Origin of the sequence: Nonomuraea rubra (genome assembly GCF_014207985.1) — a bacterium.
GTDB classification, from domain to species: Bacteria; Actinomycetota; Actinomycetes; order Streptosporangiales; family Streptosporangiaceae; genus Nonomuraea; species Nonomuraea rubra.
Genome location: NZ_JACHMI010000001.1, coordinates 9,316,009 through 9,372,168, shown reverse-complemented (window position 1 = coordinate 9,372,168; position 56,160 = coordinate 9,316,009). Strand labels below are relative to the sequence as shown.

At 73.4% G+C, this 56,160-nt stretch carries 53 protein-coding genes (2 of these 53 cut by a window edge); 33 read left to right on the top strand and 20 right to left on the bottom strand.

The window, feature by feature from the left end; translation table 11 throughout:
- Positions 1-409 carry the beginning of a PaaX family transcriptional regulator gene (locus HD593_RS42760; RefSeq protein ID WP_185108265.1) on the bottom strand. The gene continues 467 nt to the left of window position 1, outside the view, so only the first 409 of its 876 coding nucleotides appear in the window; it begins with the start codon at positions 407-409; its stop codon lies beyond the left edge, outside the window.
- A 142-nt stretch (positions 410-551) separates the two neighbouring features.
- Here HD593_RS42760 and HD593_RS42755 point away from each other — a divergent pair, with 142 nt between their 5' ends.
- From HD593_RS42755 to HD593_RS42735, 5 genes are all read left to right on the top strand, one after another.
- Complete coding sequence (locus HD593_RS42755) at positions 552-1,874, top strand: cellulose binding domain-containing protein (RefSeq protein WP_185108263.1); 1,323 nt, start codon at positions 552-554, stop codon at positions 1,872-1,874.
- A 445-nt stretch (positions 1,875-2,319) separates the two neighbouring features.
- Positions 2,320-3,387 (top strand): ketoacyl-ACP synthase III family protein, encoded by a 1,068-nt coding sequence (locus HD593_RS42750; protein ID WP_312904124.1) that lies wholly within the window; start codon positions 2,320-2,322, stop codon positions 3,385-3,387.
- Positions 3,384-3,635 (top strand): acyl carrier protein, encoded by a 252-nt coding sequence (locus tag HD593_RS42745; RefSeq protein ID WP_185108261.1) that lies wholly within the window; start codon positions 3,384-3,386, stop codon positions 3,633-3,635. Before HD593_RS42750 ends, HD593_RS42745 begins: the two co-directional genes overlap by 4 nt.
- Before the next feature lie 14 nt (positions 3,636-3,649).
- A complete protein-coding gene (locus HD593_RS42740) occupies positions 3,650-4,693 on the top strand; it encodes a ketoacyl-ACP synthase III family protein (RefSeq protein ID WP_185108259.1) in 1,044 nt (347 codons plus the stop codon).
- 56 nt (positions 4,694-4,749) lie between these two features.
- Entirely contained in the window at positions 4,750-8,748 is a 3,999-nt protein-coding gene (locus tag HD593_RS42735; protein ID WP_312904123.1) for a type I polyketide synthase, read from the top strand.
- 19 nt (positions 8,749-8,767) lie between these two features.
- On the opposite strand, the gene HD593_RS42730 is transcribed toward HD593_RS42735, so the two are convergent.
- Genes HD593_RS42730 through HD593_RS42720 form a run of 3 tightly spaced genes read right to left on the bottom strand, consistent with a single transcriptional unit; the run spans position 8,768 to position 10,809 of the window.
- Positions 8,768-9,367 carry a response regulator gene (locus HD593_RS42730; RefSeq protein ID WP_185112474.1) on the bottom strand — a complete coding sequence of 200 codons (600 nt, stop codon included), beginning with the start codon at positions 9,365-9,367 and terminating at the stop codon, positions 8,768-8,770.
- A 29-nt stretch (positions 9,368-9,396) separates the two neighbouring features.
- On the bottom strand, positions 9,397-10,635 hold the full coding sequence (locus tag HD593_RS42725; RefSeq protein WP_185108257.1) for a sensor histidine kinase: 1,239 nt from the start codon (positions 10,633-10,635) through the stop codon (positions 9,397-9,399).
- Positions 10,636-10,638: 3 nt separating this feature from the next.
- Positions 10,639-10,809, bottom strand: coding sequence for a hypothetical protein (locus tag HD593_RS42720; protein ID WP_185112782.1), 171 nt, complete (start codon positions 10,807-10,809; stop codon positions 10,639-10,641).
- 959 nt (positions 10,810-11,768) lie between these two features.
- Here HD593_RS42720 and HD593_RS42715 point away from each other — a divergent pair.
- The 4 genes from HD593_RS42715 (at position 11,769) to HD593_RS42700 (ending at position 15,372) form a co-directional block, all read left to right on the top strand.
- Positions 11,769-12,374 (top strand): RNA polymerase sigma factor, encoded by a 606-nt coding sequence (locus HD593_RS42715; RefSeq protein WP_185108255.1) that lies wholly within the window; start codon positions 11,769-11,771, stop codon positions 12,372-12,374.
- The gene (locus HD593_RS42710; RefSeq protein WP_185108253.1) at positions 12,367-13,410 is read left to right on the top strand and encodes a hypothetical protein; all 1,044 of its coding nucleotides are present in this window, start codon (positions 12,367-12,369) and stop codon (positions 13,408-13,410) included. Before HD593_RS42715 ends, HD593_RS42710 begins: the two co-directional genes overlap by 8 nt.
- A complete protein-coding gene (locus HD593_RS42705) occupies positions 13,407-14,210 on the top strand; it encodes a hypothetical protein (protein WP_185108252.1) in 804 nt (267 codons plus the stop codon). Before HD593_RS42710 ends, HD593_RS42705 begins: the two co-directional genes overlap by 4 nt.
- Positions 14,211-14,352: 142 nt before the next feature.
- Positions 14,353-15,372 (top strand): LacI family DNA-binding transcriptional regulator, encoded by a 1,020-nt coding sequence (locus tag HD593_RS42700; RefSeq protein WP_246547018.1) that lies wholly within the window; start codon positions 14,353-14,355, stop codon positions 15,370-15,372.
- Positions 15,373-15,375: 3 nt separating this feature from the next.
- On the opposite strand, the gene HD593_RS42695 is transcribed toward HD593_RS42700, so the two are convergent.
- Entirely contained in the window at positions 15,376-17,289 is a 1,914-nt protein-coding gene (locus tag HD593_RS42695) for a primary-amine oxidase (protein WP_185108248.1), read from the bottom strand.
- A gap of 96 nt (positions 17,290-17,385) precedes the next feature.
- Positions 17,386-17,988 carry a TetR/AcrR family transcriptional regulator gene (locus HD593_RS42690; protein WP_185108246.1) on the bottom strand — a complete coding sequence of 201 codons (603 nt, stop codon included), beginning with the start codon at positions 17,986-17,988 and terminating at the stop codon, positions 17,386-17,388.
- A 217-nt stretch (positions 17,989-18,205) separates the two neighbouring features.
- Between HD593_RS42690 and HD593_RS42685 the strand changes: the two genes are divergently transcribed.
- The 3 genes from HD593_RS42685 to HD593_RS42675 all read left to right on the top strand — a co-directional run bounded on the left by HD593_RS42685 (position 18,206) and on the right by HD593_RS42675 (position 20,438).
- Positions 18,206-19,246 carry a TerC/Alx family metal homeostasis membrane protein gene (locus tag HD593_RS42685; RefSeq protein ID WP_185108244.1) on the top strand — a complete coding sequence of 347 codons (1,041 nt, stop codon included), beginning with the start codon at positions 18,206-18,208 and terminating at the stop codon, positions 19,244-19,246.
- Between the two features lie 236 nt (positions 19,247-19,482).
- On the top strand, positions 19,483-20,112 hold the full coding sequence (locus HD593_RS42680; protein ID WP_312904120.1) for a sigma-70 family RNA polymerase sigma factor: 630 nt from the start codon (positions 19,483-19,485) through the stop codon (positions 20,110-20,112).
- 41 nt (positions 20,113-20,153) lie between these two features.
- Positions 20,154-20,438, top strand: a complete 285-nt coding sequence (locus tag HD593_RS42675) for an anti-sigma factor family protein (protein WP_253748027.1) — start codon at positions 20,154-20,156, stop codon at positions 20,436-20,438.
- Here HD593_RS42675 and HD593_RS42670 read toward each other — a convergent pair.
- Positions 20,398-20,688: an anti-sigma factor family protein gene (locus tag HD593_RS42670; RefSeq protein WP_185108242.1), complete on the bottom strand. Its 291-nt coding sequence runs from the start codon at positions 20,686-20,688 to the stop codon at positions 20,398-20,400. The genes HD593_RS42675 and HD593_RS42670 overlap by 41 nt on opposite strands.
- A gap of 117 nt (positions 20,689-20,805) precedes the next feature.
- Here HD593_RS42670 and egtA point away from each other — a divergent pair, with 117 nt between their 5' ends.
- Genes egtA through egtE form a run of 5 tightly spaced genes read left to right on the top strand, consistent with a single transcriptional unit; the run spans position 20,806 to position 26,416 of the window.
- A complete protein-coding gene (gene egtA / locus HD593_RS42665) occupies positions 20,806-22,074 on the top strand; it encodes an ergothioneine biosynthesis glutamate--cysteine ligase EgtA (protein WP_185108240.1) in 1,269 nt (422 codons plus the stop codon).
- On the top strand, positions 22,071-23,363 hold the full coding sequence (gene egtB / locus HD593_RS42660; protein WP_185108238.1) for an ergothioneine biosynthesis protein EgtB: 1,293 nt from the start codon (positions 22,071-22,073) through the stop codon (positions 23,361-23,363). The genes egtA and egtB overlap by 4 nt, the downstream gene beginning before the upstream one ends.
- A 1-nt stretch (position 23,364) precedes the next feature.
- The gene (gene egtC, locus HD593_RS42655) at positions 23,365-24,072 is read left to right on the top strand and encodes an ergothioneine biosynthesis protein EgtC (RefSeq protein WP_185108236.1); all 708 of its coding nucleotides are present in this window, start codon (positions 23,365-23,367) and stop codon (positions 24,070-24,072) included.
- A gap of 20 nt (positions 24,073-24,092) precedes the next feature.
- Positions 24,093-25,073, top strand: coding sequence for an L-histidine N(alpha)-methyltransferase (gene egtD, locus HD593_RS42650; protein WP_185108234.1), 981 nt, complete (start codon positions 24,093-24,095; stop codon positions 25,071-25,073).
- On the top strand, positions 25,070-26,416 hold the full coding sequence (egtE, locus tag HD593_RS42645) for an ergothioneine biosynthesis PLP-dependent enzyme EgtE (protein ID WP_185108232.1): 1,347 nt from the start codon (positions 25,070-25,072) through the stop codon (positions 26,414-26,416). The genes egtD and egtE overlap by 4 nt, the downstream gene beginning before the upstream one ends.
- 15 nt (positions 26,417-26,431) lie before the next feature.
- Here egtE and HD593_RS42640 read toward each other — a convergent pair whose 3' ends face one another.
- A complete protein-coding gene (locus tag HD593_RS42640) occupies positions 26,432-27,139 on the bottom strand; it encodes a TetR/AcrR family transcriptional regulator (RefSeq protein ID WP_312904119.1) in 708 nt (235 codons plus the stop codon).
- A 91-nt stretch (positions 27,140-27,230) separates the two neighbouring features.
- Between HD593_RS42640 and HD593_RS42635 the strand changes: the two genes are divergently transcribed.
- Both HD593_RS42635 and HD593_RS42630 read left to right on the top strand, forming a co-directional pair.
- On the top strand, positions 27,231-27,914 hold the full coding sequence (locus HD593_RS42635) for an NAD(P)-dependent oxidoreductase (RefSeq protein ID WP_185108230.1): 684 nt from the start codon (positions 27,231-27,233) through the stop codon (positions 27,912-27,914).
- Between the two features lie 59 nt (positions 27,915-27,973).
- Entirely contained in the window at positions 27,974-29,197 is a 1,224-nt protein-coding gene (locus HD593_RS42630) for a sialidase family protein (protein ID WP_185108228.1), read from the top strand.
- Between the two features lie 64 nt (positions 29,198-29,261).
- Here HD593_RS42630 and HD593_RS42625 read toward each other — a convergent pair whose 3' ends face one another.
- On the bottom strand, positions 29,262-30,713 hold the full coding sequence (locus tag HD593_RS42625) for a hypothetical protein (RefSeq protein ID WP_185108227.1): 1,452 nt from the start codon (positions 30,711-30,713) through the stop codon (positions 29,262-29,264).
- Between the two features lie 108 nt (positions 30,714-30,821).
- On the opposite strand from HD593_RS42625, the gene HD593_RS42620 reads away from it, so the two are divergent.
- On the top strand, positions 30,822-32,171 hold the full coding sequence (locus HD593_RS42620) for an NsdA family TPR-like regulatory protein (RefSeq protein ID WP_221525270.1): 1,350 nt from the start codon (positions 30,822-30,824) through the stop codon (positions 32,169-32,171).
- A 72-nt stretch (positions 32,172-32,243) separates the two neighbouring features.
- On the opposite strand, the gene HD593_RS42615 is transcribed toward HD593_RS42620, so the two are convergent.
- Positions 32,244-33,089 (bottom strand): LLM class flavin-dependent oxidoreductase, encoded by an 846-nt coding sequence (locus HD593_RS42615; protein WP_185108226.1) that lies wholly within the window; start codon positions 33,087-33,089, stop codon positions 32,244-32,246.
- A gap of 174 nt (positions 33,090-33,263) precedes the next feature.
- Positions 33,264-35,162 (bottom strand): S41 family peptidase, encoded by a 1,899-nt coding sequence (locus tag HD593_RS42610; RefSeq protein WP_185108224.1) that lies wholly within the window; start codon positions 35,160-35,162, stop codon positions 33,264-33,266.
- A gap of 181 nt (positions 35,163-35,343) precedes the next feature.
- Here HD593_RS42610 and HD593_RS42605 point away from each other — a divergent pair, with 181 nt between their 5' ends.
- The 3 genes from HD593_RS42605 (at position 35,344) to HD593_RS42595 (ending at position 38,439) form a co-directional block, all read left to right on the top strand.
- Positions 35,344-36,096 (top strand): hypothetical protein, encoded by a 753-nt coding sequence (locus HD593_RS42605; protein ID WP_185108222.1) that lies wholly within the window; start codon positions 35,344-35,346, stop codon positions 36,094-36,096.
- 50 nt (positions 36,097-36,146) lie between these two features.
- Entirely contained in the window at positions 36,147-37,874 is a 1,728-nt protein-coding gene (locus HD593_RS64755; protein WP_221525269.1) for an FUSC family protein, read from the top strand.
- Positions 37,875-37,935: 61 nt separating this feature from the next.
- On the top strand, positions 37,936-38,439 hold the full coding sequence (locus HD593_RS42595) for a MarR family winged helix-turn-helix transcriptional regulator (protein ID WP_185108220.1): 504 nt from the start codon (positions 37,936-37,938) through the stop codon (positions 38,437-38,439).
- A gap of 69 nt (positions 38,440-38,508) precedes the next feature.
- Here HD593_RS42595 and HD593_RS42590 read toward each other — a convergent pair whose 3' ends face one another.
- Positions 38,509-39,237 carry a maleylpyruvate isomerase family mycothiol-dependent enzyme gene (locus tag HD593_RS42590; RefSeq protein ID WP_185108218.1) on the bottom strand — a complete coding sequence of 243 codons (729 nt, stop codon included), beginning with the start codon at positions 39,235-39,237 and terminating at the stop codon, positions 38,509-38,511.
- A 41-nt stretch (positions 39,238-39,278) separates the two neighbouring features.
- On the bottom strand, positions 39,279-40,742 hold the full coding sequence (locus HD593_RS42585) for a carboxylesterase/lipase family protein (RefSeq protein ID WP_185108216.1): 1,464 nt from the start codon (positions 40,740-40,742) through the stop codon (positions 39,279-39,281).
- 216 nt (positions 40,743-40,958) lie between these two features.
- Here HD593_RS42585 and HD593_RS42580 point away from each other — a divergent pair, with 216 nt between their 5' ends.
- The 4 genes from HD593_RS42580 (at position 40,959) to HD593_RS42570 (ending at position 46,435) form a co-directional block, all read left to right on the top strand.
- Complete coding sequence (locus HD593_RS42580; protein ID WP_312904117.1) at positions 40,959-42,254, top strand: L-lactate MFS transporter; 1,296 nt, start codon at positions 40,959-40,961, stop codon at positions 42,252-42,254.
- A complete protein-coding gene (locus HD593_RS65405; RefSeq protein ID WP_417629357.1) occupies positions 42,251-42,370 on the top strand; it encodes an MFS transporter small subunit in 120 nt (39 codons plus the stop codon). Before HD593_RS42580 ends, HD593_RS65405 begins: the two co-directional genes overlap by 4 nt.
- A gap of 115 nt (positions 42,371-42,485) precedes the next feature.
- Positions 42,486-43,493: a hypothetical protein gene (locus HD593_RS42575; protein ID WP_185108212.1), complete on the top strand. Its 1,008-nt coding sequence runs from the start codon at positions 42,486-42,488 to the stop codon at positions 43,491-43,493.
- Positions 43,494-43,660: 167 nt separating this feature from the next.
- Positions 43,661-46,435, top strand: a complete 2,775-nt coding sequence (locus tag HD593_RS42570) for a S8 family serine peptidase (RefSeq protein WP_185108210.1) — start codon at positions 43,661-43,663, stop codon at positions 46,433-46,435.
- Between the two features lie 35 nt (positions 46,436-46,470).
- On the opposite strand, the gene HD593_RS42565 is transcribed toward HD593_RS42570, so the two are convergent.
- The gene (locus tag HD593_RS42565; RefSeq protein ID WP_185108208.1) at positions 46,471-48,648 is read right to left on the bottom strand and encodes an AfsR/SARP family transcriptional regulator; all 2,178 of its coding nucleotides are present in this window, start codon (positions 48,646-48,648) and stop codon (positions 46,471-46,473) included.
- A gap of 199 nt (positions 48,649-48,847) precedes the next feature.
- Positions 48,848-49,762, bottom strand: coding sequence for an alpha/beta hydrolase (locus HD593_RS42560; protein WP_185108206.1), 915 nt, complete (start codon positions 49,760-49,762; stop codon positions 48,848-48,850).
- A 129-nt stretch (positions 49,763-49,891) separates the two neighbouring features.
- Here HD593_RS42560 and HD593_RS42555 point away from each other — a divergent pair, with 129 nt between their 5' ends.
- A complete protein-coding gene (locus HD593_RS42555; RefSeq protein ID WP_221525268.1) occupies positions 49,892-50,731 on the top strand; it encodes an FRG domain-containing protein in 840 nt (279 codons plus the stop codon).
- A 46-nt stretch (positions 50,732-50,777) separates the two neighbouring features.
- Here the strand turns inward: HD593_RS42555 and HD593_RS42550 are convergent, their stop codons facing one another.
- The 3 genes from HD593_RS42550 to HD593_RS42540 form a co-directional block, all read right to left on the bottom strand.
- Complete coding sequence (locus tag HD593_RS42550; RefSeq protein WP_185108202.1) at positions 50,778-51,035, bottom strand: hypothetical protein; 258 nt, start codon at positions 51,033-51,035, stop codon at positions 50,778-50,780.
- A gap of 6 nt (positions 51,036-51,041) precedes the next feature.
- On the bottom strand, positions 51,042-51,491 hold the full coding sequence (locus tag HD593_RS42545; protein WP_185108200.1) for a hypothetical protein: 450 nt from the start codon (positions 51,489-51,491) through the stop codon (positions 51,042-51,044).
- Between the two features lie 110 nt (positions 51,492-51,601).
- Positions 51,602-52,036 (bottom strand): MarR family winged helix-turn-helix transcriptional regulator, encoded by a 435-nt coding sequence (locus HD593_RS42540; protein ID WP_185108199.1) that lies wholly within the window; start codon positions 52,034-52,036, stop codon positions 51,602-51,604.
- A 29-nt stretch (positions 52,037-52,065) separates the two neighbouring features.
- On the opposite strand from HD593_RS42540, the gene HD593_RS42535 reads away from it, so the two are divergent.
- Both HD593_RS42535 and HD593_RS42530 read left to right on the top strand, forming a co-directional pair.
- Positions 52,066-52,473: an NUDIX hydrolase gene (locus HD593_RS42535; RefSeq protein WP_185108197.1), complete on the top strand. Its 408-nt coding sequence runs from the start codon at positions 52,066-52,068 to the stop codon at positions 52,471-52,473.
- Positions 52,474-52,540: 67 nt separating this feature from the next.
- Positions 52,541-53,344: an SAM-dependent methyltransferase gene (locus HD593_RS42530; RefSeq protein ID WP_312904115.1), complete on the top strand. Its 804-nt coding sequence runs from the start codon at positions 52,541-52,543 to the stop codon at positions 53,342-53,344.
- Positions 53,345-53,363: 19 nt separating this feature from the next.
- On the opposite strand, the gene HD593_RS42525 is transcribed toward HD593_RS42530, so the two are convergent.
- Complete coding sequence (locus HD593_RS42525; RefSeq protein ID WP_185108195.1) at positions 53,364-53,693, bottom strand: STAS domain-containing protein; 330 nt, start codon at positions 53,691-53,693, stop codon at positions 53,364-53,366.
- 179 nt (positions 53,694-53,872) lie between these two features.
- On the opposite strand from HD593_RS42525, the gene HD593_RS42520 reads away from it, so the two are divergent.
- From HD593_RS42520 to HD593_RS42510, 3 genes are read left to right on the top strand one after another with little or no spacing between them, the layout of a single operon-like run.
- Complete coding sequence (locus HD593_RS42520; RefSeq protein ID WP_221525267.1) at positions 53,873-54,631, top strand: phosphotransferase; 759 nt, start codon at positions 53,873-53,875, stop codon at positions 54,629-54,631.
- Between the two features lie 48 nt (positions 54,632-54,679).
- Positions 54,680-55,420 carry a phosphatase PAP2 family protein gene (locus HD593_RS42515; RefSeq protein ID WP_185108191.1) on the top strand — a complete coding sequence of 247 codons (741 nt, stop codon included), beginning with the start codon at positions 54,680-54,682 and terminating at the stop codon, positions 55,418-55,420.
- 11 nt (positions 55,421-55,431) lie between these two features.
- Entirely contained in the window at positions 55,432-56,130 is a 699-nt protein-coding gene (locus tag HD593_RS42510; protein WP_185108189.1) for a phosphatase PAP2 family protein, read from the top strand.
- Here the strand turns inward: HD593_RS42510 and HD593_RS42505 are convergent.
- Positions 56,087-56,160, bottom strand: the end of a protein-coding gene (locus HD593_RS42505) for a cytochrome P450 family protein (RefSeq protein ID WP_185108187.1). 1,135 nt of this gene lie beyond the right edge of the window; the window shows 74 of its 1,209 coding nt (coding positions 1,136-1,209); its start codon lies beyond the right edge, outside the window — the gene reads right to left on this strand; the stop codon is at positions 56,087-56,089. The two genes, HD593_RS42510 and HD593_RS42505, sit on opposite strands and share 44 nt — an antisense overlap.

Here is a 56,160-nt window from a genome sequence, read left to right as displayed (position 1 = left end):
GGTTCGTCTCCGCGGCCCGCGCCAGGACCACCAGCCAGCGGCCGTCCCAGTCGGGCTGGGTCGCGGTGAAGCGGAGGATGCGTTCGGCGCCCAGCCGCAGGAACTGCTCGAAGGCGGGGCTGAGGCGCCACCACGTGTACCGCCCCTCGCGGCTCGGGCAGAGCCAGCCGTCCGCGGTGGCGCGGGCCAGCGCCTGCCGGCAGGCGTCCTCCTTGACGCCGAAGCGGCCCAGCGCGTCGACGAAGGCCGAGGTGGGCGTGGCCTGGCCGGAAGAGCGTACGCAGCCGCCGAGCAGCGTGATCAGCAGCCCCCGGACACCGCTCGTGCCCGCGGCGAACCGGCGGGACGGAACGGCCTCCGGCAGGTCACCGCTGTTGACCGTCGGCGTGACCCGGCTGTCAGAGCGCATGTGGGGATTGTAGGGGCGGTAACCGCGTCATCGCGGTGTGTTCGGAGAACGCCGTCATTTGACGAACCCTTTGACCGCCGTCACATCCCTGTCATATCGTCACCTCGGCCCGCGGCGATCATCCGAACACCGGAGGCGCACCATGCACGCTCGTAAGCGCACGGCCTCGATCCTCGGCATGGTGCTGACCATGCTGGCCACCCTGGGCGTGTCGCTCGCGCTCTCGCCACCGGCGCACGCCACGCAGGTGTTCACCGACATCGCCTACGCGCCCGCGCAGCCCGCCGGGTCCAGGGGCCACCTGCTGGACCTCTACCTGCCGTCCGGCGGCATCACCCCCCGGCCGCTGCTGATCTGGCACCGCGGCTCGGCGTGGTCGAGCGACGACGGCAAGAGCCGCGCCGACGAGATCGCCGCCGTCTTCAACGCCAAGGGGTTCGCGGTGGCCGGCGTCAGCGTCCGGTCCAGCACGCAGGCGGTCTTCCCGGCCCAGGTGCACGACGTCAAGGCGGCCATCCGGTGGCTGCGGGCGAACGCCGCCACGTACCAGCTCGACCCCAACCGCTTCGCGATGATGGGCGACTCCTCGGGCGGCTGGCTGACCGAGATGGCCACCTTGACCGGCGGCGTCGCGGCGCTGGAGGGCACCGTCGGCACCACCGGCGTCTCCAGCGCCCTGCAGACGGGACTCGCCTTCTACAGCCCGACCGACTTCCTCCAGATGAACGCGCAGAACCTGCCGGGCGGAGGGCTGGACCACGACTCTCCCGTCTCGCCCGAATCCCTCCTGATCGGCTGCGCCATCCAGACCTGCCCCGACAAGGTGGCCCTGGCCAACCCGGTCAACTACGTCGACGCCAACGACCCGCCGCTGCTGTTCCTGCACGGCCAGAGCGACTTCCTGGTGCCGCACGGCCAGAGCGTGCTGCTCTACAACAAGATCAGGACGAGCTGCGGCAACGCCCAGTTCATCTCGATCCCCGGCGCGGACCACGGCATGGCCGACGTCATGGACCCCGCTCGCTTCGGTACCCAGACCACGTACACCACCACCAACTGCGGCAGCACCACCCAGACCGGCACGCCCAACCCCACCTGGGAGACCTTCGAGCGGCACCTGCGCGGCGGGCTCAAGATGGGCACCTCCTGCCAGGTCTCCTACGCCAGAACCACCTGGACCGACGGCTTCACCGGCACCGTCACCATCAGGAACACCGGCACGACCCCCATCGACCGCTGGGTCCTGACGTGGAGCTGGGCGGGCAACCAGCAGGTCACGACCGCCTGGAACGCCACCGTGACCCAGTCCGGCACCCAGGTGACCGCCCGCGACGCCGGCCACAACGCCGTCATCGGCGCCAGCTCCAGCACCAGCTTCGGCTTCGAGGCGACCTACAGCGGGACGAACGCCGTACCCGCCGACTTCAAGCTCAACGGCATCCCCTGCGCCATCACGACCGGCTGAGCCGGGCGCAATTTCGGAAACCGCTCTGGAACCGTCCAGGCCGGGAAACCGCAGCTCGGCCTGGAAAAGTGCAATTCCTAACTCGACACGTTCCGCCGACCGCCGATCACGGAATGACGTCGTCCAGATTTCGGGACGTTATATTGATTTACTCGATCAGCGGCCCTATCCTTTCCTCTGTGCCGATCTGCAGAAATTGCAGAACCTGACAGCTGACTCTCATCCGACCGCCGACTCCGTATTCACGATATTTTCGTCGGCCGGCTGCGTGTGCTCGGCCGAATTTCCATACGAATCGCCGACGGCGAGCTTCCGGGATGTGCGTCGCCCATCCCGCCGCCGTCCCGTTCACGCCGTTCTCCCTGGCGCTCCGCCGCATCGGCGGCGCCCTGCCCTGCCCTGCCGTGCCCGCGGGTGCGGCGATCGTCGACGAGTTAGGGGACGTGTGCGTACATCCAACATGTTCGTCAGGAGCCTCGGCGTCTTCGTGCCGGACATCGTGACCGTCGAGCAGGCGGCCCGGGAGGGCCTGTACCCGGCGGCGGAGATCGAGCGGTTCCAGCAGATCGGGGCGGCGGTCGCCGGCGACGTGCCCGCGCCGGAGATGGCCAGGCGCGCGGTCCTGGACGCCTACGAGCGCTGGGGCGAATCCTCCCCGCGCGAGCTCGACCTCCTGCTCTACCCGTCGGTCTGGCACCAGGGCCCCAACGGCTGGCAGCCCCAGCACTACCTGCAGATGCACCTCCTCGGCGGGCACGTGCCGGCGTTCGAGATCCGGAGCGGCTGCGTCGGCATGATCAGCTCGCTGGAGCTGGCGGCCAGCTACCTTCAGGCCGACCAGCGGCGGGAAACGGCGATGGTGGTCTCCGCGGACAACCACGGCACCCCGCTGGTCGACCGCTGGCGCATGACGCCCGGAGCGGTGATCGGCGACGCCGCGTGCGCGCTCGTCCTCGGCAAGGAGTACGGCATGGCCGAGCTCCTCGCGGTCAACGCGACCACGATCCCGGAGGCCGACGCCGTCAACGACGGCGGCTACCCCCTGTTCCCCCCGGACGCCACCGTCGGGAGGGGGCTGAGCTTCGGCGACCGGCACGAGGAGTTCCGCCAGCGGCTGCTCAAGGCGCACGGAACCGGGATCCACCTGACGATCCAGAAGACGATGATGCAGCAGGTCGAGCAGACCCTGGACGAGGCCGGGATCGGCCTCGCCGACGTCACGCGGGTGGCGTTCCCGCACGGCCGCCGCGAGGACCTGGACGGGCAGATGTCCTGGCTGGGCATCGACGAGGACCAGACGACGTGGGACTACGGGCGGCGCGTCGGCCACTGCGGCGCGGTGGACCAGTTCATCGCCTTCGAGCACCTGATCGCGACCGGCGGGCTCGTGGCCGGCGACCACCTGCTCATGGTCGGGTTCGGCTCTGGGACGTCCGTCGCCGCGGCCGCGTTCCGGGTTCTGTCCACCACTCCCGTCACCAAGGGTTCCGTCACGAGAGGCGCGCACGCATGACCGAGCTCACGCAGCGGCTGGTCGGCTTCATCCAGGAGAACCTCGTCCTGGACGGCGACGACATCAAGGTCGACGAGACCACCCCGCTCCTGGTGTCGGGCCTGCTGGACTCCCTGCGGACGGCGCGGCTGCTGAACTTCCTCAGGAAGGACGTCGGCGTCCCGATCCCCGCGGCGAAGCTCGACCCCGAGAACTTCAGGGACGTCGTGACCATCGTGGCGATGGTCAGGGAACTCGAATCCGTGTAGCCGGGGGCGCAGTCATGCAGTGGGCGGACACGTACATCAGCGGAGTGGGAGCCTTCCTGCCCCGGACCGTCGTCAGCGTCGAGAAGGCCGTCGCCAAGGGCTGGTACCCGGCGGAGGAGGCCGAGCTGCACAACCTGGCAGGGGCGGCGGTGGCCGGTGACGTACCGGCTCCCGAGATGGCCCTGCACGCGGCGCAGAGCGCGCTCAAGCGCAGCGGCCGGTCACCGGCGGACCTCGATCTCCTCCTGTACGCCTCGACGTGGCACCAGGGCCCGGACGGCTGGCCCCCGCATGCCTACCTGCAGCGCCAGCTCGTCGGCGGGGACGTCCTGGCCACCGAGATCCGGCAGGGCTGCAACGGGATGTTCATCGCGCTCGAACTCGCCGCCAGCTACCTGGACGCCGGCTCTGGCCGGCAGGCCGCCCTGCTCGTCGCCGCCGACAACTACGGCACCCCGCTGATGGACCGGTGGCGCATGGGCCCCGGCTACATCGGAGGGGACGCCGCCAGCGCGCTCGTCCTGACGAAGGAGACCGGCTTCGCCCGCCTGATGTCGGTCTGCACCGTGACCGTGCCCGAGGCCGAGGAGCTGCACCGCGGCACCGAGCCGCTGTTCCCTCCCGGCGTCACCGTCGGGCGGCGGATGAGCTTCGGGGCCAGAAACGAGCAGTTCAGGCAGCAGGTCATGCCCCGTGGGGAGGCCACCGCCGCCCTGTTCAAGATCCAGCGGGCGCTGATGGACGTCGTCGAGCGCGCGCTGGCCGAGAGCGGCATCGAGGCCCGCGACCTCACCCGGGTGGCCTTCATGAACTACTCGGAGGAGATCGTCGAACAGCGGTGCATGGCCGCGCTCGACCTGCCCATGTCCCGATCGACCTGGGGCTACGGCCGCACCATCGGCCACTGCGGGGCCAGCGACCAGGTCCTCGCCCTCGACAGGCTGCTGCTGACGGGCGAGCTGGGCCCCGGCGACCACCTGCTGATGCTCGGCACCGGCCCCGGAGTCACCGTCTCCAGCGCCGTGATCAAGATCCTCGACACGCCCGCATGGTCGTGAAACGTCGTCCTCGAAGGGAAACGAACGCGATGGCCGATAGTCCGAGCGGAGTACGGGTGGAACCGGTCGCGGTGGTCGGGATCGGATGCCGCTTCCCCGGCGACGCCGGCTCGCCGGACGCGTTCTGGGACCTGCTCTGCGCCGCCAGGAACACGACCCGGCCGCTGCCCGCCGAACGCTGGCGCCCGTACGAGAACCACAGCCCCGAGTACGCCGCCGCGCTGCGCGACGCCGTACGCCACGGCAGCTTCCTGAACGACATCGAGGGCTTCGACGCGGAGTTCTTCGGCCTGTCGCCCCGCGAGGCCGAGCTGATGGACCCGCAGCAGCGCATCCTGATGGAGACCGCGTGGGAGGCCCTGGAGCACGCCGGCCTGCCGCCGCACGCGCTGGCCGGCACCGACGCCGGCGTGTTCGTCGGGGTCTGCACCGCCGACTACGGCGGCCGCCTGCTGGAGGACCTGCCCCAGATCGAGGCGTGGACCGGGATCGGCGCCGCGACCTGCGCCGTCGCCAACCGCATCTCCTACTCCCTGGACCTGCGCGGCCCCAGCATGGCCGTCGACACCGCCTGCTCGGCGTCGCTGGTCGCGCTGCACCTGGCCGCGCAGAGCCTGCGGCTCGGCGAGAGCGACGTCGCCCTCGCCGGCGGCGTCAACCTGCTCGTCACCCCCGGCCAGACCCTCACGCTCGGCACCGCCGGAGCTCTGGCCCCCGACGGGCGGTCCAAGTCGTTCGACGCCGCGGCCGACGGCTACGGGCGCGGCGAGGGCTGCGGCGTGGTCGTGCTCAAACGGCTGTCCGATGCGCGGCGCGACGGCGACCGGATCCTCGCGCTCGTCATCGGCAGCGCCGTGAACCAGGACGGGCACACCAACGGCATCATGGCCCCGTGCGGCGCGGCCCAGGAACACGTGATGACCAGGGCCTGCCGCCAGGCGGGCATCTCGCCCGCCACGGTCGGCTACGTCGAGGCGCACGGGACCGGGACCAGGCTCGGCGACCCGCTCGAAGCGGAGGCGCTGGCCGCCGTGTACGGCACGGGACGCCCGCCCGGCGACCCCTGCCTCATCGGCTCCGTCAAGTCCAACATCGGGCACCTCGAAGGCGCCGCCGGCATCGCCGGCGTCATCAAGGCGGTGCTCGCCCTCGATCGCGGCGAGATCCCTCCGAGCGTGCTGACCACCCCGAACCCGGCCATCTCGTGGGAGACCTCGGGGCTCCGCCTCGTGACCGAACGGTCGGCCTGGCCGGAGCGCGGGCATCCCCGGCGGGCAGGGGTGTCCAGCTTCGGGTACGGGGGCACGGTCGCGCACATCCTGCTCGAACAGGCCCCACCGCCGGCTTCGGAGCCGCCCCGGGCGTCCCGGGTTTCCCAGGGCCAGCGGTTGTTCCCGCTGTCGGCCGCGTCGCGGACGGCTCTGCGGCGGTACGCGGGCACGCTGGCCGACCGGCTCGACGGGCTCGACGTGGCTTCGGTGGGGCACACGCTGGCGCTGCGGCGTTCCCACCTGGCCCGCCGGGCCGTCGTCATCGCGGACGGCAGGGGCGAGCTGGCGGCGAACCTGCGCAGGCTCGCCGAGGACCTGCCGTCCGAGGACGTCCTCACCGGGGACGTGCTGCCCGACCCAGGCCCCGGGCCCGTCTGGGTGTTCTCCGGGCAGGGCTGCCAGTGGCGCGGCATGGGGCGGGAGCTGCTCGCCACCGAGCCGGAGTTCGCGGCCCTGGTCGACGAGGTGGAGCCGATCTTCGCCGAGGAGATCGGCTTCTCCCCCCGGCAGGTCCTGACCGAGGGCGAGCTCGACGGGATCGACCGCGTACAGACCATGATTTTCGTGATGCAGCTGGGCCTCGCCCGGCTGTGGAACGCGTACGGGGTGGGCCCCAAGGCCGTCATCGGGCACTCCGTCGGCGAGATCGCGGCGGCGGTGACGGCCGGCGCGATGTCGGTCGCCGACGGCGCGCGCCTGATCTGCCGCCGGTCCCGGCTGCTGCGCCAGGCCGAGGGCAAGGGGGCCATGGTCATGGTCGGCCTGCCCTTCGAGGAGGCGGCCGGGCGGCTGGCCGGCCGTACCGATCTGGTCGCCGCGATCTCGTCGGCGCCCGGCTCCACCGTCCTGTCCGGCGACGTCGCCGCGGTCGAGGCGGTGCTGAACGAGTGGCCGGCCGAGGGGATCGTGGCCCGCCGGGTGGCGTCGGACGTCGCCTTCCACAGCCCCCACATGGAACCCCTGGCCGTCGAACTGGCGGCGGCCACCGCCGATCTCGCGTTCGGCGCTCCCCGCATCCCCATGTACACGACCGTGCTGGCCGACCCCCGGTCCACGCCCGTCCTGGACTCCGCGTACTGGGCGGCGAACCTGCGGGACCCCGTCCGGCTGGCCGCCGCGACCCAGGCCGCCGCCCAGGACGGCTACCGCGCGTTCCTGGAGATCTCCCCGCACCCCGTGGTCGCGCACTCCATCACCGAGACGATCGAGGAGGCCGGGTTCGAGGACGTGTTCGTCGGCACGTCGCTGCGCCGCAACCAGCCGGAGCGCTCGACCCTCCTCGCAGCGGTGGGCCTGGCGCACTGCCACGGCGTCGAGGTGGACTGGAGCCGCCTGCAGCCGTCCGGCGACCTGGCCGACCTGCCGCCGTACGCCTGGCAGCACCGCCGCCACTGGCGTGACGCCTCGGCCGGCGACGACGAGAACCGTGGCCACGACGTGCACTCCCACACCCTGCTCGGCGCCGGGACGAGCCTCGCGGGCAGCCGCTCACGGCTGTGGCGCACCAGCCTGGAGGACGCCAACCGGCCCTACCCGGGCAGCCACGCGCTCAACGGGGTCGAGATCGTGCCCGCAGCCGTGCTGGTCAACACGTTCCTGCACGCGGTGGCGGGCGCTGACGGGGCCGTGCCCGTCCTGACCGACGTGGAGATGATGCATCCGCTGATGACGGCGGAACGCAGGCAGATCCAGATCGTCCACGAGCCTCCCGCGATCCGGCTCGCGGCACGCACCCCGGCCGGCCCCGGCGAGCCGGAACCCGCCTGGCTGGTGCACGTCACGGCGTCCGTGGCGGCTCCCGGCGATGCGGCGGCCAGGAGCAACGGAGCAGTCCAGGGCAATGGGGCGGCTCGCGGCAAGGGGGCGGCTCACGACCATGCGGCGGCTCACGGCAATGGGGTGGCGGCGGGCCGCGCACCTGCGCTGCCGGACGTGCTCCCGGAGGCCGGCACGACCGGTCTCACCCCCCTCGACACCGGCTTCGTGCACCGGCGCCTGGCCGCGGTCGGCGTCCCCGCGACGGGCTTCGAATGGACGATCCAGACGTTGCTGGGCGGAGAAGGAGTACTACGCGCCACAGTCCGCACCGGACACCCGGACGACACGTACCCGGATGACGGACAGGCAGGTAACGGGCAGGCGGAGGGCGGGCAGGCCGTCAAGGCGCCGCTGACGTGGGCACCCGCGCTGGACGCGGTGATGTCCGTGGCTCCCTGCGTCTTCCCCGGCGACCCGGTGCTGCGCATGGTGGTGCACATCGACGAGGTGGCCCTGACCGGCACCCCACCGGAGACCGTCATCATCCACGCGGCCGTCGACCCGGCGGGCGACGACACCGTACAGGCTCTCCTGGCCGACGCCGACGGCCGCGTGGTGGGACACCTGTCCGGACTCCGCTACCCGGTGATCGACGCGCCGGCGCCGGCCGAGGAGGAGCTGCGGGAACCCGCGGACTCCTTCGCCGGCCTACCGCCGGACGAACTGCGCGAGCACGTCCAGACGGAGGTCCGCGCGGAGATAGCGGCCGTGATGAGGCTGGACACCGAGGACCTGGCGGTCCGGCGACCCCTCATCGAGCAGGGGCTGGATTCGGTGATGACGGTCATGGTCAGGCGGCGGCTGGAGAAGCGCTTCGGCTGCCGGCTCCCCGCGACCCTGCTGTGGCAGCAGCCCACCATCTCCGCGATCGCCGATCACCTGGTGGGTCTGCTCACGACGCGGAAGCCGAGACAGGACGCCGCGCCCGAGGCCGTCCTCGAGAGCGTGCCGGCGTTCGGAGGCTGAGACCCGCCGCCCGCGGCGTTCAGAGGAGCCGGTTGCGGGCGTAGCCGGCGGCCTCGGTGCGGTTGCGTACGCCGATCTTCGCGAAGGCGTTGTTGATGTGCGTCTTGACCGTCGTCGCGGCGATGAACAGGCGGGCGGCGATCTCGGCGTTGCTGAGCCCGCGCGCGATCAGCCGCAGCACCTCCACCTCCCGCACCGTCAACCCGTCCGGACAGACGGTCACCGGCTCGGCGGCACCCCGGGACAGCACCTCGACCAGCCGCTTGGCCGCCGCGGGCGAGAACGTCGACTGCCCCGCGGCGGCCGAACGCAGCGCCGCGGCGATCTCGGCCCGCCCCGCGTCCTTGGTCAGGTAACCGCGCGCCCCCGCCAGCAGCGCCGCGTCCACGGACCGGTCGTCGTCGTACGTGGTCAGCACCACGACGGCCACCCCGGGATACTCGCGGGCGATCCGCCGCGTCGCCTCCACACCGTCCATGACCGGCATCCGCAGGTCCATCAGCACCACGTCCGGCCGCAGCTCCGCCACCAGCCCCAGCGCCTCCTCACCCTGACCGGCATCCCCGACGACCTCGACGCCGTCCACCAGGTCCAGCAACGCCACGAGCCCTTCGCGCATCACCTGCTGGTCATCCACCACCAGCACCTTCACTCCGGCACCTCCGCCCGTACCTCCCACGTCTCGCCCGAGGGACCGGCACCCAGCGTCCCACCCGCCAGCGCCACCCGCTCCCGCATCCCGGTCAGCCCGTACCCGCTGTGGTGCCCCGGCTGTTCTCCCGTGTGCTCCTGGGTGGGAAGGGGGTTGCGGACCGTCAGGCGGACGGAGTGCTCGCCGTACGACAGGCCGAGCGTGACCGGCCGGCCCGGGGCGTGCCTGGCGGCGTTGGTGAGAGCCTCGCGGGCCGTGCGCAGCAGGCAGACCTCGGCAGCAGGGGTGATCGGCCGCCGCGTCCCCGTCGTGCGCAGTTCGGCTCGTACGGAGTGGTCGCGGCGGTGCTCGGTCACGAGCAGGCCGAGCGCGTCCGGCAGCGGGGGCACGTCCTCGCGCAGCGCCGCCACCGCAGCCCGTGCCTCCACCAGCCCTTCCCTGGCGAGCCCGCGCGAGCGGCGGATGCGGGCCACCGCGCCCTCCACGTCCCCTCGCTCGGTCAGCAGCGCCTCGGCCACGTCGAGCTGCACTCCCAGCGCACCCAGGGAATGCGCGAGCACGTCGTGCAGCTCCCTGGCGATGCGGGCGCGCTCGTCCAGGGCCATGGCACGGGCCCGGTCCTGGAGGGTGCGGCGGTACTGGCGGCGGTGCAGCGCGAACAGCACCGTGCACACCATCACCATCCCCTGGACCACGATCGACGTCCGCGGCCGGTCGAACCAGACCAGGCTCCCGGCCATCAACCCCAGGTCGATCGCGGTGACCAGGCAGATGGTCGTCATGCTCGGCGCCATGTGCGCCGCATACAGCAGCAGCATCGCGAACAGGAACACCGTCGGCGCCGCCGACTCCGACCCCGTCACCGTGGCCGCCACCGCGGACCCGGCCGCGAGCAGCGCCGTAGGCGCCACGGGGACACGCTCGGCGAACGAGGCTCTGATGCGCGCAGCGATTCGGCGGCTGGAACGCGTCTCGTCGGGTGGCGTCCGGTCAGGGGTGGGGGAGCGGTCGTCGAGTGGGGCCTTGGTGGGGTAGCGGCCGTCGAGGAGGACGAACGCCAGCCAGCAGGCCATCGCGACACCGAGCGCCGACCACACGAGCGCCGCCGCCCGGCCCGGCGAGGCGACCACCAGCGACCAGGCGAGGACCAGGGTCAGCAAGGCCCTGGTCAACCGCCCGGTCTCGGGGTCGTCGGCGGCCAGCAGCCGCTTGACCCGCCCCCACACCTCGCGCATGTGCTAGCGGGCGTCCCGCAGGCTGAGAATCATGTCCACCAAGATAAGCCGGAACGCGAGGAACCCGATGACCACGATCACGGCCACGACGATGACCGCGATCAAGAACTTCCCGTTCACTTTGCCCCCGTTGGCGTCCAGCAGACGTTGCAGCAGTTCAAGCCGTTTGTCCATGCCGGAACGCTAAGCAGGCGGGTGGGTGGAGCGGCACCTCACATGGGTGGAGCCAAGGGTGGAGCGACCACGCGCTGGCCCGTGACGGTGTGCAGTCCTGCTTGTTGTGCCCTTACCGGGTGGGGCCGCTGCCGCGGACTCGGCCTGGTGGTTCGCGGGTCTGGCCTGGAGGGACGTGTTCCGGGCTGGGGGCGATGGCCGGGGTAGGGGTCTTGGATGGGCGGGCCGGCCTGGTTTTGACGGTCTTCTGTGGGATTGCTGGGGCGATCTTCGATGCCTCTCGGACGCCTTCCGATGGTGGTACGACGCCGCTTTCGGCTACGGGGCCGCTGCTGGGGCGGGGGGTGGCCTCAGGGATGGAGGACGAGGTGGCGGTGGGGGTCTGCGGGGTGGTTGAGGGGTGAGCGGAGGCGGTGGGGTTCGCGGGGGTGGGGGTTACCGGGGGCGAGGCCGAGTGGGGGCTGGTCGCGGCGATCGGGCGTCCGGTGCCGGGTTCGGCCGTGGGGCTTCTGCCGGCGGACCTCCTGTCGGAGGTCTCCTTGTCGGCGTCCAGCGACGGAAGGGGGTCGAGTGAGGGAGAGCTGCCGGGGACGGCGATCAGGATGGCGGCGAGCACCAGGTGGAGGACGCCCAGCAGCAGGGTGGAGATCCGCAGCGCCAGCCCTCGGCGGCGTCGCCGCTCTTCGGTCTGGTCGGTCAGCATTTCCGGCACGCTCCTGCCGATGCCATGCGGGGGTGTCCTTCGGGGCGTGTGGGGCGAGGGTGAGTCTCTTGATCTAGGCATGGATGGTCTCGGGGGTCAAGTCCATCGTACGAAGATCACAAGGGGTGACCTGCCGCACACTCTCATCTCGCGGTGCGTAGCCGTGCGCGGTACCACAGCAAGACTCCCGCTCCTGCGGCCGGCTCGCCGTGAAAGGGATTCGGCCCTTCGGTTGAGTACAGGTGTGACTGCCAACATGACCGCTCCCCGCCGGCTCCCTCACCAGGGACCTCCGAGCGACGCGGAACTGCTGGAGGCGTCGTACCGCAGGCCGGACCGTTTCGGCGAGATCTACGACCGCTACTTCGCCGAGATCCACGCCTACCTCGGCCGGCGGCTGGACCGGCAGACGGCCGACGACCTCGCGTCCGAGGTGTTCCTCACCGCGTTCAGGAAGCGTAGGACCTTCGACAGGGAACGCGGCGAGGTACGCCCCTGGCTGTACGGCATCGCCACGAACCTGATCGCCCTGCACCGGCGCACGGAGACCAGGAAGCTGGCGGCGTTGCGCCGCAGCTCCGCGGCGGAGGAGCGGCCCGAGCACGGCCACGAGGAGCGGGTCATCAGCCGCGTGGACGCCGGGAACGAGCAGGCGCGGCTGGCCGCCGAGCTGGAGGCGCTGCCCGACGGCGACCGCGACGTGCTGCTGCTGAGCGCGCTGGGCGGGCTGAGCCACGACGAGGTGGCCACGGCGCTCGGCATCCCGTACGGCACGGTCGGCTCCCGCCTGTCCCGCGTACGCAGAAAGCTTCGCGCCGCCCTGGGCGGCGCCAACCCGCTGTCAGGAGGAACCGATGGATGACTACCGGGCGGTACGCGAGCTGCTGCCCGCGCCCCCCTTGGACCCCGAGGTCCAGCAGGCCGGCCGGGATCGACTGAACAGGGCGTTCGCCCGGGAACGGAGGTTCGGGCGGGGCCGCCGGCGGGCCGCGGGGCCGGCGCTGGTGGCCGCGGCGGCCGTCGTGATCACCGCGGCGCCGCCGCCGGCGCAGCAGGGCGCGAGGCCGGTCGCGGTCGCGCCGCTGACCGCGGACCGGATGTTGCTGGCGGCGGCCGAGTCGGTGGCCAGGCAGCCGGACGAGGGCGCCTGGTGGGGCAGCACGCTGGTGAACGGCCGCGAGTTCGACGACCCGGATCACCGCTACCGGCTGCGGCAGAGCGAGTCGGCCGAGGTGTGGATCCCGGCCGACCCGGAGGCCAGGACCTGGTACCGCACCACGTACCTGGGGGCGGAGCCCGCGAGCGCGCGGGACGAGGAGGCCTGGCGGGCCGCGGGCTCGCCCACGTCGTGGCGGTACGCGGACCCGCCCGGTCTCGTCACGCCCGAGCGGGCCGGCGGCGTCGTCAACGGGGGCGCGGGCGAGGCGAGGACCTGGTCGAGCGAGGACTGGGACTTCCGCATCGTCCTCGCCGGCGAGCCGCTGACCAAGCTGGGCGAGGTCCCGGACACGCCCGAGGGGCTGCGCGCCCTGTACGGGGCGGGCGTGGACGACCGCGCGCTGGCCGACAACGTCGTCCGGCTGCTGGTGTACGCCCCGGTGACGAGCGGGACCAGGGCGGCGGCGTACCGGCTGCTCGCCTCGCTGCCCGGGGTGACGGCGGCCGGCGCCGTGACGGACGTGCTCGGGCGGCCGGGGGAGGGCCTGGAGTATCACTCGGCCGAGCTGCCCGTGACCGGATACGCGGGCGAGACCAGGACCCGGCTGGTGATCGATCCCGCCACAGGAAAGCCCTTGTCGATCGAGACGCGTACCGCCCAGGAAGGGCGGCTCCTGGAGTACACCGCGATCCGGGACAGCGTCTGGACGGATCAGAACCCACTGAAGGAGTCGAAATGAGAGTTCTCGCAGCCGCCGTCGCGACGATGGCCGGCCTGGCGCTGGCCGGGGCGCCCGCCCACGCGGCCGAGCCGGAGGCGAAGTTCTGGCGCGTCAAGACGATCATCACGATGGAGCACCCGCGCCCGGTGGGCAGCGGGTACGCGGTGATGGAGCGCCGTGCCAGCGTGGACTGGGCGACTCCGGACGGCCGGTCGTGGGCCGCCTACCGGCCGCTGGGCGCCTATCCCAAGACGAAACAGGACGAGCAGGCGTGGAAGAAGGACGGCTCGCCGAGCTCGTGGACGTACCGCACGGAAGGCATGAAGATCACGCTGTCCACGAAGCCGGGCAAGGGCTGGGTCAAGAAGGTGGACGAGCGTCCCGCCGCGTTGATGCTGGGTGAGCGGCCGGTCACGTTCGAGCAGCTGCAGAAGCTGCCCGCGGACGCGGCCGGGATCAGGCGGTACGTCACCTCCGAGGTGAACGCCTGGATCGACAAGGCGGCCGAGGAGGCCAGGACGACCGACCCCAGGGCCACGAAGCAGGACTGGCTGGACCACCTGGACCTGTACGTGGCCGAGAGCCTGACCCGGCTCCTCTACCAGAACCCGGTGCCGCGGAAGGTCCGCGCCGCCGCGTACGAGGCGCTGCGGACCACCGAGGGGGTCAAGGACCTGGGCCGGGCCAAGGACCCCCAGGGCCGGTCCGGCCACAAGCTGGCCCTGCCCGGCGGCAAGCCGGTCAAGGGCAAGGACAGGGTGGAGACGTTCGAGGCGGGCTGGACGAACGACGCCCCGGCAGTCCCTGACGCCGGATAAGCACGAATAAGCACGAATAGGCACGGATAAAGCAGCGGGAGCGTGTTCAAATCGTTCCAAATCCCTCTGAGTGGCTGCGCTATGATCACAGCGGACGAACAGCGCTCGCGCCGCTCACGGGACTCGAGGAACGATGTCGAGCATGAAAGAGGTCGCCCGGCTCGCCGGGGTCTCCGTCGGCACCGTGAGCAACGTGCTCAACCGGCCGGAGATGGTCGCGCCCGACACCCGGCGGCGGGTGCAGGAGGCGATCGAGCGGCTCGGCTACGTGCGCAACGGCTCCGCCCGCCAGTTGCGGGCGGGGCGGAGCCGCATCATCGGGGTGGTCGCGCTCGATCTCGCCAACCCGTTCTTCATCGACGTCCTGCGCGGCGTGGAGACCGCCGCCCAGCAGGCCGACGTCACCGTGATGGTGTTCAACAGCAACAAGGACGCCGGCCGCGAGGCGGGGCTGCTGGAGACGTTCGAGGAGCAGCGGCCCCTGGGCGTGCTCATCACGCCGGTGAACGACAGGGGCGAGGAGGAGCGGCTGAGCAGGCTCGTCTCGCGCGGCATCCCGGTGGTGCGCTTCGACAGCTCGGCGGGCCACAGCGGCGGTTGCGCCGTCGCGGTGGACGACGTGCTCGGGGGCGTGCTGGCCGGTCAGCACCTGCGCGAGCGGGGGCACCGGCGCATCGCCTTCGCCGGCGGCCCGTTCACCGTCCGGCAGGTACGCGAGCGGCGCGACGGCCTGGCCCGCGTGCTCGGCCCCGACGACACGCTGACCGTGATCCCCCTGCCCGACCTCACCGTCGCCACCGGCCGCACCGTCGGCAAGGAGATCGCGGACCTGCCGCCCGGCGAGCGGCCCACCGCGGTCTTCTGCGCCAACGACCTGGTCGCGATCGGCGTGCTGCAGGAGATGACCCTGCGCGGGCTGCGGGTGCCCGCCGACCTGGCCATCCTCGGGTACGACGACATCGACTTCGCCGCGGCGGCCGCCGTGCCGCTGTCGTCGATCAGGCAGCCGCGCGAGCAGCTCGGCCAAACCGCCGCCACGCTCCTGCTGGAGGAGGCCAACCAGGCCGGCGACCACGAGCACCGCCAGGTCATCTTCCAGCCCGACCTGATGGCGCGCACCTCCACCACGGCCCACGTCCGCGTGAACGACGCTCCCGCGTGACCGTCACGCGCCGTGCCCGTGGTGCGCGGGAACGTCGAGCGTCGGATTGCGGTCGAAGAAGCCGGCCGGCTTGAGCGTGAAGCCCGTGTACTCCACCGGCATGACCGGCCAGTCCTCCGGCCGGGGAACGTGGGTCAGCCCGAACACGTGCCAGACGACGAGCGAGCGGCCGTCGAGGTCGCGGTCCGCGGCGGCGAAGGCAGGCAGCCCGGCGCCTCCCGGGTGCTGGTTGACGAGGTAACCGGCCGGGTAACGCTCGTCCGGGTCGTACGCGGTGACCCACAGGTGCCTGGTCGCGAACGCGGCCCGCGCCGCGATGGAGGAGCCCGGATCGGCCAGCAGCACCGGCCGGCCCTCGGGGTGGAGCACGTAGGCGACGGGCCGGCCGAGCGCGTTGAGCGAGGCCGGGTTGGTGATGTGCCAGGTGCGCCCGGCGGCCGGGTCCGCGTCGCGCTGGGCCTCGCCCTCCCTCGTCAGCGGGGTGCGCCGGTAGGTGAAGGCGTTGCCGCGCGGGTTGCCCGCCCCCATCGGGACGCGGACCAGCTCGACCTCCTCCACCCGGTTGTCCGGCCCGTCCACCGCCATGTCCAGGCGGGCGCAGAACAGGTGCTGGTGGTAGGGCGCGGCCAGGCCGGGCGCGACCTCCGTCGCGTACGCGGAGCCGCCCTCCGGGTAGGCGGAGGTGAACAGCACGCCGGTCGCCTTGACCTGGAGCTCGATGGTGCCGTCGAGGTAGAGGTACCAGTAGAAGCCGTAGTCGTAGTTGCCGACCGTGGTGAAGAACGACAGCACCAGGCGGCGCTGGCGGCGGACCTCCGCCGAGCCCGTCCACAGGTCCGTGTGCTTCCACAGGATGCCGTGGTCCTCCTCGTGCAGGCAGATCGCGTTCGGCAGGGTGCGCGCGGCGCCGTGCTCGTCGGCGATGACGGCGTCCAGGTAGGTGATCTCGCCGACGCAGTCGCAGCCCCGCTCCAGGGCGTTGGCGTACTGGCCGAACAGGTACTCGCCGGCGTCGAAGTAGTTCTGCCAGGAGCGGATCGGGGAGGGGTCGGCGTACGGCACGACCATCTCGGCGATCGAGGCCCGGTGGACGATCGGGCGCTCGCGGCCCGCGTCCCGGTCGTGGAAGGCGATCTGGTGCAGGACGAGCCCCTCGCGCACGTCGAAGCCGATCCGCAGCGACCAGTTCTCCCAGCGCAGCAGGTTTCCTTCGAGGGTGAAGCTGGGGCCGTCGGGCTGGGTGATCTCGATGGGCCGCTGCGTGGTCCGCGGGGCGCCCGAGACGGCGGCGTCGTCGTAGTTGCCCGAGACCGACGGGATCGGGACGGGGCCCGTGTCGATCACCTGGTCCACGGTGCGGTTGAGCACGTCCACGTACGCGACGAGGCCGTCCACGGGATGCGCCCAGGCGTGGTCCTTCTCGTGCTCCTGCACGAAGGCGAGCCCGCGCAGCATGCGGCGGCCCGACTCGCCGGGGAACTCGTCGGCGTACACGCCGGCCGACAGCGGGGCCACCCTGACCTTGGCGACGTCCAGCCCGCGGCTCTTGAGCGCGGCGATCCACCGCTCGTCGGCCGCCAGCACCTCCTCGACGATCCCGAACTCCGCGTCCAGCACGGGCGGCTGGCCGTCGACGGCGGGGTCGAGGGCGCGGTCGGCGTCGACCGTCCCCCTGGTGAGCGAGACGACCACGTCGCGCGGCGCCGCCCCGGCCAGGTCGAGGAGCAGCACCCGGACCCTGCGGTCGGGCGGGGACCCGGGCGAGTAGGCGAGCATCGCGTCCTTGGGCGGCTCCTCCAGCCCGGTGTACGCGAAGCGGGTGGTGTCCTTGATCAGCCCGGCGGCGGCCAGCACGGTCCGGGTGGCGGCGATCTCCTCGGGCGTCAGCGGGTCGAGCGGGTGCGGCGGGGTGGTCATGGCTTCTCCCTCGCGTAGAGGAACGTCGCCGTCAGCGAACACCACCGCGCCCGTGATTTCCAGAGCGGCCGTCGATTGTCCTCGCCGCCCGCCGCGTCAGTCTCCGGGCTCCTCCCGCGGGGCCAGGGCCTTGACGATCCGCGACAGCAGCGCCGCCCACTCCTCGTCGCCGACCCCGTGCAGCTCCGGGCTGACCAGCGCGCTGCCCATCCCGAGCAGCAGGCAGAAGTGCGCCACGGCGTCCGGCGACAGCTCGCGGTCCAGCTCGGCGTCGCCCTGCGCCACCCGTACGAGGTCGGCGATCCAGGTGGCCCGCTCGGCGACGTAGTCGCGCATCGGCCCGGCCACGTCCTCGTCCCTGCGCGCCGCGACCAGCGCCTCCACGACGAGGTAGCCGAGGGGGTCGCGCCGGCGGGTCAGCGTGCGCCCGATGGCGAGCAGCAGCTCCGTGGCCGACCGGTCGGGGTCGGTGACGAACAGGCTCGCGAGCTGGTGCCGCCCGTGCGCGCGCAGAGCGGCCACGAGCAGCCCGGCCTTCGAGCCGAAGTGCGCGTACAGGGCGCCGTTGCTCACCCCCGCGGCGGCGGCGATGTCCGCCACGCGCGTGCCGTCGTAGCCGCGCTCGGCGAAGACCTCGGCGGCGGCGAGCAGCAAGCGCTCGCGCGTCTCCGCGGCGGTGACTCCCGCGATGCGTCCCATGACCGAATTTAAAATTTCATTCAATTGTCCCGTCAAGCACGGACCGGGAGTCATCTCGCGGTCAGGGGAAGTCCCCGCCTGCTCTAGTCTGAACCGGCGAGGGGAGTACTTCTCAAGAGCCGGCCCGGTCAATACGGACGTCCCGCACGTTCCCGGACGGTCGCCCGCTGGGTGAAGGAGACCTCGAACGGCCGGAACTGTTCGAGGGAGGGATTCCATGTCCGCGGGGACACTTTCGTATGCCGTCGAGCTGCGCACCATCGCCTCACCGGCGCTCTGGGCCGTCACGGTGGCGGCCCTGTCGCTGCTCCTGCTGGTGGACCTGCTGATCACCCGGCGCCCGCGCGAGGAGAGCGTGCGCGCGTCCGTCGGCTGGTCGGTCTTCTACCTGCTGCTGCCCGTGCTCTTCGGCTGCTACCTGTGGGCCGCCCACGGGGGTGGCGTGGCGGCGGAGTTCTTCACCGGGTTCGTGGTGGAGAAGTCGCTGTCGGTGGACAACCTGTTCGTGTTCATGCTGCTGCTCGCGGCCTTCGCGGTGCCGCCCGCGCTGGCCAGGCGGGTGCTGCTGTACGGCATCGTCGGCGCGCTCGTCCTGCGCGTCGTCTTCATCTGGCTCGGGGCCGCCGCGCTGCAGAGCGGCACGTGGGCGTTCCTGCTGTTCGGCGCGATCCTCATCGTGACCGCGGGCAAGATCGTCAAGGACGTGCTGCGCGGCGGCGGGCACGAGGTGGACATCTCCTCCATGCGCACGGTACTGCTCGTGCGCCGCTTCGTGCCCGTCACCGACGACTACCGCGGCTCGCGGCTGGTCGTCCGCGAGCGCGGCCGGCTCGCGCTCACCCCGCTGGCGCTGGCCGCCGTCGCGATCCTGGGCACGGACATCGTCTTCGCCGTGGACTCCGTACCGGCCGTGTACGGGGTGACGGAGGACCCGTTCCTCGTCTTCGCCACCAACGCCTTCGCGCTGCTGGGGCTGCGGGCGCTGTACTTCGTCCTCCAGGGCGTGCTGACCAGGCTCCGCCACCTCAACCACGGCCTTAGCGTCATCCTCGCCTTCATCGGGGTCAAGCTCGTCCTGCACTGGGCGCACGGCGTCTGGGCGTGGGTGCCCGAGATCCCGACCCTGGCCTCGCTCCTGGTCATCGTGTCGGTCCTGGTCATCGTCACGGTGACCAGCCTGCTGGCCAACCGCCGCGACCGAGTCCGCGCCGCCTCCGCGCGGCCCGAGCCGGTCGGGGAACCGGCGGGCGAGCGCTGACCCGGCTCGCGGGGTCCCTTCCCGTCACCCCGGATTCCCGCCACGCCGGACGGCCGAAGCTTGGGGACGGCTTTGCCAAGACCCCGCCCGGTCGTGGCTACACACCCCGAGCCCGGGGAAACGTCAGTGGGGGAGATTAACCTGAGCGGTGTCGTCCCGCAGTGGGGCGGCGCCGGGCTCGGGCCCGGCTCCTCAGAGGTGAGACGTCCCAGCGGCCGACCGGAGGGGGAGCGATCGTGGGGTCTTTCGAGGGCGGTGGGCTGCCCCCGGATGACGTCGTCGTCACGGCCCTGCGCGCAGGCGACGAAGCGATGTTCGCGGCGCTGCTCGACACCTGGTCCAGGGGCATGCTCCGGGTCGCCAGGTCCTACGTGTCCACCGACCACTCCGCGGAGGAGGTCGTGCAGGACACCTGGCTGGCGGTGGTCGACGGGATCGACGGCTTCGAGGGGCGCGCCTCGATCAAGACGTGGGTGTTCCGCATCCTGGTCAACACCGCGAAGAAGCGCGGCGTGCGGGAGAGCCGCACGCTGCCGTGGAGCGCCTTCGAGCAGGACGGCGGCCCGTTCCGCGACTTCGGCGCGGCGCGGGGCGGGCAGGCCGACCTGGCGGCGGCCTGGCCGACGCCCGAGGGCGAGGCGCTGGCGGCCGAGGTGCGCGCGCTGATCGCCGAGGCCCTCGGCCGGCTGCCGCCCCGGCAGCGGGTCGTGATCACCCTGCGCGACGTGGAGGGATGCACCTCCGACGAGGTCTGCGAGATCCTGGAGATCTCCGCGGCCAACCAGCGGGTCCTGCTGCATCGCGCCCGCACGGCGGTACGCGGCTGGCTGGCGGACTACTACGAGTCCGTCAAACAGCCCGAATGACATCGCGCGGCCCCACCGGGCCCGCACAACGGCGACAATGAGTGAAACGGTTCATCCCAGAGACGAGGGCGGTCAACGTCGTGAAGCGGTTCACCTGCGACGAGCTGGCGGAACTTCTCACCGCCTACCTTGAGGACGCCCTCGACCAGCCGTCCCGCGACGGCATGCGGGCGCACCTGTCCTGCTGCGAGGGGTGCGGGCGTTACTTCGAGCAGTTCCGCGCCACCATCAAGGTCCTCGGCGACCAGCCGCCGGAGAAGTTGTCGGCGCCCGTACGCGACCGGCTCATGTCCGCCTTCCGCGAGCGCCACCGCCATCATTCGTGACACCCCCGCCCCGGCACCGTTCCCCGAAGCTCTCCCGCAACGCCGCCAGCACCTGCGCCGAGATGACCCCGTCGCGCAGGCAGCCCAAGGCCGCGATCGTCGCCAGCACCTGCGCCAGCCACGCCGAGCACTCTTCGCACGCCCCCAGATGCGCCGCGACCGCCCGGTGCCGCCCCGGCGGGAGCGCCGCGTCCAGGTAGTCCGTGAGCAGGGCCAGCACCTCGGCGCAGCCCAGCGAACCCTCCTCCATGTCACACAGTGCCCCGCGCGTCCCGACCGTTACGCGGAAATTCAGGTGTAACGATCGCGCCCCTCCCGGGTCTGTAGTCCCGTGCGCACGATCCGCGGCGCCGGCGAAGGGGAGACGATGATCGGGGTAACGGCCGAGAGCACGCCGCTGCGCGACGCCACGGAGGTGGCGGATTACGCACACCGGTGCTTCCGCCCCGCCGGCGACCGGGTGGGCGTGGAGCTGGAGTTCCTCGTCTTCGACCGGGCGGACCCCGGCGCTCACGTCCCGATGGAGCGGACCCGGCGGGCCCTGCCGGAGGAGCTGCCCGGCGGCAGCCGGGTGACGTTCGAACCGGGCGGCCAGGTCGAGCTGTCCGGGCCCGCGGGGCCGCTGCCCGACACGGTGGCCCGCCTGGCCGCCGACGTGGCCGTCGTGCGCGACGGGCTGCGCGCCGCCGGGCTGGCGCTGGGCGGGGTGGGGCTCGACCCGGTACGCCCCCCATGCCGCCAGCTCGGCCTGCCCCGCTACGAGGCGATGGCCGAGTTCCTGGGGGCGCCGTACGGGCCGCTGATGATGTGCTCCACCGCGTCGATCCAGGTCAACCTGGACTTCGGGCGCAGTCCGGCGGTCCGGTGGGAGCGGGCACACGCGCTCGGGCCGGTGCTGCTCGCCGCCTTCGCCAACTCCCCGCTGAGCGGCGGCAGGCCGTACGGGTGGATGTCCGGGCGCCAGGACGTCTGGAACAACCTCGACCCGACCAGGACCCGGCCGGTGCCGGTCACGGGCGACCCCGTCGCGGACTGGGCCGCGTACCTGCTGGACTCGCGGCTGATGCTGGTGCGGGAGGACGCCGAGCGCTACCGGCCCGTACGCGACGGCTCCACGTTCCGCGACTGGCTGGAGGGCGGCGGCGGGAGACGGCCCACGCCGGACGACCTCGCCTACCACGCCACGACCGTCTTCCCGCCGGTCAGGCCCCGGGGCTGGCTGGAGATCCGCTACCTGGACGCGCAACATCCGGAAACCTGGCCGGTGTGCGTGGCCGTGACCCACGCCCTCATCACCGACGACCACGCCGGCGACGTCGCGATGGCCGCCGTCGAGCCCCGGCAGGGAGCCCCGTACCAGGAGGAATGGGACAGAGCTGCGCGGTGCGGGCTGGCGGACCCGCGGCTCAGGACCGCCGCCGAGGCGTGCTTCCGCGCCGCGCTGGAGGCGCTGCCGCGGCTCGGCGCCGGCGCCGCCCTGACCGGCGCGGTGGCCGCGTTCGCCGACCGGCACGTGAGCACCGGCCGCTCACCGGCGGCCGTCCTGATCGACCAGGCGGCGAGGCACCCGGCCTGGCTCGACCACCACGACCCCGACGGCCCCACGCACGACCACGGACACGAAGGACGCGCATGAACGACATCAAGGAACGCATCGCCAGGGAGCTCATCGCGGTGCGCGACCGCTCGCTCGCCTACACGGCCGCCGAGGACGACCTCCTGATCCGCCAGCACTCACCCCTCATGTCCCCCCTCGTCTGGGACCTGGCCCACGTGGGCAACTACGAGGAGCTCTGGGTGCTGCGCGCCGCCGCCGGCATCACCCCGCTCCGCCCCGAGATCGACGACATCTACGACGCCTTCAAGACCCCGCGCAAGGACCGCCCCACCCTGCCGTTCCTGCGCCCCGCCGAGGCCCGCGGCTACATCGAGGGCGTACGCGGCCGCGTCCTCGACGTCCTCGACTCGATCGACCTGGAGGGCCCGTCGCCGCTGCACCGCGACGGGTTCGTGTTCGGCCTGGTGATCCAGCACGAGCACCAGCACGACGAGACCATGCTCGCCACCCTGCAGCTCTCCGGGCAGCCGGGCCTGGTCAGCGACGGCGACCTGCCGCCGGGCCGCGCCGCCGGCCCCGAGGAGGTGCACGTCCCGGCCGGGCCGTTCCTCATGGGCACCGACACGCTGCCGTGGGCCTACGACAACGAGCGCCCCGCCACCTGGGTGGACCTGCCCGGCTACTGGATCGACCGGCTCCCCGTCGGGAACCGGGCGTACCTGGCGTTCATCGAGGACGGCGGCTACGACGACCCGCGCTGGTGGACCCCCGAGGGCTGGCAGTGGCGGCAGCGCCGCGACATCACCGCCCCGCTCTTCTGGACCAGGGACGGCGGCACCTGGCACCGCACCCGCTTCGGCCGCGTCGAGCCCGTCCCCATGGACGAGCCCGTCCAGCACGTGAGCTGGTACGAGGCCGACGCGTACGCGCGCTGGGCGGGCAAGCGGCTGCCCACCGAGGCCGAGTGGGAGAAGGCGTGCGGCTGGGACCCGGTGGCGCGCCGGTCCAGGCGCTACCCGTGGGGCGAGGCCGACCCCACCCCCGACCTGGCCAACCTCGGCCACCGCGCCTCCCACCCCGCCCCCCTGGGCGCGTACCCGGCGGGGGCCAGCGCCTACGGGGCCGAGCAGCTGATCGGGGACGTGTGGGAGTGGACCGGCTCCTGGTTCCACGGGTACCCGAGGTTCCGCAGCTTCCCGTACAAGGAGTACAGCGAGGTGTTCTTCGGCGAGGAGTACCGCGTGCTGCGCGGCGGCTCCTGGGCCGCCGACCCGGCGGCGGTGCGCACCACGTTCAGGAACTGGGACTACCCGATCCGCAGGCAGATCTTCACCGGCTTCCGCTGCGCCCGATCGGAGCTGGTCTGAGATGTGCAGGCACGCCGCCTGGCTGGGCGCCGAGCGCCCGCTCGCCTCGCTCATCGACGAGCCCGAGCACGGGCTCCTCAAGCAGTCGTACGCGCCCCGCCGCCAGCGGGCCGGGCTGATCAACGCCGACGGGTACGGCATGGGCTGGTACGCCCCCGGACGCCCCGAGCCGGTGCGCTACCGCCGTTCCGTGCCCATCTGGACCGACGCCAACCTGCCAGGGCTGTCCGCGGTGGCCCGCTCGACGTGCCTGCTGGCCGCCGTGCGCTCGGCCACCGTCGGCATGCCGGTGGAGGAGAGCGCCACCGCGCCGTTCACCGACCGGACCTGGCTGCTCAGCCACAACGGCCGCGTCGCCCGCGACGCGGTCGAGGACCTCTGCGACGCCGCCGAGAGCACGTGCGACGCCGCCTGGGTCGCCGGGGCCGTGTTCCAGCGCGGGCGCGCCGGCGCCGGCCTGGGCGAGGCGCTGGCCGACGTCGTCGTACGGGCCGGGGAGAAGGACCCCGCCGCCCGCCTGAACCTGCTCGCGACCGACGGCACGGCCATCGCCGCGACCGTCTGGGGCGACACCCTGTTCCACCACCGGCTCCACGACGGCGTGCTGGTGGCCAGCGAACCGCTCGACGACCTGCCGGGCTGGCAGGCCGTACCCGAGCGGAGCCTGCTGACCGTCACCCGCGACGACGTGACCGTCCAGCCGTTGTGAACCCGTCTCCAGGAGGCCTCGTGCCCGTCACCCAGTCCACCGTGCGCGTCATCAGCCATCTTGACCGCGACTACCTGCGCCAGGCCCTCGAACACGACGTCACCGCCGGCCTGACGGCCAGCCCCAAGTGGCTGCCGCCCAAGTGGTTCTACGACGCCGCCGGCAGCGAGTTGTTCTCCCGTATCACCCGGTTGCCCGAGTACTACCCGACCCGGCGCGAGCTGGCCATCCTGCGCGCGCGGGCCGCCGACCTCGCGGCCGTCTCCGGCGCGGACACGCTGGTCGAGCTGGGCTCGGGCACCAGCGAGAAGACCGTGCTGCTGCTGGACGCGCTGTCGGCGGCGGGCAGGCTGCGCGGCTACACGCCGGTGGACGTGGACGCCGTCACCCTGGAGGCCGCCGCGCACCGGCTGGCCGGGCGCTACCCGGGGCTGGCCGTACGGGCCGTGTGCGCCGACTTCGAACGCCACCTGGCGCTGCTGCCCCGCAACGGGCGGCGGATGGTGGCCTTCCTCGGCGGCACCATCGGCAACCTCGAACCCGCCGCCCGCGCGGTGTTCCTCAAGGAGCTGCGGGCCACGCTGCGGGCCGGGGACACGTTCCTGCTCGGGGCCGACCTCGTGAAGGACAGGGGGCGGCTGGTGGCCGCCTACGACGACGCGGCGGGGGTGACGGCCGAGTTCAACAGGAACGTGCTGCGCGTGATCAACAGGGAGCTGGACGCCGACTTCGAGCCGGAGGCGTTCGAGCACGTGGCCCTGTACGACGAGCGGCACGACTGGATCGAGATGCGGCTGCGGGCCACGCGCGAGATGCGGGTGCGGGTCGGCGGGCTCGGGCTGGCGGTGTCGTTCGAGGCGGGGGAGGAGATGCGGACCGAGATCAGCGCCAAGTTCCGGGCGGAGGGGCTGCGGGCGGAGCTCGCGGCGGCGGGCTTCGGGGTCCGCCGCCACTACACCGACCCGTCGGAGGACTTCGCCCTGATCCTGGCCGAGGCGTGACCACCCGCACCCCGCCACCCGCACCCGGTCCCGCGCCCGGCACCCCTCCCGGCCCCGGCTCCGACCTCGGGGGCGGGCTCGGGGTGGAGGCGGTGCCCGGGAGGTGGCGGGCGGCGCGGGGTGTGGTGCCGCCCGGGCATCTCGACGCGGCCGGGTGCAACGTGCCCAGCGATCGGGTGCTCGACGCGATGACGGCGCACCTGCGGCTGGAACGCGAACGCGGCGGCTACGGCGCCGTCCCCGACCTCACCGCCGCCCGCGCGGCCCTGGCCGCCCTCGTCGGCCCCGGACCGGACGACGCCGCCCCGGTGGGGGCGGGAGGTGCGGCTGGGGCGGGGCAGGTGGCGTTTCTGGAGAGCGGGACGGCGGCGATGGCGGCGCTGCTGGGCGGCTGGCGGCTCGGGCCGGGCAGCCGCGTCGGCTGCGCCCGCACCGAGTACGGCAGCACGCTGATGCTGCTGCGCCGCCTGGCGATCCGGCACGGCTGGCGGCTCGTGGAGCTGCCGGTGGACGGTGACGCCCGCATCGACCCCGACGGCGTACGGGCCAGGCTGGCGTCGGGGCTGGATCTGGTGGTCGTCTCGCACCTCGGCTCCCACCACGGCGTCGTGCAACCGGCGGCGGAGATCGGAGCCCTGTGCCGGGCGGCGGGGGTGCCGTTCGTGCTGGACGTCTGCCAGTCGCTGGGGCACGTGGAGGTCCGGGGCACGGGCGCCACCGCCTACGTCGGCACCTCCCGCAAGTGGCTGGCCGGCCCGCGCGGCACCGGCTTCCTGATCGTGCCCGCCCCGTCCCCGTCCATGGACGCCCCGGCCCCCACTCTCAGCGGCCACGTCTGGACCGGCCTCCCTCCGGACCCCGGCGCCGCCTGGGACGAGCCGTGGCCGGAGACCGGCGCCCGGACACGGGGCGGGGCAGCGCCTGGGTGCGGCGAGGTGGCGCCGGTGGAGGGGGCGGCGCGTTACGAGAGTTCGGAGGGGCCCATCGCCGTCAGGGTGGGGCTCGGCGTCGCGGTCCAGGAGCACCACGCGCTGGGCCCGGCCGCCGTCCACGCCCACCTGGCCGACCTGGGCCGCACGGCGCGCGGCCTGCTCGACGGGGCGGGCGGCTGGCGGGTGGCCGAGCCGCTCGACGAGCCCTCGGCCCTCGTCACGCTCACCCCGCCGCCGGGCGACACGGCCGAGCGCGCCGCCGCCCGCGCAGCCGAGGCGTCCCTGCTGGTCGGCGTCGTGCCCACGGCCCGCGCCCCGCTGCACCTGCGCGAGCCCGTCCTGCGCGTCTCCCCGCCACCCGGCACCTCGCTGGACACCCTGCGAGCCCTCGCCCGCGTCCTCACCGCCTGACCGGGTCCGGCCGGATCACCGGTCGGGGGACAACCCAAGGGAGGCGATGAGGTCGCGGATCTCCTCCCGGTACAGCTTCTCCGGATGCCGCGTCTGCGTACGCAGATGCCCGTGCACCTCCAGCGCGACGAGCCCGTGCATGCGCCCCCACACCCGCAGCGCCACCGCGACGGCGGCGGGCGGCAGCCCCGGATGGGACGCGCGGACCTCGTCGGCGAGGCCGGGCCCGAAGTCGGACCAGTCGTGCCCGCCCGGGGGCTGCCGGCCCGCGGCGTGCGGCCACGCCGCGGCCACGAGCGAGACCAGCCCCGCGCAGGCGCGGCGCTCCGCGTCCGGGGCGGGCCCTCCGGGCGGCGGCCGGTAGCCGGGCACCGGCTCGCCGTAGACCAGCCGGAACCCCTCGGGGTTGGCGGTGGCCCAGCCGCGGAACGTCTCCGCCCACGCCAGCAGCCGCCCGGCGGTGTCCCCGGCGGGCAGCGCGCCGCACGCCTGGTCGATCTCGTCCATGAGCCCGGTGTAGACGTCGTCGATGAGCGCGGTGAGCAGGTCGTCGCGGGTGGCGTGGTAGCCGTACAGCGCTCCGGCCGTCATCCCCATCCGGCGGGCGATGGCCCGCAGCGTGACCGCGCCGGGACCGCCCTCGGCCAGCAGCGCCATGGCCGTCTCCTTGATCTCCCTGGCCGTCTCGGCCCGGAGCCGTTCCCGCCTGCTCCCCTCGATCACGTTGACACCCTACCGCGTTCAGTGTCTAAGCTGTGCTCACTTACTACACGCCGTTCAGCAACTGAACGCCGTACCAAGAGGAGTGGTTTCATTGCGCATCGGAGTGTTCGGCGCCACGGGGGTCATCGGGTCGCGGATCGTCGCGGAGGCGGTAGGCCGGGGGCACCACGTCACCGCGTTCACCAGGGACGGCTCCCGGTTCCCCGCCGAAGCGGGGGAGGTCGCGTGGCGCGTCGCCGACGTCCTGGACGTCCCCGGCGTGACCACCGCCATCGCGGGCCTGGACGTGATCGTGAACGCCCTCAACGCCGGCCGCGACATCGCCGAGACGATCGCCAACGCCCACGTGCTGCCCGCCGCCGCCCGGTCGCTGCTCCAGGCGCTGGAGTCGCACCCCGCCGCCCGGTTGATCGTCGTCGGAGGCGCCGGAAGCCTCGAGGTACGCCCCGGGCTCCAGGTCGTGGACACCGAGGGCTTCGCCGAGGGGCTGCCGGAGCACCTCGGCGTCCCGGAGGAGTACGTCAAGGTCGTGCTGGCCCACCGCGAGGCGCTGGGGCTCTACCGCCTGTCCAACCGCAACTGGACCTACCTCAGCCCCTCGGCGGGCCGCGTCGAGCCCGGCGGGCGTACCGGCAGGTTCCGGGTGGGCGGCGACCAGGTGCTGGTCCGCGAGGACGGCACCAGCGACATCTCCGCCGAGGACCTGGCCGTCGCCGTCCTCGACGAGGCCGAGCTGCCCCGCCACGTTCAGCGGCGGTTCACCGTCGGTTACTGATCCGGGAAGTTGGTGGTGCGGCGCGCGCGGGGATCATCGTCTGCGAGATGGAGGAGATCATGCTGAGATTACGCACGGTGGGCGCCGCGATCGCCGCCGTCGTGGCCGTGGCGGTCACCGCCTCGCCCGCCGCGGCCGCGCAGCCGCCCACCCACACCTGGCACAAGCAGACCCTGTGGAAGCAGTTCACCAGCACCGACCCGGCCACCGGGGCCAGGGTCACCACCTGCTACCGGCTCCCGGCCGTCGTCAAGACCGCAGGGAACGTGCTGCTCGCCTTCGCCGAGCGGCGCAACAGGAACAACTGCGCCGACCACGGCGCGTTCGACGTCGTCATGCGCCGCTCCACCGACAACGGCGTGACCTGGGAGGCGAGCAGGGTCGTGCTGGCGAGCACGGCGGGCGCGGCACTCCAGGGGAACGCGACCGTGGTGGCCGACTCGACCGGTCCGGTGTTCCTGTTCACGACCTCCGAGCCGACCGCCACCCAGACGACGCCCCGCGTCCCGAAGGTCCAGGTCAGCACCGACGACGGGCGGACGTGGTCGGCGCCCGACGACCTGTCCGGCGTGATCAAGGCGCCGGCGGGCGCGGGCGACTGGTTCGCCACGGGCCCCGGGCACGGGATCCAGCTCACGCGCGGCGACCACGCGGGCCGGCTCGTCGTGCCCGTCTACTTCGCCGTGGGGAGCCGGCAGAGCGTACGGCTGGTCTACAGCGACGACCACGGCGGCTCATGGAAGATCGGCGCGACCGCCACGTACGACAAGTCGGTGCTCAAGCTGGGCGAGCAGACGCTGGCCGAGCTGTCCGACGGCAGCATCCTCGTGATCGCCCGCAACGGCGCCGTCCCCGACGACCAGACCTCCGTGCACGGCCTGGCCCGCGGCGTCAGCAGGGACGGCGGGCTGACGTTCGACGGCGGCTTCCGCGCCGACGGCGCCATCACCGCCCCGCCCACCCACCCCGCCCTGCTCCGCCAGCGCTGGGACACCGCCGGCTACAGCCGCATCCTGCTGTCGGCGCCCGCCACCCCCAAGACCGACAACAACGCGGTGGGCATGAACGTGCGCTCCTCCTTCGACGAGGGCGCGACCTGGCGCGACTACAACGGCACCGTCAACAACGCCGGCGTGCGGATCGACGGGGACCACGCCGGGTACTCGGACCTGACGCTCATCGGCAACGGCGCGATCGGCGTGCTGTACGAGGCGGGCGCGGCCCGCTTCCGCGACGAGATCCGGTGGAACTGGTTCTGGGAGAGCGCCATCGGCCTGCGCTGAGCAGCCGAGACGAAGCGGCTCGTCCGGGCGCCCGCAGCGGCCCGGGCGGCTGGAGCGGCGCGGCTCAGCAGGGGATGAAGAGGCGCTCGACGGCCGCCGACACCCGGCGCGTGAACGGGGAGGCGGCGGCCGGGCCGTGGAAGGGCCGCGTCGCGCCGTCCGTGACGGCCTCGATCGTGGCGAGGTCCGCGCCGGGATGGCAGACCACGTCCGCGGCCGGCAGGCCGGCGAGCAGGAACTCGCCCTGATCGGCGCGGGCGTCGGATGGGTGGGCGGCGCGGCGGACCCAGCGCGGGTGGTCGTCGCGGTCCAGCCGGTAGACGCCGGGCCCCTGGCCGGCCGCCACCCGTACGGCGGACCGGCCGCGCAGCCGGAGGCGCATGCAGAACGGCCCGCCGCGCTGGGTCGCGCGCAGCAGGCTGACGTGGTTGAACTCCTGCGGGTCCGCCAGCCAGCTCACCCGCCCGCCCAGCATCACCACCAGGTGGGCCGCCACGAACGGGGGCACGCCGACGGCCTGCTGGTTGACCGCCGACACCTCGGTGCTCTCGTCGCAGCGCCACCTGATCGCCGACAGGTAGACCCGCTCGCCCGGCGTGAGCAGCCCGCGCAGGCCGAACAGCCCGGCGACGCCGTACCTGCGCCAGCCCCAGAGCGCGATGCGTTCCGCGCACTCGATGAGCAGCGCGGCGGCCGGCACCGGCCACGGGCGCGACCAGTCGTGGCCGGCGCCGCGCAGCGGGCCCGCGCCCAGCTCGGCGACGCCCGTCGTCTCGTGCGAGGGCCGGTCCACGTACACGCCGACCCCGCCCGCGCCGTCCGGGACGCTGAGCGCGGTGACGGCGCACGGCCAGCCGTCCACGTACGCCGCCACCCGGTACGGGCCCAGCAGCCGCGCCGCCCTGGCCATGTCCTCGTCGCCCGAGACGATCACGGTGCCGCGCCCGCCGGAGACGCCGCCCGCCTGCACCACGACCCGCTCCGAGCCGACCGCGCGCCGCAGCTCCGCCAGGCTCGGCAGCCGCTCGAACGGTACGCAGCGGATCCGCGCCACGGCCGGCACCCCGGCCGCCCGCAGCAGGTCGTCGAACAGGTGCCTGGCCTCGATCGTGGCCCGCACGCCCGCGTCGATCGCCGCGACCGTGCCGCCTGCGCCCGCCAGCTCCTGGAGCTCCGCGCCCGCGTGGCAGGTCGCGATGACGGGCGGGCGGTCCAGCTTGACCAGGTGCCGGGCGGCGTCGTGGCGTACGCGCCGCAGCCAGCCGCGCCGCTCGGGCACCGAACGGCTGCCGGTGTGCTCCTCCGCGGCGACGACCATGCCGGGCAGCGCCGGGTCCCACGCCGAGTAGCAGCCGATGCCCAGCGCGGGGCGCAGCGCCTCGATGGGCATCGGCCCGGTGTACCCGGCGCGCAGTGCGGTGCTGTACCGGTCGACGACGACCAGTGGCCTGCCCGCCAGCGCGGCCAGCAGCTCGGCGTTCGCCACCTCGGCCGCAGCGCCGTCCATCCCCGCCATTCCGCCTCCTCGCCGTCCGCCGGTCACGTCACCGTCCGCTCTCTTGACGGTGCGCTGCGTACGGCGCATCGTCGAGGGCACCGCGATGTGAAGCGATGTGAAGCTGAGATGCCGCCACGGCGCACCCGTCCCGTCGTGAACCGGGCCCTGGCCGCGCTGATCGAGCAGGCCGGCTGGACGCACGCGGCCACCGCGCAGCACGTCAACGCCGTCGCGGCGGAGAGCGGCGAGCGCATCCACTACGACCGTTCGGCGGTGGGGCACTGGCTGACCGGCACCGTGCCCAGGCCCGAGGCGGTGCACGCCGCCGTGGAGGCGTTCCGCCGCCGGCTCGACCGGCCGGACCTCTCCCCGCGGCACCTCGGCTGGCCGGACCCCGCCGTCGCCCCGCCCGCCGACGACCCCTGGCGCGGCGACCCCGTCGCCCGGCTGGCCACGCTGGGCGAGGACGACCTGCTCAACCGCCGTACCGTGCTGACCGCCGGCACGTTCACGCTGGCCGCGCTGTCCGGCCTGGCCGTCAGGCGCGGCATCCCGAGCGTGCCCGGCCACGCCTCCCGCGCGGGCGCCGGCGACGTGGCCCGCCTGCGCGCCGCCACCGCGGCCTTCGCCGACCTCGACGACCAGTACGGCGGCGGCCACGCCCGCGCCGCCGTCGCCGCCTACCTGTCGCGCGAGGTGACACCCCTGCTGCACCGGGCGAGCGGCCGCACCCGCCCCGACCTGTTCACCGCGGCGGCCGAGCTGAGCTACCTGGCCGCGTACATGGCCATGGACGCGGGCGCGAACGTCCTGGCCCAGCGCTACTACATCAGCACGGTGCGGCTCGCCGACGAGGCCGGCGACCTGCTGCTGCGCGCGACCGCCTTACGCAGCATGGCCGTGCAGGCGGCCGAGCTGGGCCACGACGGCGAGGCGCTGGCGCTGGCCGACGCCGCCGCCTCGGCCCTCGGCGGGCACGGCCCCCGGCGTACGCTGGCCTGGATCACCGGCATGCGCGCGGAGGCGCACGCGGCGGCCGGCACCCGCTGGGACGCGCTGAACCTGCTGCGCCGCACCGAGACCCAGCTCGAACGCGCCGACTCACCGCCGGAGACCGAGTGGCTGGGCAACTACCGGCGCGAGTCCCTGGAGCACCAGATCGGCCTGACCCTCACCCAGCTCGGCGACCATGCCACCGCCGCCCGCCACTTCACCGCGTCCATGGAGGCGCGGCGGCCGGTCGAGCTGCGCACGCGGGTGCTGATCGGGCTGCGGGCGGCGCACGCCTGCCTCCGGGCCGGCGACCCGGAGCAGGCGGCGGTCACCGTCCTGGGCCTCAGCGACGACATGCGGCTGATCGCGTCGGCCCGCGTGCACGCCGAGCTGCGCCGCCTGCGGGCGGGCTGGCAGCGGCACCGCGCCAGCCCCCTCGTCGCCGAGGCGGACACGGCCGTGTCCCGCCGCGACCATCCCTGACCCAGCGCGGCCGGCTCGGCGCAGAGGGCTCAGCGTGGGCGGCTTGGTGCGGGCGCGCTCGATGTGGCCGGTTCAGAGGAGGTCGGCGAAGCGGTCGGCCTGTCCGGGGTCGCGGCCGAAGCAGTAGAGCATGACCTCGTCCGCCCCGAGATCCCCGAGGCGGGCGACGGCGTCCCGGACGGCGGCGGGGGTGGTGAGCATCCCCGCGACCATGTAGTCCGCAACCCCGGACGAGGCGTAGTAGGCGCCCATCGCCGCCCGGGCCTCGTCGATCACGGGCTCGGGCCCGATGGCGGCGCCGACCTGGGCGACGATCCGTGGCGAGCCGTCGCGCCCGTGCGCCTTCCAGGCGGCGCGCACGGTGTCGAACAGCCCGCCGGCCCAGGAGGGCGGCGCGGCGGCCAGGAAGCCGTCGCCCCAGCGGGCCACCCGCTCCAGCGCGCGGGGCTTGAAGCCGCCGATCAGCACCTCGGGCCCGCCCGGCCGCGCGGGTGCGGGCCCGATGGGGCCGGCGCCCTCGCCGTACGGCTCGCCGGCCCACAGCCGCCGCATCGTGGCGAGCTGCTCGTCCATGCGGCGCCCGCGGGTACGCAGGTCGGTGCCGGCGGCCACGTGGTCGTCAGCCCGGCCGCCGATGCCGACGCCCAGGACGAACCGGCCGCCGCTGAGCCGGTCGAGGGTCGCGGCCTGCTTGGCGAGCAGCGCGGTCTCGCGCAGCGGCGGCAGGAGGACTTCGGTCTGGAGCCGGATCCTGGTGGTGGCGCCGGCGAGGACGGCGAGCGTGACCAGCGGCTCGGGGTTGTCGTAGACGAGACGGTCGAGCAGGCCCAGAGTGGTGAAGGGGCCCGCTTCGGCCCTGCTGGCCCAGTCGAGCAGCGACTCGGGGTCGGTGACGGGCAGGCCGAGGCCGACGTGCATGAAATTCCTCCGAACGAAGAGACGGCAAAGAACCGTGCCGCCCCTTCGGCACCCCGTGGCGCGGGGTGTGCGCTTCCGCTCTGCGGCGTACTTCTGGAAAGCGCTGATTCGAGTGCTGATCACTCTACAGCAGCCGCGCGGGGCCCCGCACGGACGCGGGGCCCCAGGAAACGGTCAAGGCCGCAGGATCGTCCGGGAGGCGACCAGCTCGCCGCCCTGGAACCCCTCCACCCGGATGACGTGCGCCGTCCCCGCACCCGGCGCCGGCACGGTCGTGACCTGCTGCTTCACGTCCACCGACGCCGCGGGCCTGCCGTCGAGGTAGAGGTCCGCCCGGTCCACGAGCGCGGTCGTGAGCGTCACCTGCGCGGCGGAGACCTGCACGTCGAGCCGCCGCACCGGCTGCCCGGAGAGGATCTCGCCGGCCTTGGCCAGCAGGTCCTCGTTGCCCTGAAGGACGTCCCTGCGGGTCATCCGGTGCCGGAAGTCGGGCACCACCCCGAGGTCCTCGACGGGCGTGCCGGCCAGGTCGTGCACGCGCAGCGTGCGCCGGATCGAGACCCGCATGCCGGCCCCGCCCGGCAGCGGCTTGTAGGGGGTCTCGGGGGCGGGGGAGGGGAGTTCGAGCAGGAGCTTGAGCAGCTCGTGCGTCCACACGTTGGCGCCGCCCGCGCCGGTGTTGTCGTCCGTGCCGAGGATCTTGCCGATCTTGTGGTCCTGGAAGCCGGCGGCGAAGATGTCGGTCGCCGAGTAGCAGAGCGCGTTGGTGATCAGCACGACGGGGCCGAAGTACTGCTGGCCGATCGCGTTCGCCCCGCCGGCCGGGGTGATGGAGAACGCGCCGGAGTAGACGGCGCCCGTCTCCAGCGCCTGCTCCATGGACGGGCACCAGGGGCCGAGGTCGATCTGCTCGGTCGGGTTCTCCTGGTGCTGGCGGCAGATCCGCAGGTTCAGGTTCGTCGTGATGAACTGCGTCGGCTCCGGCACGATCGGGCGCGGCGTGAGCGTCTGCAGCAGGAACTCGCTGGCGAAGATGTGCCCGCCGCCGTTGTCGCGCACGTCCAGGATCAGGCCGTTCTGCGGCAGCAGCCCGATGAGCCGGACGAACTCGCGGACGAACGCGTCGGGATCGTTGACGCTGAAGCTGAACACGCGGATGTGGCCGAACGTGCCGGACGGCGTGACGACGCTCCTGGCGCGGAAGAAGCCGGGCATGGAGGTGGGGACGTCCGCGCCTGCCTCGGCGGGTTCGGCGGCGAGCTCGGCGCCGCCCAGGCTCTCGTGCGGGGTGACGGCCTCGGGCACGTACAGCAGCTTGAGCGCCCGGGAGATCTCGTCCGCGCCGAGGTCGAGGCCCTGGGCGGTGGCGGCGACGGACAGCTCGTCGGCGTTCACGAACGGCGGCAGGTTCTCGCCGACGCGCCAGGTCTCGCTCAGCTCGCGGCGGATCCCGTCCTGGCCGACGTAGGTGAGCACCACCCAGGACTCGTCCGGCGGCACGTGCACGCGCAGCGGCCTGATCGTCATCGACTGCAGGCCGCGCGCGTGCCTGGCCGCCGGGTTGCTGCCCGCGAACCGGCCCGCGTTGATCTCCACCGCCCGGTCGATCGGGATGCCGTTCCAGTGCGTCACCTCGACGCCGGGGCCGAAGCCGGGGGCGGAGAAGCCCTGCAGCGTCCGGGTGATCACGTAGTGGCGGCGCTCGCCGTCGTAGTGCTCCTCGATGAGGTACGGGAGGAAGGCGATCCTGCCGGAGAACGGCTGCGGCAGCAGATAGTTGGTGTGCAGGTCGCGTACCGCGTGGAAGATCTCGGACAGTTCCGCGTGGAAGCGCCATTCCGGGCCCATGGTCTGCGGGGTCTGCCTGCTCAGGCGCACGGCGAGCAGCCGCAGCCGCTGCACCGGGTTCACCGCGTGCATCGCGGCCTTCAGCGGCAGATGCACGTAGTTCTGCTCGATGAGCACCAGCGCCTGCTGAACCAGGAGTCTCCTGTCGTCGAGTGTGAGTTTGTCCGCCGTGCGAAGGAAGTCGTCCAGTTCCTGCTTCGCGACGCCGCTCGTGGGCTCGGTCATCTTCGTCCACCCGTTCCGGTCGTCCGCGCGGAAACCCTTCCGCGCTCGAATACCGGCACGCTTTCACCGGGAGTGATAGGGCCGCCACCGGAGGTGTCCTAGGGATTTCCCTAGTGTGGACGGATCACCCACCGGTAGTGCTATCTAAAGATCAGTAAGCGTCGTTCTGCGGTGGTCTGGGGTGGGGATGGAAGTCGGCTTCAACGAGTTGTACGCGGCCTGCCGGCCGATCGTCCACGGGGACCTGATGCGGGGGCGGCAGGCGCTGACGGCGCTGCTGCCGGAGGCGTGGCGGCGGGGGCCGCGCTGGGGGCTCGCGATGATCCACGCGATGCTCGCCGACCTCCACGGCCGGACCGGGGACGTACCGGGCGGGATCGAGCACTTCCGGGCCGCGGTCGACCTCGGCTGGAACGACTGCCTGTCCATCTGGTCCGATCCCGGCTTCGCCGCCCTGACCCGCAGCCCGCACTACGCCGGCATCTACGGTCGCGTGTGGATCTCACCCGCCGACCTGGAGGAGCTGCGGTGGCTGCGCGCCGAGGCCACCGCGATCTCCCAGGAGCTCGGCTGGATCGCGGCCGAGAACCTCGGCCGCGTCGATCACGGCACCACCGACGTCTTCCACGCCCCGCTGCCCGACCGCGCCCCCGACGGCGCGGGCGTGCTCGCCGCCCGCATGTCCCTGGCCATCATGCAGCGCATCGGCCTCGACCTCGTCGCCTCCTCGGACATCACCCGCATCAGCGGCCAGATCGCCGTGGACAGCATCGGGCCGTCGTCCTACACGCAGTGGGACATGTGGCGCTCCGCGGACCTCGCCGGGTCCCGCGCCGCCGCCCGCCGCGCCTCCGCCCAGGCCCGCGCCTTCCGCCCCACCCCGGGCCTGTCCAACGCGCCGGTCCCCGCCTCCACCCTCCATCGCGGCTGGTGAACCACCATGGAGGATTATTTTACGAGTAAAACACCTGGTAAGCTTTCTGGGTGAGTGCCCTTCCCTTCCACCAGCTCAGGCCCCGTGTCCGCATGCCCGTCCGGGCCGCGCTACGCCTCGCGCCCCTCGGCGACCTGTGGCACAAACCCGCCCTCAGCGGGGTGGCCGCACTCGCCGTGGTCCTGCTCGCACTGCTCCTGGCGGGGCGGCTGGACCTGACCCTGTACGCCTCCGCCGGGGCCATGTGCGCCCTGTACGGGCACGGCCTGCCGTACGCGGCCCGGGCCAGGGCGCTGGGATGGGTCGTGCTGGGGATGCTGGCGGGCACCGCGGCCGCCCTCGTCACGGCGGCGCTCACCGACTCGGTCGCCGTCCGGGTGGCGGTCGCCGCCGTGCTGGCGGGGGTGCACAAGGCGGCCTGCGACGCGACCAGGATCGGCCCGCCGGGGAACGTCGTGCTCACCTTCATCGCGGCCAGCGCCGCCTTCGTTCCAGGGCAGCGCCTCGCCGACGTTCCCGTGCACGTGGGGCTGGGGGTGCTGGGCGGGCTCGTGGCCTGGGTGGTGGGCATGGCGCCCGGGCTCCTCCGCCCGCACGGTCCCGAGCGCATCGCGGTCGCCCGCGCTCTGGAGGCGACGGCCCGGCTCCTGCGCGCCCGGGACGAGGGCACCCGTGGTGGGCGGGGTGGTGACGTCCAGCAGGCGCGCCATGCTGCGGCGACGGCGGTCAACGCCGCGTGGCAGACGCTGCTCCGTGCGGGCGATCGGCGCGAGGGGCTGCGGCTGCTGCTGGTGCGGGCCGAGTCGGCCGCCGCCCGCGTCGGTGACGGCGGGTCTGGTGACGGCGGGCTCGGTGACGGTGGGTTCGGTGACGGCGGGCCCGCCGATCTGGGGCCCGCCGATCTGGGGTCCGGCGATCGGGGGTCTGGCGGTGGGGTGGATGCCGGCATGCTGCTGGCCTGGGCGCACGAGCTGCGCAAAGGCCGCCCGGTCCCCGAGCCGCCGGTCTGCGACGCCCGGACGCAGGACGCCGAGCAGGCGGAGCTGACGGGCATCGCCGCCGAGCACGTCGAACGGAAGGGATCCGCGAGCTCGCCGTTCGCGCTCGTGGCGCGCTGGTGGCGGGTCGTGGTGATGGTGGCCGGAGGGGCGGTGCTGGCGGGGTGGGTGTCGATGGCGCTCGGCGTGGGCAGGCCGTACTGGGCCGTGGTGACGGCGGCGGCCGTGTTCGCCGCGAACACCACCATGTCCTGGAGCCGAGCCCTCCAGCGCGTGGTGGGCAACCTGCTGGGCGTCGCCCTGTTCACCTTGATCGTCCCCGTGACGAGGTGGGGCGCGGTGGCGCTGGTCGTGGCCGTGCTGGTCATGCAGTTCGTCACGGAGGCGGCGATCACCCGCAACTACTGGCTGGGCAGCGTGTTCGTCGCCCCCATGGCCATGCTGATGACCGAGTTCGCGAGGGCGGAGCCGGTGCCGGCGCTGGTGGCCGATCGCTGGCTGGACACCTGCCTCGGGGCGGCCGCCGGGTTGCTGGCCTGCGTGGTGCTGCCCGACCGGCGGGCCGCCGCCCGCGTACGGGACGGGCTGGAACGACTGGAGCACCTGATCGGGGAGCCGCGGGGGCGGGCGGAGCGCGACCGGCTGCGTGCGGCGCTGGTGGAGCTGCGTGAGGCGGCCGACCTCGCGGCGGGCGAGTGGTGGAGCGCGGCGCTGCCGCAGGAACGCATCGCGGCGGCCGAGCGGGCCGGTCACCACCGGCTGGCCGAGCTGTCCGCGTAACCTCGGCCGGCGCGTACGATCGGAGACCACCGAACACCCTGGCACAGGAAGGATCGCTCACGTGGAGGACGCCGTGGCGGTCGCGCTGCGCCAGTGGCGGAAGGTCCTCCCCGACGCCGACCTCGACACGATCGCCGTCATCGGCCGGCTCAACCGCTGCACCGCCCTCCTCCACCAGGCCGCCGACGCCCCGCTCGGCCGCGCCGGGGTGAACAGGGCGGAGTACGACGTCCTGTGCGCGCTGCTCAGGGTCGGCGGCGAGCTGACGCCGGGCAGGCTGGCCCGCGAGACGTTCGCCTCGGGGGCGGCCGTGACCAAGCGGGTGCGGCGGCTGGAGGAGCTCGGCCTGGTCGCCCGGCGCGTGGACGACCGCGACCGCCGCGTGGCCCACCTGTCGCTCACCGAGCAGGGCAGGAAGTTCATCATGCGGTTGGTGCCCGAGCAGCTCGAGTACGAGACCGCGCTGCTGGAGGGCCTGCCCGCCGAGAAGGAGCGGGAGCTCGCCGGCCTGCTGGCGGAGCTGCTGCTGATGCTGGAGGGCCGGCTGGGCGGGACGCTCGGCTAGCAGGCCCGGCGCCGAGCTCGGGATTCGCGGCGAGCGGGCCAGGATTCGCGAACAGCGGGCACGGCGAGGTCAGAAGGCGTAGTTGCGCAGGACGGCGAGGGCTTCGGCGCCGTGCGGGCCGGTGGCCTTGAGCGCCGAGTCGGCGGCGGCCAGGCGGCGCGCGCCCACGCGGCAGAAGTCGCCCGCCGGCCCGGTGATCGCAGACGGCGCGTCGTGGTCGCCGAAGTGCCACAGCTCGCCGTCCGGCGCGGTGAGCTCGCAGTGGACGGGCCCGCCCGCCAGCCCCTCCACGTCGAACGCGTACGGCAGCGTGCGATGCCCCAGCCAGGCGATGTGCCGCAGCCGCGCCGTGTCCGGGTAGGGGATGCCGAGCGGGGCGGTGATGTCGAGGGCGTGGGCCCAGTGCTCGGCCAGGCGGGTGGTGGCCAGGGTGGCGGGCGACAGGCTGGCGGCGACCCAGGTCAGGCGGTGGCCCCTGGGGTGGGCGCGCAGTTCGGCGGGCATGAACGCGGTGGCCGCGCGCCAGCGGGCCAGCAGGTCGGCGGGGGCGATGTCGCGCTCGGCGGCCACGGCGCTGTCCGCCATGGCGTCCACCTCGCCGCGGGTGCGCGGGCCCGCCAGCTCGCCCCTGATCGAGGCGGCGGCGAGTTCCTCGGACTGGGCGAGGTGGAGGACCACGTCGGAGACGGTCCAGCCGGCGGCGGCGGACGGGTGCGACCACTGCGCGGGCGTGAGAGCGGCGAGGACGGTGTCGAGTTGCTCGTACTCGGCCTGGAGGTCATCGAAGATGTCCGTCATATCCCACCACACTACAGAACAAAGTTCGGGTTGGCGTGGCCTCAGACGAGAAGCGGGAGCTCGGCGAACGCGTGCGACGCCCAGATGCGGCGGGAGGCCTCCTCCGGGTAGGGCACGAGGGTGGGCTCGACGTCGAACAGCCTGGTCAGGCGCCCCTCCGGCGTGTACGGCTCCCACCCGGGCCCCTCGCCCGCCGCGAAGCCGGTCCACGCCCGCCGGAAGGCGGCCGACACGGCGGCGGCCTCGGGCGGGGCGCTCTCACCGAGGAAGAAGGTGCCCATCCCGCTGCCCGGGTTCCCGAACACCAGCGGCACGTCCAGCCCGTGACACGCCCCGCCCAGCGCGGGGCTCTCCCAGGTCAGCTCGTACGCGTGCACCCGCCCGCCCCCGGCGGCCTGCGCGTCGGCCAGCCGCAGGGACGGCATGCGGAACAACCAGTCGGACTGCACCAGCTCGTCCAGCAGCTCCGGCCCCGCCGCGGGGAAGGCGTCGCGGTAGGCCCGCTCCCGCCCCGGCGCGAACACCCCCAGCAGATCCTGCCCCGCCACCCGCCCCGTCCGCGTGAACAGCCGGTACTCGTCCCGCGTGTGCCCCACGACCAGCTCGATCCCGCGGCCAGCCCCGTCCGCCAGCGCGCTCCAGGGGTCGCGGGGCAGCACGTCACCGTCCACCACCGGCGAGAACGGGGTGACGGTGTGCGCGACCGCGCCCCAGCGGTCCTCGTACCGGCGCATCCGGCCCGTCACCGCCTCGGCCGCCGCGACGAGCCGGCCGGGCTCGACGGCGGCCAGCGCGCCGGCGTCGGGCGGCAGATCCAGCTCCGCGGCCAGGACGGCGGCGATGTCCGAGGCCAGCGCCGCGGAGAAGTACGTGCCGGGGACGCTCTGCGCGATCGCCCGCCCGAACAGCCCGGCGGCGCGCGGCATGGCCATGAGCGCGGCGATGCACCCGGCCCCCGCCGACTCCCCGAACACCGTCACCCGCCCGGGATCGCCCCCGAACGCGGCCACGTTGTCCCGCACCCACTCCAGCGCCGCCACCTGGTCGAGCAGCCCGCGGTTCGCCGGCGCCCCCGCCACGTGGGCGAACCCCTCCATGCCGACCCGGTAGTTGAGGGTGGCGACGACCGCGTTCCCCTCCCTGGCCAGCACCGTGCCGTCGTACACGGACTCGCCGGACTCGCCGCCCCGGTAGGCGCCCCCGTAGATCCACACCATCACCGGCAGCCGCGCCGCCGGGCCGGGCGACGGCGACCAGACGTTGACCGTCAGCCAGCTCTCGCCGCCGCGCCCCGCCACGGCCGGGGTGAGCGCGGACTGCTGGGGCGGCGGCGGGCCGAACGCCACGCAGTCACGTACCCCGTCCCACGGCTCGGCGGGCCCGGGGGCGCCGAAGCGCCGCTGCATGGCGTACGGGATGCCGCGGAAGACGGACACGCCGCCCTCGGTGCGGCCCCGTACGGCACCCGTCGCGATCCGGACCTCGGGCTCTGTGGTCGTCCCCATGCTCGGCCGCCTTTCTCGGAATACCACTCCAAGATTACGGGGGCCGTTCATCGACCAGATCTGACCGCTCGCCGTAAAGATCGTCCGCATGCCAAATACTGCATACCGTATGTGTGGTAGCCGTGATGCGTGTCACTCAGTACCAGGTTCGCGAGTCCCACCGGTTTCCTCAGTCGTTCCCGTACAGTGGCGGCGCCCACCTGGAGCCGTTGGCTCGTGCCGCCCGCGGCGCTCTCCGTGCACCTGGCCATCGGCCAGGCGTACGCGTGGAGCGTGTTCAAACCCCCGCTCGAATCCGCGCTCGGCCTGTCCGGCACCCAGAGCGCGCTGCCCTTCCAGCTCGGCATCGTCATGCTGGGCCTGTCGGCCGCCTTCGGCGGCACGCTCGTCGAGCGCAACGGGCCCCGCTGGGCCATGTTCGTCTCGATGACCTGCTTCTCCTCCGGCTTCCTGCTGTCGGCGCTGGGCGTGTTCACCCGGCAGTACTGGCTGGTCGTGCTCGGCTACGGCTTCGTGGGCGGCATCGGCCTCGGCATCGGGTACATCTCGCCCGTCTCCACGCTGATCAAGTGGTTCCCCGACCGGCCGGGCATGGCGACCGGCATCGCGATCATGGGGTTCGGCGGGGGAGCGCTCATCGCCTCGCCGTGGTCGGCGCAGATGCTCGGCTCCTTCGGCCCGACGACGTCCGGGATCGCCGCGACGTTCCTCGTGCACGGCGTCGTCTACGCGGTGTTCATGACGATGGGCGTGCTGCTCGTCCGGGTGCCGCCGGACGGCTGGGCCCCGAAGGGCTGGAGCCCGCCCACGGCCCAGGCCCGCCCGCTGATCACCACGGCCGACGTCTCGGCGCGCAACGCCATCCGTACCCCGCAGTTCTACCTGCTGTGGATCGTGCTGTGCTGCAACGTCACCGCCGGCATCGGAATCCTGGAGAAGGCCGCGCCGATGATCACGGACTTCTTCTCCGGCACCACGGCCGCCGTCGCGGTGGGAGCGGCGGCGGGGTTCGTCGCGCTGCTGTCGCTGGCCAACATGGCGGGCCGGTTCGTCTGGTCCTCCACCTCCGACCTGATCGGGCGCAAGAACATGTACCGCGTCTACCTGGGCGTCGGCGCGCTGCTGTACCTCGCCATCGCGCTGGCGGGCGACGCGTCCAAGCCGCTGTTCATCGTGTGCGCGCTGGGCATCCTGTCCTTCTACGGCGGCGGCTTCGCGACCGTGCCCGCCTACCTCAAGGACCTCTTCGGCACCTACCAGGTCGGCGCCATCCACGGCCGCCTGCTCACGGCCTGGTCCACGGCGGGCGTGCTCGGCCCGCTGATCGTCAACGCCATCGCCGACGCGCAGAAGGCCGACGGGCGCTCGGGCCCCGACCTCTACACGACGTCGCTGTTCATCATGATCGGACTGCTCGCGGTGGGCTTCCTCGCCAACGAGCTGATCCGGCCCGTACACGAGAGACACCACGAACGGCCCGTGCGGGCGGTGGAGGAGGGACAGGCCGTATGAGTGCCAAGGAGCGGCGCACCGGGCTGATGACGCTGGCGTGGGTCTGGGTCGGGCTGCCTTTCGCATACGGGGTGTACGAGCTGTTCCTCAAGCTCACCCAGCTCTTCTCCGGCTGAACCGAAGGGAAAACTAAGCGGCGGCAGAGGTCTGCCCTCAGTGCCGGCTAAGCGGGGCGTGCCAGGTTGACGGGCACGCGGGACACTGAGCCCGCCCGACGCGAGGGGCAGATCAATGTCGATCACCGACGTGAGGACCGCCACGCATCAGCAGATCGCGGACCTCCAGCCGAACCAGGAAACCCGGGACCTGCTGGCCGACGACCGGATCCGGCAGGTCATGCGGGAGGCCGTGGCCAGTCTCGACCGCTACACGGCGCAGTACCGGGAGAAGTACCGCGACCTCCAGGAGCGGGCCGCCCACGCCCGGTTCCAGGCCGCGCCCGAGCAGCAGCGCATGCACGACCCCGCCCGCGCGGCCGAGTACGCCCGTTCTGCTGAGTACGCCCGCACCCCCGAGTTCGCCCGTTCGCCCGAGTTCGCTCGTTCGCCCGAGTTCGCCCGCGCCGCGGAGCAGCTGCGCTCTCCCGAGCAGCAGCGCGCCGCCGAGCAGCTGCCCACGGCCGAGCAGCTCCGCGCCCCGCAACAGCAGCAGCCGCGCATGGCCGAGCAGGCCCGCGCGCCCCAGCGCGGCGACTTCGAGGTCGCCACGCCGATCACGCCCACCAACCCGCCGTACCTCTGGTTCGACCTCATGGCCCTCGGCCCCTACCGGGAGCCGTACTTCGGCGGCCCGCTCCAGCCGGCCAGGGTCGTCCACTACGGCGAGAACGTCTACCTCTTCGCCGTGCTCTGGCGCAACCCCATGCCACTGCTCGGCGGCCCCTCGGCGGCCGAGGTCATGGCGCCCTTCATCTACCAGGTGCGCGGCGTCTCCGTCGAGCTGAACTCCGTCACCCCCGGGCCCGCGCTCAGCCCGAACCCGGCGGCGTTCGGCCCCGACTACATCAACATCATCCCGATGCGGATCCCGACCGACCCCAGGCCCGCCGAGGGCCGGCCGCGCCCGCTGGAGATCCACCTCACCGTGGACATCCTCGGCGTCGGCGTGGGCCTGCCGCCGTTCGCCGGGTTCGCCAGCCGGTGGTACCGGCCCGAGCTGCAGCCGGGCTTCCTCGGGTTCCCCGACATCCTGCCGGGGATCGTCGAGGAGACGCCGGTCAGGATGCTGATCTACTCCTGATCCCGGTAGCCGCACGATGAGGGGCGTGCGGTGAGCCAGGAGGAGTTGGTGGGCCGGCGACGGGGCCGGGCCGTCCGGGATCCTCCTGGCTCACCGCCGTCCCGCCGGGCCGCCGCCCGGCCTGACTTGAGGACGTACGCCGTACCAGGAGCAAGGGCAGGGAGACCATGACAACGCTGGACGCACGCCTGCGGCACCTCCTCGCGCGGGCCCGGGAGCAGGCCGGGATCGAGGGCACGGCGCTGGCCGAACGGGTGGGCTGGCAGCCCGGCCCCCAACCTGAACCGCCGGAGGGCCCGATGGAAGGCCCGATGGAAGGCACGTTGGAAGGCACGGTGGAAGGCACGTTGGAAGGCACGGTCGAGGTGCTTGTCAGTGGTGGCGACCGGCGGTGGCTCGACGACGTGCCGGGCGTGACCGTCCACACGTTCCAGCCGGACCCGAGCAGGCCGGACGCGAGCAGGCCGGCCGCGGGCTCGGCGGACGCCGGGCGCCCGTACACCGGCGGTCTCTACGCGGTGCGCGTGCCCGTCGCCAGGCTGGAGGAGCTGGCAGCGCACGAGTCGGTGCGGCGCGTCGAGTCGTCCAGGCCGCTGTTCCCCGAGCTGAACATCTCCCGCCGCGACGTACGCGCCGCCGTCCAGGCCCCGAACAGCTCGGGACCGCTCAAGGGCGAGGGCACCATCGTGGCGATCATCGACTCCGGCATCGACTACACGCACCCGGCCTTCCGCCACCCCGGCGGCTCCTCACGCATCCTGCACCTGTGGGACCAGTCCGCCCCCGCGACTCCCGGCGGCTCCGTACCGTACGGGGTCGAGTACGCCAAGGAGGACCTCGACAAGGCGCTCGGAGACCCGCGCCCCACCGACATCGTGCCGCACGAGGACACGGCGGGCGGGCACGGCACCCACGTCGCCGGCATCGCCGCGGGCGACGACACCCAGCTCGGAGGCGCCTACCAGGGCATCGCGCCGCACGCCGACCTCATCGTGGTCGCGCTGGCGGGCGAGCCCGGTGGCACGCTCGGCCGCTCCACGCAGCTCGTCGCCGCGGTGGACTACGCCGTGCGGCGCGCCGAGGGCCGTCCTGTCGCCGTCAACCTCAGCCTGGGCATGAACGGCGGCGGCCACTCCGGCGAGTCACTCGTCGAGCGGGCACTGGACGCCTACGCCCGCCGCCCCGGCGTGGTCATCGTCAAGTCGGCGGGCAACGAGCGGGAACGGCGTACCCATGCGGGCGGCACCCTCGGGCAGGGCGAGGTCGTCGCGCTCGACCTGGTCGTCCCGCCCGGGGGCGTCGAGGACGACCTCGTGGAGGTGTGGTTCGACGGCGAGGACCGGATCAGCGTGGCGGTCACGCCGCCGAGCGGGTCCCAGTCGGCGTTCACCGGGCCGGGGGAGCAGCAGACGTTCACCACGCGGCGCGGCGACCGGGTCACCATCGACAGCGAGCTCGACGCCTCGGCCAGCGGCGACACCGCGACCACGGTCATCATCTCCGGGCCGGCCGGCCAGGGCGCCGAGCCGGGGGTCTGGCGGCTGCTGCTGCGCGGCGGCCCCGTACGTCTCGGGCGTTACGACGCGTGGATCGAGCGCGCGCCGCGCGGCGAGGGCGGGCAGAGCCGCTTCTCCGCCGCCTCGGCCGATCCGGCCCGCACGGTCACCGCCCCCGGCACGGCGCGCCGGCTCGTCACCGTCGGCTCGTACGCCACCCGCCCCGCCGACTGGAGCCTGGGCCACGGGGCGCTGTCCTCCTTCAGCAGCCATGGGCCCACCCGGCTGGGCGAGCCCAAGCCCGACCTGACGGCGCCTGGCGAGACGATCGCCTCCGCCCGCTGCGCCGGCAGCGCGCTGCCGCCTCAGCCCGATCTCCTGCACACGCTCATGGCGGGGACGAGCATGGCCGCGCCGCACGTCTGCGGCGCCGCCGCCCTCGTCATGGCCGCCCGCGCGATGAGCGGGCTCGGGCAGCTCACGGGCGAGCAGACCGGCCAGCTCCTCCGTCGCGCCGCCCGGCCCGTCGCGGCCCGGGAGCAGGATGCGCCGGTTCGCGCCCGGGATGCAGCGGGCTCTCTCAGCGGCGCTGTGGAGCAGGGCACGCCGAGTGGCGCTGGAGGGCAGGGCGCGTCCGGTGGCGCTCATGGACCTGAGCTGCCGGAGGTGGCGGGTGGTGCCGCTTCCGGTCATGCGTGGGGAGCCGGGAAGCTGGATGTGGCGCGCGCCGTCGAGTCCGCCGCCACCGCCGTCTTCCCGCGCGTCGTCAACCCGCGCGCCGAGGGCGCCACGCTGGTGTGGGAGACGGACGTGGACTGCTCGTGGCGCGTACGCTGCCACACCGTCCCCGCCCGGCTGGCCATCGGCAAGCACGTGGCGGAGCGCGCCGGGACCGGATTCGGCCGCGAGCACCGGGCGGACCTGAGCGGCCTGCCACCGGGTCGCTACCACTGCGAGATCCTCGTCACGGACCGCTCCGGCCTGTGGGCACGTGACGACAACGGCGGGCCCGGCCACGTGGTGCCGGTGGAAGGCGCCGAGGCCGCCGCCGTCGTCCCGGCCGAGGACGACTTCCAGCGGGTCAAGGGAGTGGGGCCGAAGATCTCGGCGTTGCTGCACCAGGCCGGGATCACCACGTTCGAGCAGCTCCGCGCCCTCTCGGTGGAGGAGCTGGCCGCGATCCTGCACCCGGCGGGCATCGGCGCGGAACGCCTGGCCAAGCAGGACTGGATCGGCCAGGCTGCCGCGCTGGCCGCCGAGGAGCGCAGGGCCGTGCCGGAGCGGCACACGTTCACGCTGACGGTGACAGCGGACAGCGGGACCAGGGAGGTGCTCAACTGCGAGATCCGCCACCACCAGACGGACGACGTCTCGCGCGTGCGCGGCTGGGACGCCGAGCGGCTGCTCGCGTTCATCGGCGAACGCGCCCGCCTCCGAAACCGGTGACGGGCCTGCGGTGACCGGCCTGCGGAAACGGTGGCTCAGACGGTCAGGTGGCGGCGTACCGACTCGTACAGGGCGTGTGTCTCCGGGCTGGGGGTCATGCCGAGGACGGCGTCCAGCTCCCTGCGGCAGGTCTCGTACTGGGCGAGGGCCTTGTGCGGCTGGTTCTGGCGCGCGTGACAGCGCATGAGCAGGCGGTGCGTCTGCTCCCTGCAGGAGTCGCGCGCCAGGACCTGCCTGCAGGTGTCCACGCACTTGGCGTGCGCGCCCGCCTCCAGGTAGAGGGCGGCCAGCCCGTTCAGCAGGTCCACGTGCGCGGCGCTCAGCCGCTCCCGCTCCGGTACCACCCAGTCCAGGTAGGGGGCGTCCTCCAGGAGGTCGCCCGAGTACAGTGCCCTGGCGGCCTCGTGCCGCGCGATGGCCGCCTCGTGACCGTCGCCGTCCTCCGGCCTGAGGCGGGCCGCCGTGGCACAGCCCTCGGTGAACTCCTCGATGTCCAGCCAGATCGACAGGTCGGGAGCCAGGGCGTAGGTCTCGCGCTCGTACACGACGACCTGCCTGCCGGGGCACACCTTGCGCAGGTCGGCTCGTAGGGCGTGCACGGTCGCGTTGAGGCGGTTGCGTGCGGCGTTCTCGGGGACGCCCGGCCAGATCGCGTCGAGCACGACGTCTCGGCGGATGGGCTTGGGGTGGGACAGGAGCAGGTACATCAGCACGGACCTGCCCAGCTTCCCCGACCACTCCACCACCGCCCGCCCACCGACCCGCACCCGGAACGTCCCCAGCAACCACGCCTCCACCTCGGCCCGCCCGCCCTGCTGCCCGGCCACCGGTCGCGATGCGGCTCGCGGGCCTCCCGGCTCTGGGGCGGCCGCTCGTCCGGGTATGGCGTGTCCGGGCGGCTTGCCCGCCGGCCCAGAGATCGCCGATGACGCGTTCGCGGCTTGCGGCGGTGCGGTCGCGGGGTGGGGCCAGGTGGTGGCCTCTACGGCCTGGAGCAGCAGCACCATGCGTTTGCGGGCCGAGCGCGCCCGCATCGTCCGGCGGATGAGGCGCAGCGCGTTGCGGCCCCGGGCCGCCGGCTCGCGCCCGGAGGCGAGGTCCCGCGCTCGTCGGCCGTGCTGCAGTGCCTCACCCAGCCGCCCCATGACCAGCGCCGCCCTGGCCCGCCCCCACGCCTCCCACTCACCCCGCCGAGCCCCGCCGCCGGCCGCGTCGCCCCCGGCCGCACCGCCAACCGCCGCGTCCCCACCGGCCGCGTCCCTGCCGGTCGCGTCCCCATCCGTCGTGACCGCCGGCTCGTCCTCCACGTCCGTCTCCGCCAGGAGTTCGGCCAGCAGGCCGGGGTCGTCCGCGCGGCGGGACAGCTCCACCGCCTCCCGTACCGCATGCGCCCCCACCAGCTCCCCCGCCAGCAGAGCCAGCCGCCTCCGGAAGCCCGGCGACCGGGCGGGCCGCAGGGCGCACAGCGCGGTGGACCAGAACGGGAGCATGCGGTACCAGCCACCCGTCAATGGCTCCCACCAGGGCTCCTTGTCCGGCTCGCGGAGCGCGGGTCGCAGCGCCGACAGGTCCTCGTGCGCGTACCCGAGCCGCGCCGCCAGGGCGAGCGCCTGGAGCCGGGACGGGTCCGCGTCCCGGAGCAGGGACACCGTGACGGAGGCGACGAGCTCCGCCAGCCCACTCGCCCGCATGACGCACTCGCCCAGCCCGCCGCCGCCCCGGAGGCAGGCGGCCCGCAGCACCGAGTCGATGACCCCCGGCCGCCCGCCCGTCACGGCCACCAGCCGTTCGATGACGTCGCCGTCCAACGGGCAGTCGAGGTGCCCGGCCGCCGCGGCCGCGGTCTCCGCGCCCACCCCCAGCCCCCGGTCGCCCGCGCACGGCGACAGGACGACCTCGCTGGCGGCCAGCGACGGCGAGGGGCCGCCGAGCCCGGCGGCGTCCGCGCACGGCCGCTGGATGACCACGGTGCCGGCGGGCTCGCTCGCCGCCGCCAGGCGCCGCAGGTCCGCGGGCCCCAGCTCGTACGGCTCCGGCCGCAACCACCCGAGCCCCCCGCCCGCCCGCAGCAGGTCGGCGGCCAGCCGCCCCTCCACCAGGTACCCGTCGGGGACGAGGAGGTGCAGCCGGGCGCTGTCACCGAGCCCGTCGAGCGGGAACTGGGCCGGCCACCTCAGCTCCGGCATCGGCGCGGCCACCTTGGCGAGGAGCATCGTCGCACCTCCGGGGACGGAAGGTCCGCGCAGGACGATAAGCTCCGCCGCACCGGCCGACATCAGGGGGACGCCCAGGGTTCTCCCTAGGATGAACGACCAGCGACCTCAGGCCTACCGCCCTCGCTCGACGCCCACTCCCGCCTCCGCGCCACCCTCTCGGCGCTGATTTCAGCTTCTGCGCCACCCGCCCCGGCGGTCACTCCAGCCGCCGCTCCACTGTCTCGGCGATCAGGGCGAGCGCGGCGGCGCTGGCCGGCAGCACGTTCACCAGCGTGAAGAAGACGTGCATCTGCCCCTCGAACCGCTTCAGCTCGACCGGCACGCCCGCCTGCCGTAACCGTTCCGCGTACTCCTCCCCTTCGTCGCGCAGCACGTCGTGCTCGGCCGTCAGGACGAGTGCGGGCGGCAGGCCGGACAGGTCGGCGGCGCGCAGGGGAGAGGCGTCGGGGTTGGCGCGTTGCGCGCGGTCGGGCGCGTAGTGGTCCCAGAACCAGGCCACGGCGTCGCGGGTGAGCATGAGCTGGTTCTCGGGGTCGAGGTAGGAGGCCCTGTCGAGGTCGCAGTCGGTGACGGGGTAGATGAGCACCTGCAGCGCGATGGCCGGGCCGTTCTCGTCCCTGGCGCGCTGGGCGATCACGGCGGACAGGTTGCCGCCGGCGCTGTCGCCCGCCACGACGATCGGCAGGCCGGGCATGCGGGCGGCGGCCCAGCGCAGCGTCGCGTAGGCGTCGCGGGCGGCGGTCGGGTAGCGGTGCTCGGGGGCGAGCCGGTAGTGGGGCAGGACGACGGTGCAGCCGGTGCGCGCGGCCAGCTCCCTGCCCAGCGTGTCGAACTCGTCGAGCGTGCCGAGCACCCAGCCGCCCCCGTGGAAGTAGATCAGGACGCCGCGCGGCGTGCCGGCGGGGACCAGGACGCGGGCGGGGAACGAGGCGCCGTCCTCGGCCGGGATGGTGGCCTCCTCGACGCGGGCCATGTCGGGGCCCTTGCCGTACAGCTCGCTCATGAAGGTGCCGAGGGCTCGCGCCTCGGTCACGCTCATCTCGTGCAGCGGCTTGCCGCCCGAGTCGGCGAGCTGCTTGAGGAAACCGGTCGTCGCGTGGTCAAGTGCCATCAGTGCCTCCCGAGGGGGCGGGGGGATGGTGGGTCACCCCGAACGTAGGATCCGCCGCCGGAGTTGTCGAGACCGGCGGGTGTGAAGCGGGTGAGCAGGGGCAACGCAACCAGGGTGAACGTGGTTACGGTGTCCTCCTGGCGGGAGCTGGACGACTCGGTCGGCGAGGCGGGCCTGGGCGGCGGGGGCGGGCACGCGCATTCGACGCTGGTGTTCCGCGGGCTGGCGCGCAGCACGTACACGCACATGTCGGGGCTGGCCCGGCTGCGCGGCGACTACGCGGACGTCGAGTCCCACCTGATCCGAAATTTCCGGAAATATGCGCACCGGCAGGCCCCGGGGCCGACGCTGTGGGACTGGCTGGCCCTGGGGCAGCACCACGGCCTGCCCACGCGCCTGCTCGACTGGACGTTCTCCCCGCTCGTCGCCCTGCACTTCGCCACCGCCTCCTGGCCGGAGGACGACGCCGTCCTGCTCGCGGTCGACTGCGCGGGCGCACATGAACTGCTGCCGGAGCCGCTGGGCGAGCTGCTGGCCGCCGAGGGTGCGCTGGTGTTCACCACCGAGCTGCTCGCCAAGGTCGCGGCCGACCTGCCGTGCCTCGACGAGCTGGGCGGCGACCGGCCGTTCCTGGCCTTCTTCGAGCCGCCCTCGCTGGACGACCGGGTGATCAACCAGTCCTCGGTGCTGTCGGTGCTCTCGGACCCCGCGTTCCAGCTGGAGCAGTGGCTGGAGGAGCATCAGGGGCTGGCCCGCGCGTGGCTGATCCCGCCCGCCGCCAAGGCCGAGATCAGGCAGCGGCTGGACCAGGCGAACATCACCGAGCGCGTCCTCCTGCCCGGCCTGGACGGGCTGGCCGACTGGCTGCGCCGCTACTACTCGCCCGGCTCGATCGAGTACGGCGGCGCCGGCGCGCCGATGGCGGCCCAGGAGGAACGCCACCGCCAGGACGGCCGCATGGCCGGGTGACGTCCCATCCCTCCAAACAACAGCCGCCCGCCAGGACGGCCGCCCGTCAGGGCCGGTCCGCGGCCAGGCGCAGCCGGCGCACGGCGAGCAGCCCGCCGACCACCGGGATCCAGGCCCGCCACCGGGCCCCGGCCGAGGCGCTCCCGGGGACGAGCACGGTGCAGGCGATGACAGCGAGATAGGCCCCGCCGTGCAGCGGCCCGACGAGCGACGAGACCCCCTCGACGTGCACGGTGAACAGGTTCACCAGCAGGACCGCCAGCGAGAGCGTCTCCACGGCCACCGCGACGCGCAACGCACGCATCCGGCCTCACGCCCCTTCCGCGGCACCGGGACGGACGATCATCAGCACGACGACGACCGTCCACAACACGTTGTAGACCCCGGCGAGCATGGACAGAGCACGCAGACGATCGCGGGCCCCGGGAGTGGCGAGGGCGTCGCGCTGGCGCGGGTAGATCTGCACGGCCAGCAGGAATCCCGCCGCCGCGGTCAGGACCATGGCCAGGGTGATCCAGATCTCGCCGGTACGGCCCTGCACGAACGCCAGGACGATCCCGGCCGCGGGCACGATCAGCCCGGCGATGCTGTAGCCACGGGTGATGCGGTGCAACGCCGCGGCCACGGCCCGGCTGCGCTCCTGGGACCCTTCCTCGCCGGTGACCGGCACGTACCGCGGGAAGAGGCTGGTCGCGATGGCCGAGCCGCCCACGAACACGATGCCGGCGACCACGTGGACGGACAGCAGCAGAGGCTCCACGAAGTACTCCCTCCAAACCTTCAGGTGGCCTGAAGCCTAACACGCGACCTTCAGGGTTCCTGAAGGAGGGAAGGCATGGCGGTGCCCGCGAAGCGCCCGTCGTCGACGGTCTAGCCGGAGAACGCGGCGCGGATCGTGTCGCCCACCTGCCGCTGGATCGGGTCGGCCGACTCCCCGAACAGGCGCTCGTCCACCGTGGCCACCGCCGCGCGCGCCTGCTCCATCAACCGCGCGCCGTCAGGGGTGACCTCGATGGCCGACGCCGAGCCCGCGCGGGCGGTGGTGTCGCGCACCAGCCCGGCCCCGGCCAGCGCCTTCACCGCCGTGTGCACGCTCTGCACGGTGATGCCCGACATCCGCGCCAGCTCGCTGAACGAGACGCCCGGCATGGCCGCGATGTGCCCGAGCAGCCCGAGCCTGCTCACGGTGAGGTCGAGCGGCGCGAGGGCGGCGTTGAGCTCGGTCTCGACCTTGCGCGCCAGCGTGAGCACCACGATGGAGGCGCTGGTCGTCGGGGGAGCGGGGCGGTCGTTCTCGGAGCTCACCCCCCAAGTCTCCACTAGGGTCCGGTGTCATGGCGAACGACGACGGCGTGCCGGAGAAGGTGGCCTGGGTGCTGGTACGCGACCACCGGGTGCTGATGACGCGCAGCCACGGCCGCGAGGTGTTCTACTTCCCCGGCGGGATGCGCGAGCCGGGGGAGTCCGACAGCCAGACCCTCGTCAGGGAGATCGACGAGGAGCTGCTGACCGCGATCGACGCGGACTCGATGGTGCACTTCGGTACGTTCGAGGTCCCGGCCGGGCATCCGGAGCGCGGGCCGTTCCGGATGATCTGCTACACGGCCGAGCACAGCGGGCCGCTGACGCCGTCCATGGAGATCGCGGAGAAGGCGTGGTTCGGGTACGCCGACCGGCACCGGGTGTCGTACGTCGACTCGCTGGTCCTCCAGGCGCTGCACGAGGGCGGGCTGCTGCGCTGAAACGGGCACTTCACCCGTACCAGACTGATCGCTAGGCTGGCCGCACCTCGGTGCAGGGAGATGACGCGTGGACGTGCCCGGTGTTGACCCTACGGTTCCCAGCGTGGCCCGCATGTACGACTACTACCTGGGCGGGAAGGACAACTTCCCCTCCGACCGGGCGGCCGCGGAGAAGATCATCGCGATCGTCCCCGAGGTGCGCGAGACGGCCCGCGACAACCGCGCCTTCATCGGCAAGGCCGTACGGCTGATGGCCGAGCAGGGCGTGCGCCAGTTCCTCGACATCGGCGCCGGCCTGCCCACGCAGGAGAACGTGCACCAGGTCGCCCAGCGGGTCGTGCCCGACGCCCGGGTCGTCTACGTCGACAACGACCCGATCGTCCTGACGCACGCCCGCGCCCTGCTGGCGGACAACCCGTACACCCTCGCGGCCTGGGGCGACGTCACCGATCCCGCCGCCATCCTGCGCGATCCCGAGGTGGCCGCGCACCTCGACTTCGGCCGGCCCGTCGGGCTGCTGATGTCGGCGGTGCTCCACTTCGTGCCGGGTGACCAGCAGACCAGCGACATCGTCAAGACGCTGCGCGAGCCGCTCGTGCCGGGCAGCCACCTGCTGATCTCCCACTTCTACACGCCGGACACCGACGACCCCAAGGTCAGGGCGGGCCAGCAGGTGTACAGGGCGACCAAGCCGGGCGCGCTGGTCGCCCGCTCGCTGCGGCAGATCGGCGCGTACTTCGACGGGCTGAGCCTGCTGGAGCCGGGCCTGGTCCCGGTCAAGCTGTGGCGGCCGGACTCCGACCTGGACCGGCAGGTCGCGGTCGACCTCGCCGTGCCCGGCCTCATCGGCGCGGTGGGCAGGCTGGCCTAGAGCCCGTCGCGGCACCGCCTCACGCGTGACAGAACCGCTTGTCCAGGCCGGTCAGATGCAGGAGCCGGGTGAGCCGGGGCGGGACCCCGCACAGCCGGATCGAACCGCCGGCGGCCTCGACGGTGTTGGCGGCCCAGATCAGCGTGTTCAGCCCCGAGGAGTCGCAGAAGGGGACCTCCTGCAGATCGACGACCACGGACGGCGGCCTGAGACAGGACATCGCCTCGGCCAGACCGTTGCGGAACTCCTCCTTGGAGGCCAGATCCAGATCACCGGCAGGACGCAGGACAGCCGCGTCGTCACTCTGGGTGACGACCCAGGAGAAGCCGGTGCGGTCAGCGCTTCTCATTCCACCCCTCCGCTTTGCAACGGTTCGCACTTTTATCATTGCACAGTGCAATGGAACCCGGAAGTAACACTCAAGGGGCCTCCGGGCGGAGTACGGCGTCGCGCCGGCCACCGGCCGCCCGGCCCGCGGCACGGTCCCGCCGATGGCCTGACCGGCTCAGGCCGCGGTCAGGTGACAGGTTGAGCCGGCTCGGCGGCGGCAACGACGCGGGCGCCTCCCGGGTCGGGGGCACGGTCCGGCGGCCGGTACGCGAGTGGACCCCGTCGGTGCACGAGCTGCTCCGGCACCTGGAGAGCAAGGGGTTCGAGGGGGCGCCGCGCGTGCTGGGCGTCGACGCCGAGGGGCGTGAGGTCCTCACGTACCTCGAGGGCGACACCATGGGCGACGCGGCGGTGTGGCCCGGGTGGTCGCGTACCGACGCGACGCTGGTGCAGGTGGCGGAGTGGACCCGGGCCTTTCACGAGGCCGTCGCCGACTTCGTCCCCTCGCCCGGGGCGCGCTGGCGCACCGGCGTGCCGTGGACGCCGGGCACCGTCGTCGTGCACAACGACGCCACCCCGTTCAACGCCGCCTGGCACGAGGGCCGGCTGACCGGCTTCTTCGACTGGGACTTCGCCGGCCCCGCCACCATCGGCTCGGACGTCGCCTGGATGGCGCACGCCTGGGTGCCGCTCTACGCGCGCCGCGTCACCGCGCTGGAGGGCTTCACCGACTTCGACGCCAGGCCCGCCCGGCTGCGGCTCTTCCTGGACGCCTACGGCTGGAGCGGCGGCACCGACTCGGTGATCAAGGAGATCCAGGCGCGGATGCGGGCCAGGGCCGCCCAGATCCGCCGGTACGGGGCCGGCGGCGAGGGGCTGTACGGCCGGCTGCTGCGCGGCGGCGTCGCCGACGACCTCGACGAGGCCATCAGGGAGCTCGACGACTTCCCGCGCTGACGCCCGCTCTCATGAATCAACGCGCCCAGCCGGGGTAGCCGAGCGCGGATGCGCAACGAGGGACGGCAGCGAGGCCGGCCCCGGGCCCGCGGCCTGGGGCCGCGGCTGGTCCTGGCCGGCCTCGCCGCGTGGCTCATCCTGATCCCCTTCAGCCTCCTGCTCGTGGTGGCCAAGCTGCCGCTCAACGACCTGGACGCGGGGGTCGCCGCCGGGCTGCACGCGTACGTCCTCGACAACCCCGGCGTGACCAGGGCGCTCATCGTGTGGACCGACGCGTTCGGCCCGTGGCCGTGGCGGATCGCCGTCATCGCGTGCGCCGGCTGGCTGCTGTACAAGGGCGCGGCCAGAGCGGCCGCCTGGGCCGTCACCACCGTGACCGTGGGGGGCCTGCTCGGGCTCGCGATCAAGGTGATCGTCGCCAGGGCCAGGCCCCACCTGCCGGATCCGGTCGCGCTGGCCCCCGGCGACAGCTTCCCGTCCGGCCACACGGTCAACGCGACGCTCGGCGCGGGCGTGATCGTCCTGCTCCTGCTGCCCGTGCTGCCCCGCTGGGGGCGGCGCGTGGCCTGGGTCGTGGCCGCGTTCCTGGCGCTGTCGGTCGGCTGCACCAGGATCGCGCTCGGCGTGCACTGGGTGAGCGACGTGGTCGCGGGGCTGGTGCTGGGGGTGGCGGTGATCGCCGCGACGGCGGCGGCGTTCGAGACGTGGCGGCGGGACCAGGGCCGCAGGCCCGCCTCGCCGGTGACCGAGGGAGTGGAGCCCGAGTCGGTGCGGGCGCTTCGCGAGTGAAGGAGTGCTGCGTGAGCAGAACAGACAAGCTGAGGTACTACGCGCTGACGCTCTTATCGCCGATGGTGCTGATGGCGGCGGCGACGTACGGCGCCGGCTGGGCGGTCCTGGCCTGGCCCAGCGGCGAGGCGGCGCTGAGCCGCGAGCTGGCCGCCGGCCGCGACCCGGTCTGGAACGCCGCGACCGACCTGGGCAGCAGCCTGTCCGACACCCCCTACATCGTGGCGCTCACCGCGCTGGCCGCGATCGGCTTCCGCCTCTGGTTACGGCGCTGGCGCGAGTCGGTCTTCCTCGTGGCGGCCGTGTGGAGCCAGTCGCTGATCTTCCTGGCCACCACCGAGGCCGTCGGGCGGCACCGCCCGCCCGTCCAGCACCTGGACCCGGCGCCGCCCACCTCCAGCTTCCCCTCCGGGCACGTCAGCGCCGCCGTCGCGTTCTACTGCGGGGTCGCGCTCGTCCTGACCACGCGCGTCCGCGGCGCGGCGGCGCGGGCGGCCATCTGGACACCGGCCGTCCTCGCGCCGCTGGCCGTGGGATTCTCCCGGCTCTACCGCGGCATGCACTTCCTCACCGACGTCGTCTGGGGGTTGCTCCTCGGCGCAGGCTGCGTCGCGATGGCCGCCTGGGCGATCCTGCGCCGCCCCGCAGCCCGCCGCTCGTCCGCTGCTAGGCCAGTAGTACGGGCAGGGTCAGGACGTCGCTCCCCGTGAACGACGGCAGCGGCCGCAGCTCGCCCGGCT

Excerpts from the sequence above, each read along its gene's own strand:
- HD593_RS65405 (WP_417629357.1), top strand. The coding sequence starts at position 42,251 with ATGAGTGCCAAGGAGCGGCGCACCGGGCTGATGACGCTGGCGTGGGTC.
- HD593_RS42575 (WP_185108212.1), top strand. The coding sequence starts at position 42,486 with ATGTCGATCACCGACGTGAGGACCGCCACGCATCAGCAGATCGCGGAC.
- HD593_RS42535 (WP_185108197.1), top strand. The coding sequence starts at position 52,066 with ATGGCGAACGACGACGGCGTGCCGGAGAAGGTGGCCTGGGTGCTGGTA.
- HD593_RS42625 (WP_185108227.1), bottom strand. The coding sequence starts at position 30,713 with ATGGCGGGGATGGACGGCGCTGCGGCCGAGGTGGCGAACGCCGAGCTG.
- HD593_RS42525 (WP_185108195.1), bottom strand. The coding sequence starts at position 53,693 with ATGAGAAGCGCTGACCGCACCGGCTTCTCCTGGGTCGTCACCCAGAGT.
- HD593_RS42695 (WP_185108248.1), bottom strand. The coding sequence starts at position 17,289 with ATGACCACCCCGCCGCACCCGCTCGACCCGCTGACGCCCGAGGAGATC.
- HD593_RS42565 (WP_185108208.1), bottom strand. The coding sequence starts at position 48,648 with ATGCTCCTCGCCAAGGTGGCCGCGCCGATGCCGGAGCTGAGGTGGCCG.
- HD593_RS42740 (WP_185108259.1), top strand. The coding sequence starts at position 3,650 with ATGCAGTGGGCGGACACGTACATCAGCGGAGTGGGAGCCTTCCTGCCC.
- HD593_RS42585 (WP_185108216.1), bottom strand. The coding sequence starts at position 40,742 with ATGGGGACGACCACAGAGCCCGAGGTCCGGATCGCGACGGGTGCCGTA.
- HD593_RS42570 (WP_185108210.1), top strand. The coding sequence starts at position 43,661 with ATGACAACGCTGGACGCACGCCTGCGGCACCTCCTCGCGCGGGCCCGG.
- HD593_RS42615 (WP_185108226.1), bottom strand. The coding sequence starts at position 33,089 with ATGCACGTCGGCCTCGGCCTGCCCGTCACCGACCCCGAGTCGCTGCTC.
- HD593_RS42715 (WP_185108255.1), top strand. The coding sequence starts at position 11,769 with ATGACCGCTCCCCGCCGGCTCCCTCACCAGGGACCTCCGAGCGACGCG.
- HD593_RS42610 (WP_185108224.1), bottom strand. The coding sequence starts at position 35,162 with ATGACCGAGCCCACGAGCGGCGTCGCGAAGCAGGAACTGGACGACTTC.
- HD593_RS42705 (WP_185108252.1), top strand. The coding sequence starts at position 13,407 with ATGAGAGTTCTCGCAGCCGCCGTCGCGACGATGGCCGGCCTGGCGCTG.
- HD593_RS42710 (WP_185108253.1), top strand. The coding sequence starts at position 12,367 with ATGGATGACTACCGGGCGGTACGCGAGCTGCTGCCCGCGCCCCCCTTG.
- HD593_RS42755 (WP_185108263.1), top strand. The coding sequence starts at position 552 with ATGCACGCTCGTAAGCGCACGGCCTCGATCCTCGGCATGGTGCTGACC.
- HD593_RS42560 (WP_185108206.1), bottom strand. The coding sequence starts at position 49,762 with ATGGCACTTGACCACGCGACGACCGGTTTCCTCAAGCAGCTCGCCGAC.
- egtA (WP_185108240.1), top strand. The coding sequence starts at position 20,806 with ATGATCGGGGTAACGGCCGAGAGCACGCCGCTGCGCGACGCCACGGAG.
- HD593_RS42730 (WP_185112474.1), bottom strand. The coding sequence starts at position 9,367 with ATGCGCGAAGGGCTCGTGGCGTTGCTGGACCTGGTGGACGGCGTCGAG.
- HD593_RS42720 (WP_185112782.1), bottom strand. The coding sequence starts at position 10,809 with ATGGACAAACGGCTTGAACTGCTGCAACGTCTGCTGGACGCCAACGGG.
- HD593_RS42515 (WP_185108191.1), top strand. The coding sequence starts at position 54,680 with ATGCGCAACGAGGGACGGCAGCGAGGCCGGCCCCGGGCCCGCGGCCTG.
- HD593_RS42700 (WP_246547018.1), top strand. The coding sequence starts at position 14,353 with ATGAAAGAGGTCGCCCGGCTCGCCGGGGTCTCCGTCGGCACCGTGAGC.
- HD593_RS42620 (WP_221525270.1), top strand. The coding sequence starts at position 30,822 with ATGCCGCCACGGCGCACCCGTCCCGTCGTGAACCGGGCCCTGGCCGCG.
- HD593_RS42550 (WP_185108202.1), bottom strand. The coding sequence starts at position 51,035 with ATGCGTGCGTTGCGCGTCGCGGTGGCCGTGGAGACGCTCTCGCTGGCG.
- HD593_RS42745 (WP_185108261.1), top strand. The coding sequence starts at position 3,384 with ATGACCGAGCTCACGCAGCGGCTGGTCGGCTTCATCCAGGAGAACCTC.
- HD593_RS42630 (WP_185108228.1), top strand. The coding sequence starts at position 27,974 with ATGCTGAGATTACGCACGGTGGGCGCCGCGATCGCCGCCGTCGTGGCC.
- egtB (WP_185108238.1), top strand. The coding sequence starts at position 22,071 with ATGAACGACATCAAGGAACGCATCGCCAGGGAGCTCATCGCGGTGCGC.
- HD593_RS42670 (WP_185108242.1), bottom strand. The coding sequence starts at position 20,688 with ATGGAGGAGGGTTCGCTGGGCTGCGCCGAGGTGCTGGCCCTGCTCACG.
- HD593_RS42725 (WP_185108257.1), bottom strand. The coding sequence starts at position 10,635 with ATGCGCGAGGTGTGGGGGCGGGTCAAGCGGCTGCTGGCCGCCGACGAC.
- egtC (WP_185108236.1), top strand. The coding sequence starts at position 23,365 with ATGTGCAGGCACGCCGCCTGGCTGGGCGCCGAGCGCCCGCTCGCCTCG.
- HD593_RS42590 (WP_185108218.1), bottom strand. The coding sequence starts at position 39,237 with ATGACGGACATCTTCGATGACCTCCAGGCCGAGTACGAGCAACTCGAC.
- HD593_RS42685 (WP_185108244.1), top strand. The coding sequence starts at position 18,206 with ATGTCCGCGGGGACACTTTCGTATGCCGTCGAGCTGCGCACCATCGCC.
- HD593_RS42690 (WP_185108246.1), bottom strand. The coding sequence starts at position 17,988 with ATGGGACGCATCGCGGGAGTCACCGCCGCGGAGACGCGCGAGCGCTTG.